This is a genomic window from Cryobacterium sp. MDB1-18-1 (assembly GCF_004402735.1).
GTDB lineage: Bacteria > Actinomycetota > Actinomycetes > Actinomycetales > Microbacteriaceae > Cryobacterium > Cryobacterium glucosi.
On the sequence record NZ_SOFR01000029.1, the window covers coordinates 1 to 50,885 of the forward strand.

43 protein-coding genes and 1 rRNA gene are annotated in these 50,885 nt (G+C 67.3%); 13 read left to right on the forward strand and 31 right to left on the reverse strand.

Annotation, left to right across the window (positions count from 1 at the left end; genetic code table 11):
- The 3 genes from E3O50_RS07475 to E3O50_RS07485 all read right to left on the reverse strand — a co-directional run.
- A 16S ribosomal RNA gene (locus E3O50_RS07475) occupies positions 1 to 298 on the reverse strand; the annotation flags it as partial.
- 804 nt (positions 299 to 1,102) lie between these two features.
- The gene (gene ahcY / locus E3O50_RS07480; RefSeq protein WP_134449012.1) at positions 1,103 to 2,602 is read right to left on the reverse strand and encodes an adenosylhomocysteinase; all 1,500 of its coding nucleotides are present in this window, start codon (positions 2,600 to 2,602) and stop codon (positions 1,103 to 1,105) included.
- A gap of 78 nt (positions 2,603 to 2,680) precedes the next feature.
- Positions 2,681 to 2,923, reverse strand: coding sequence for a DUF3499 family protein (locus tag E3O50_RS07485; RefSeq protein ID WP_134449013.1), 243 nt, complete (start codon positions 2,921 to 2,923; stop codon positions 2,681 to 2,683).
- Between the two features lie 45 nt (positions 2,924 to 2,968).
- Between E3O50_RS07485 and E3O50_RS07490 the strand changes: the two genes are divergently transcribed.
- Positions 2,969 to 3,421 carry a metallopeptidase family protein gene (locus E3O50_RS07490; RefSeq protein ID WP_134449014.1) on the forward strand — a complete coding sequence of 151 codons (453 nt, stop codon included), beginning with the start codon at positions 2,969 to 2,971 and terminating at the stop codon, positions 3,419 to 3,421.
- Positions 3,422 to 3,557: 136 nt separating this feature from the next.
- On the forward strand, positions 3,558 to 4,232 hold the full coding sequence (locus tag E3O50_RS07495) for a hypothetical protein (protein ID WP_134449015.1): 675 nt from the start codon (positions 3,558 to 3,560) through the stop codon (positions 4,230 to 4,232).
- 132 nt (positions 4,233 to 4,364) lie between these two features.
- On the opposite strand, the gene E3O50_RS07500 is transcribed toward E3O50_RS07495, so the two are convergent.
- Entirely contained in the window at positions 4,365 to 5,765 is a 1,401-nt protein-coding gene (locus E3O50_RS07500; RefSeq protein ID WP_134449016.1) for a glycosyltransferase family 87 protein, read from the reverse strand.
- A 144-nt stretch (positions 5,766 to 5,909) separates the two neighbouring features.
- Between E3O50_RS07500 and E3O50_RS07505 the strand changes: the two genes are divergently transcribed.
- Positions 5,910 to 7,274, forward strand: coding sequence for a molybdopterin-dependent oxidoreductase (locus tag E3O50_RS07505; RefSeq protein WP_241975482.1), 1,365 nt, complete (start codon positions 5,910 to 5,912; stop codon positions 7,272 to 7,274).
- Entirely contained in the window at positions 7,271 to 7,768 is a 498-nt protein-coding gene (locus E3O50_RS07510) for a hypothetical protein (RefSeq protein ID WP_134449018.1), read from the forward strand. Before E3O50_RS07505 ends, E3O50_RS07510 begins: the two co-directional genes overlap by 4 nt.
- A gap of 152 nt (positions 7,769 to 7,920) precedes the next feature.
- On the opposite strand, the gene E3O50_RS07515 is transcribed toward E3O50_RS07510, so the two are convergent.
- The 3 genes from E3O50_RS07515 to E3O50_RS07525 are packed head-to-tail and all read right to left on the reverse strand — an operon-like array spanning position 7,921 to position 10,087.
- The gene (locus tag E3O50_RS07515; protein ID WP_134449019.1) at positions 7,921 to 8,679 is read right to left on the reverse strand and encodes a methyltransferase domain-containing protein; all 759 of its coding nucleotides are present in this window, start codon (positions 8,677 to 8,679) and stop codon (positions 7,921 to 7,923) included.
- The gene (locus E3O50_RS07520; protein WP_134449020.1) at positions 8,676 to 9,422 is read right to left on the reverse strand and encodes a DUF2064 domain-containing protein; all 747 of its coding nucleotides are present in this window, start codon (positions 9,420 to 9,422) and stop codon (positions 8,676 to 8,678) included. The genes E3O50_RS07515 and E3O50_RS07520 overlap by 4 nt, the downstream gene beginning before the upstream one ends.
- A complete protein-coding gene (locus E3O50_RS07525) occupies positions 9,419 to 10,087 on the reverse strand; it encodes a glycosyltransferase family 2 protein (RefSeq protein WP_134449021.1) in 669 nt (222 codons plus the stop codon). The genes E3O50_RS07520 and E3O50_RS07525 overlap by 4 nt, the downstream gene beginning before the upstream one ends.
- 120 nt (positions 10,088 to 10,207) lie before the next feature.
- Between E3O50_RS07525 and E3O50_RS07530 the strand changes: the two genes are divergently transcribed.
- Positions 10,208 to 11,053 (forward strand): response regulator transcription factor, encoded by an 846-nt coding sequence (locus E3O50_RS07530; protein ID WP_198413662.1) that lies wholly within the window; start codon positions 10,208 to 10,210, stop codon positions 11,051 to 11,053.
- Complete coding sequence (locus E3O50_RS07535) at positions 11,050 to 12,189, forward strand: HAMP domain-containing sensor histidine kinase (protein WP_134449022.1); 1,140 nt, start codon at positions 11,050 to 11,052, stop codon at positions 12,187 to 12,189. Before E3O50_RS07530 ends, E3O50_RS07535 begins: the two co-directional genes overlap by 4 nt.
- Here E3O50_RS07535 and E3O50_RS07540 read toward each other — a convergent pair.
- Positions 12,186 to 12,782 (reverse strand): TetR/AcrR family transcriptional regulator, encoded by a 597-nt coding sequence (locus E3O50_RS07540; RefSeq protein ID WP_134449023.1) that lies wholly within the window; start codon positions 12,780 to 12,782, stop codon positions 12,186 to 12,188. The two genes, E3O50_RS07535 and E3O50_RS07540, sit on opposite strands and share 4 nt — an antisense overlap.
- Positions 12,783 to 12,848: 66 nt before the next feature.
- Between E3O50_RS07540 and E3O50_RS07545 the strand changes: the two genes are divergently transcribed.
- Positions 12,849 to 14,306: an MDR family MFS transporter gene (locus tag E3O50_RS07545; RefSeq protein WP_134449024.1), complete on the forward strand. Its 1,458-nt coding sequence runs from the start codon at positions 12,849 to 12,851 to the stop codon at positions 14,304 to 14,306.
- Here E3O50_RS07545 and E3O50_RS07550 read toward each other — a convergent pair.
- The 7 genes from E3O50_RS07550 to E3O50_RS19095 all read right to left on the reverse strand — a co-directional run bounded on the left by E3O50_RS07550 (position 14,242) and on the right by E3O50_RS19095 (position 23,289).
- The gene (locus E3O50_RS07550; protein WP_134560435.1) at positions 14,242 to 15,306 is read right to left on the reverse strand and encodes an NAD-dependent epimerase/dehydratase family protein; all 1,065 of its coding nucleotides are present in this window, start codon (positions 15,304 to 15,306) and stop codon (positions 14,242 to 14,244) included. The genes E3O50_RS07545 and E3O50_RS07550 overlap by 65 nt on opposite strands.
- Positions 15,303 to 16,397: an MTAP family purine nucleoside phosphorylase gene (locus E3O50_RS07555; protein WP_241975480.1), complete on the reverse strand. Its 1,095-nt coding sequence runs from the start codon at positions 16,395 to 16,397 to the stop codon at positions 15,303 to 15,305. The genes E3O50_RS07550 and E3O50_RS07555 overlap by 4 nt, the downstream gene beginning before the upstream one ends.
- Positions 16,398 to 16,608: 211 nt before the next feature.
- A complete protein-coding gene (locus tag E3O50_RS07560) occupies positions 16,609 to 18,090 on the reverse strand; it encodes a DUF5719 family protein (RefSeq protein ID WP_134560439.1) in 1,482 nt (493 codons plus the stop codon).
- Positions 18,080 to 21,412 carry a glycosyltransferase gene (locus E3O50_RS07565; RefSeq protein WP_134560441.1) on the reverse strand — a complete coding sequence of 1,111 codons (3,333 nt, stop codon included), beginning with the start codon at positions 21,410 to 21,412 and terminating at the stop codon, positions 18,080 to 18,082. The genes E3O50_RS07560 and E3O50_RS07565 overlap by 11 nt, the downstream gene beginning before the upstream one ends.
- Before the next feature lie 104 nt (positions 21,413 to 21,516).
- Entirely contained in the window at positions 21,517 to 21,855 is a 339-nt protein-coding gene (locus E3O50_RS07570) for a WhiB family transcriptional regulator (protein ID WP_134449029.1), read from the reverse strand.
- Between the two features lie 180 nt (positions 21,856 to 22,035).
- Positions 22,036 to 23,004 (reverse strand): UDP-glucose 4-epimerase GalE, encoded by a 969-nt coding sequence (galE, locus tag E3O50_RS07575; protein WP_134449030.1) that lies wholly within the window; start codon positions 23,002 to 23,004, stop codon positions 22,036 to 22,038.
- A 144-nt stretch (positions 23,005 to 23,148) separates the two neighbouring features.
- Positions 23,149 to 23,289, reverse strand: coding sequence for a hypothetical protein (locus E3O50_RS19095; protein WP_166787366.1), 141 nt, complete (start codon positions 23,287 to 23,289; stop codon positions 23,149 to 23,151).
- A 93-nt stretch (positions 23,290 to 23,382) separates the two neighbouring features.
- Between E3O50_RS19095 and E3O50_RS07580 the strand changes: the two genes are divergently transcribed.
- Positions 23,383 to 24,363 carry a helix-turn-helix domain-containing protein gene (locus E3O50_RS07580; protein WP_134449031.1) on the forward strand — a complete coding sequence of 327 codons (981 nt, stop codon included), beginning with the start codon at positions 23,383 to 23,385 and terminating at the stop codon, positions 24,361 to 24,363.
- Positions 24,364 to 24,405: 42 nt separating this feature from the next.
- Here the strand turns inward: E3O50_RS07580 and manA are convergent, their stop codons facing one another.
- Positions 24,406 to 25,707, reverse strand: coding sequence for a mannose-6-phosphate isomerase, class I (gene manA / locus E3O50_RS07585; protein WP_134449032.1), 1,302 nt, complete (start codon positions 25,705 to 25,707; stop codon positions 24,406 to 24,408).
- A 150-nt stretch (positions 25,708 to 25,857) separates the two neighbouring features.
- Here manA and E3O50_RS07590 point away from each other — a divergent pair, with 150 nt between their 5' ends.
- Complete coding sequence (locus tag E3O50_RS07590; protein ID WP_134560443.1) at positions 25,858 to 28,008, forward strand: hypothetical protein; 2,151 nt, start codon at positions 25,858 to 25,860, stop codon at positions 28,006 to 28,008.
- Positions 28,009 to 28,053: 45 nt separating this feature from the next.
- Here E3O50_RS07590 and E3O50_RS07595 read toward each other — a convergent pair whose 3' ends face one another.
- The 3 genes from E3O50_RS07595 to E3O50_RS07605 are packed head-to-tail and all read right to left on the reverse strand — an operon-like array spanning position 28,054 to position 30,444.
- The gene (locus E3O50_RS07595) at positions 28,054 to 28,374 is read right to left on the reverse strand and encodes a metal-sensitive transcriptional regulator (RefSeq protein WP_134449034.1); all 321 of its coding nucleotides are present in this window, start codon (positions 28,372 to 28,374) and stop codon (positions 28,054 to 28,056) included.
- 1 nt (position 28,375) lies between these two features.
- Positions 28,376 to 28,678, reverse strand: a complete 303-nt coding sequence (locus tag E3O50_RS07600) for a rhodanese-like domain-containing protein (protein WP_134560445.1) — start codon at positions 28,676 to 28,678, stop codon at positions 28,376 to 28,378.
- A complete protein-coding gene (locus E3O50_RS07605) occupies positions 28,675 to 30,444 on the reverse strand; it encodes an FAD-dependent oxidoreductase (RefSeq protein WP_134560447.1) in 1,770 nt (589 codons plus the stop codon). The genes E3O50_RS07600 and E3O50_RS07605 overlap by 4 nt, the downstream gene beginning before the upstream one ends.
- Positions 30,445 to 30,536: 92 nt before the next feature.
- Here E3O50_RS07605 and E3O50_RS07610 point away from each other — a divergent pair, with 92 nt between their 5' ends.
- Positions 30,537 to 31,841: an O-antigen ligase family protein gene (locus tag E3O50_RS07610; RefSeq protein ID WP_166788263.1), complete on the forward strand. Its 1,305-nt coding sequence runs from the start codon at positions 30,537 to 30,539 to the stop codon at positions 31,839 to 31,841.
- Positions 31,842 to 31,909: 68 nt separating this feature from the next.
- A complete protein-coding gene (locus tag E3O50_RS07615; protein ID WP_134560451.1) occupies positions 31,910 to 33,226 on the forward strand; it encodes an O-antigen ligase family protein in 1,317 nt (438 codons plus the stop codon).
- Positions 33,227 to 33,234: 8 nt separating this feature from the next.
- On the opposite strand, the gene E3O50_RS07620 is transcribed toward E3O50_RS07615, so the two are convergent.
- Both E3O50_RS07620 and E3O50_RS07625 read right to left on the reverse strand, forming a co-directional pair.
- Positions 33,235 to 34,416, reverse strand: a complete 1,182-nt coding sequence (locus E3O50_RS07620) for a glycosyltransferase family 2 protein (protein WP_134560453.1) — start codon at positions 34,414 to 34,416, stop codon at positions 33,235 to 33,237.
- 36 nt (positions 34,417 to 34,452) lie between these two features.
- Positions 34,453 to 35,697: a lipopolysaccharide biosynthesis protein gene (locus tag E3O50_RS07625; RefSeq protein ID WP_134560455.1), complete on the reverse strand. Its 1,245-nt coding sequence runs from the start codon at positions 35,695 to 35,697 to the stop codon at positions 34,453 to 34,455.
- An 85-nt stretch (positions 35,698 to 35,782) separates the two neighbouring features.
- On the opposite strand from E3O50_RS07625, the gene E3O50_RS07630 reads away from it, so the two are divergent.
- On the forward strand, positions 35,783 to 36,694 hold the full coding sequence (locus E3O50_RS07630) for a glycosyltransferase (RefSeq protein ID WP_134560457.1): 912 nt from the start codon (positions 35,783 to 35,785) through the stop codon (positions 36,692 to 36,694).
- A gap of 28 nt (positions 36,695 to 36,722) precedes the next feature.
- Here E3O50_RS07630 and E3O50_RS07635 read toward each other — a convergent pair whose 3' ends face one another.
- The 3 genes from E3O50_RS07635 to E3O50_RS07645 all read right to left on the reverse strand — a co-directional run bounded on the left by E3O50_RS07635 (position 36,723) and on the right by E3O50_RS07645 (position 41,135).
- Entirely contained in the window at positions 36,723 to 38,753 is a 2,031-nt protein-coding gene (locus E3O50_RS07635) for a hypothetical protein (RefSeq protein ID WP_134560459.1), read from the reverse strand.
- A 111-nt stretch (positions 38,754 to 38,864) separates the two neighbouring features.
- Positions 38,865 to 39,875 carry a glycosyltransferase family 2 protein gene (locus tag E3O50_RS07640; protein WP_134560461.1) on the reverse strand — a complete coding sequence of 337 codons (1,011 nt, stop codon included), beginning with the start codon at positions 39,873 to 39,875 and terminating at the stop codon, positions 38,865 to 38,867.
- A gap of 147 nt (positions 39,876 to 40,022) precedes the next feature.
- Positions 40,023 to 41,135, reverse strand: coding sequence for a glycosyltransferase family 4 protein (locus E3O50_RS07645; protein WP_166788264.1), 1,113 nt, complete (start codon positions 41,133 to 41,135; stop codon positions 40,023 to 40,025).
- 256 nt (positions 41,136 to 41,391) lie between these two features.
- Between E3O50_RS07645 and E3O50_RS07650 the strand changes: the two genes are divergently transcribed.
- Complete coding sequence (locus E3O50_RS07650; protein WP_134560465.1) at positions 41,392 to 42,927, forward strand: DUF2142 domain-containing protein; 1,536 nt, start codon at positions 41,392 to 41,394, stop codon at positions 42,925 to 42,927.
- 107 nt (positions 42,928 to 43,034) lie between these two features.
- On the opposite strand, the gene E3O50_RS07655 is transcribed toward E3O50_RS07650, so the two are convergent.
- From E3O50_RS07655 to E3O50_RS07685, 7 genes are all read right to left on the reverse strand, one after another.
- Positions 43,035 to 44,540, reverse strand: a complete 1,506-nt coding sequence (locus E3O50_RS07655; protein ID WP_134560466.1) for a DUF2142 domain-containing protein — start codon at positions 44,538 to 44,540, stop codon at positions 43,035 to 43,037.
- A gap of 240 nt (positions 44,541 to 44,780) precedes the next feature.
- Positions 44,781 to 45,191 (reverse strand): DUF2304 domain-containing protein, encoded by a 411-nt coding sequence (locus E3O50_RS07660; protein WP_134560468.1) that lies wholly within the window; start codon positions 45,189 to 45,191, stop codon positions 44,781 to 44,783.
- Between the two features lie 5 nt (positions 45,192 to 45,196).
- Complete coding sequence (locus tag E3O50_RS07665) at positions 45,197 to 45,925, reverse strand: glycosyltransferase family 2 protein (RefSeq protein ID WP_134560470.1); 729 nt, start codon at positions 45,923 to 45,925, stop codon at positions 45,197 to 45,199.
- A 94-nt stretch (positions 45,926 to 46,019) separates the two neighbouring features.
- Positions 46,020 to 47,006, reverse strand: a complete 987-nt coding sequence (locus E3O50_RS07670; RefSeq protein ID WP_134560472.1) for a hypothetical protein — start codon at positions 47,004 to 47,006, stop codon at positions 46,020 to 46,022.
- Positions 47,007 to 47,321: 315 nt separating this feature from the next.
- The gene (locus tag E3O50_RS07675) at positions 47,322 to 48,395 is read right to left on the reverse strand and encodes a UDP-N-acetylglucosamine 2-epimerase (protein WP_134560474.1); all 1,074 of its coding nucleotides are present in this window, start codon (positions 48,393 to 48,395) and stop codon (positions 47,322 to 47,324) included.
- Complete coding sequence (locus E3O50_RS07680; RefSeq protein WP_134560476.1) at positions 48,392 to 49,471, reverse strand: glycosyltransferase family A protein; 1,080 nt, start codon at positions 49,469 to 49,471, stop codon at positions 48,392 to 48,394. The genes E3O50_RS07675 and E3O50_RS07680 overlap by 4 nt, the downstream gene beginning before the upstream one ends.
- A 117-nt stretch (positions 49,472 to 49,588) precedes the next feature.
- Entirely contained in the window at positions 49,589 to 50,746 is a 1,158-nt protein-coding gene (locus E3O50_RS07685) for an acyltransferase (protein ID WP_134560478.1), read from the reverse strand.
- Positions 50,747 to 50,885: the final 139 nt, after the last annotated feature.

Genomic DNA, 50,885 nt, shown 5'->3' on the forward strand with positions numbered 1-50,885 from the left:
CCCTCTCAGGCCGGCTACCCGTCGTCGCCTTGGTGAGCCATTACCTCACCAACTAGCTGATAGGCCGCGAGCTCATCCCTGACCAAAATTCTTTCCACCAAAGAAGATGCCTTCCAAGGTCGTATCCGGTATTAGACGTCGTTTCCAACGCTTATCCCAGAGTCAAGGGCAGATTGCTCACGTGTTACTCACCCGTTCGCCACTAATCCGAAGAGCAAGCTCTCCATCATCGTTCGACTTGCATGTGTTAAGCACGCCGCCAGCGTTCGTCCTGAGCCAGGATCAAACTCTCCGTAAATGTTTGATTGCACAAGACCCGAAAGCCCCGGCACATCTAGTGTGACTGACCGCCGGAATGGGCGGACCAGACACAAGTTTGAAACTGACAGAACAAATCATTACTGACTTGCTTTGTTGTTATAAATGTTTTCCAAAGGAATCTCCTGGCCCTTCACCGCTAGAAACGGATCCAAACCACGAGGTTTTTGGCATTTGACATTGTGCACGCTGTTGAGTTCTCAAGGATCGGACGCACCCGGCTTCAGGCCACACCGTAACCGGCTTAGTGGCTGTCGCTCCGAGGCAACTTGTCTAACTTACCGATCCGATCAGTCCCTGTCAAATCCGGTGAATCCCGCCCTCCGAGCACGCCAAAGCGAACTAGAAACACCGAACACCGACCCGACAAGCAACCGAAAGGAAGGAGAGTTACCAGCCTAGACCTCCCACACCGGTTACCCCAGCAAAGGGGACAAACAAGGCGAAGAAGATAAAAACTGTGGTCCCACGTGAGGCCGGAAAGCACTGCGGCTTTTCCGCACCTTTGGGGTACATGAAGACATTACGTGCCCCCACCACCCCCGTCAAAACCCGGACCACCCCGGGCGTGTCACGCCCCCGATGCCCGCCCACGAGCATCCGCGAGAGTACACATTTGGCCCTTAAACCCGCGGTTTAAGGGCCAAAAGTGCGCTCTCGCGGCACGAAAGAAGCCCACCCGACTGCGGGCGGGCGGCGGGCGGGGACGCCGGCGGATACGACAGAGCGCCCGCAACCGCCGCAGGAGCGGTGGATGCGGGCGCTCTGAAACACGGCGTGCGGGTCAGTAGCGGTACTGGTCGACCTTGTATGGGCCGTCGATGGGCACGCCGATGTAGGCGGACTGCTCGGGGCTCAGCACGGTGAGTTCGACGCCGAGGGCGTCGAGGTGCAGCCGGGCGACCTTCTCGTCGAGGTGCTTCGGCAGCACGTACACGCCGACCGGGTACTTCTCCGGGTAGCAGTACAGCTCGATCTGGGCGAGCACCTGGTTCGTGAAGGAGTTGCTCATCACGAAGGAGGGGTGTCCGGTCGCGTTGCCGAGGTTCATCAGGCGCCCCTCGGAGAGCACGAGGATGCTGCGCCCGCTCGGCAGGTGCCACTCGTCGACCTGCGGCTTGATCTCCACCCGTACGGCGCCTTCGAGGGTCTCGAGCGCGGCCATGTCGATCTCGTTGTCGAAGTGGCCGACGTTCGCGATGATCGCGAGGTGCTTCATCTTGAGCATGTGCTCGGTGCGGATGACGTTGAAGTTGCCGGTGCCGCTCACGAAGATGTCGACCTGCTCGACGACCGACTCCAGCCGGGCGACCTGGAAGCCGTCCATCGCGGCCTGCAGGGCGTTGATCGGGTCGATCTCGCTTACGATCACGCGAGCGCCCTGGCCGCGCAGGGCCTCGGCCGCACCCTTGCCCACGTCGCCGTATCCGGCGACGAAGACGACCTTGCCTCCGATGAGCACGTCGGTCGCCCGGTTGAGCCCGTCGGGCAGGGAGTGGCGGATGCCGTACTTATTGTCGAACTTCGACTTCGTCACCGAGTCGTTCACATTGATCGCGGGGAAGAGCAGTTCGTGGGCGCTGGCCAGTTCGTACAGGCGGTGGACGCCCGTCGTGGTCTCCTCGGTCACGCCGGCGAGACCGGCGGCGATCTCGGTCCAGCGGTTGGAAGATTCCGCGAGCGAGTGACGGAGGACGTCCAGTACCACCCGGTACTCATGGCTGTCGGACGCGGTCGCCTCGGGGACGGCGCCGGCAAGTTCGAATTCGCGGCCCTTGTGCACGAGCATCGTGGCGTCGCCGCCGTCGTCGAGGATCATGTTCGGTCCGGCCCAGGTCTCCCCCGCCGCCGCGGCCTCGATGCTCCAGTCGAAGATCTGCTGGGTGCACCACCAGTAGTCCTCGAGCGATTCACCCTTCCAGGCGAAGACGGGAACGCCGGCCGGGTTCTCCGGGGTCCCGGTCGGGCCGACCGCGATGGCCGCGGCGGCGTCGTCCTGGGTGGAGAAGATGTTGCAGCTCGCCCAGCGCACCTGCGCGCCGAGGGCCACGAGGGTCTCGATGAGGACGGCGGTCTGCACGGTCATGTGCAGGGACCCTGCGATGCGTGCGCCGGTGAGCGGCTTCGATTCGCCGAATTCGGCGCGGAGGGCCATCAGGCCGGGCATCTCGTTCTCGGCGAGACGCAACTGGTGCCGGCCCGCCTCGGCGAGCTGCGGGTCGGCGATCTTGAAGATGGGCGCGAGCGAGGGCGCGGTGGATACAGGGGACGAGGCGACAGTCATGCGACCATCATGCCATTCCCTGCGCCGCCCCGGCTGGGTGTGTCCCACGGCCGGGGTTCGCCCTCGCCCGCCCGGGGTTCAGGCGTCGGGGCCGCCCGGGGTGTCCGCTTCGCTCATCGCGCCCATCGTGCTGAGCCGGATGAGCTGCCAGCCGTGCGGGACGCTTGTCAGGCGGGCGTGCCGGTCGCAGAGGTCGAAGGCGTGCGGTTCACGCTCGATCGAAAGCGGGCCGAGCACGGCCATGGAGTCGCCGTAGTCGAAGGTGAGCGTCGCGACGGACTCGTCCGGACAGGCGACGCGGGAGCAAGGGCGGAATGACATTACCGTTCAGGCTACCCGCGTCGGCGCCAGAAGTAAGATGAAGGCATGTCCCGATCCCGTCGATCTGCCGCGCCGCCGCCCGCGCCGATGCAGCGCGGAAGCGGGCGCGATCGGCACGGGCGCGGCATCCGCAGCTCGGCGACGGGGCCGTTCCTGCCGCCGCTGAACACCCGGATCGACCTGTTCGACATGACCGTCGCCTCGACCGTCGACTACCTGCGTTCGGTCTGGCCGGACCAGCTCGCCGACGTGGCCTTCGAGGTCGCGGCAGGCCCCTATTCTGTCGTTCCGGGCGTCGGCGTCGAACGCTGGGCCGTTCACGCCGCCGAGCGGCGCATCGTGTTCTACCGGCTGCCGATCCAGCGCCTCACCCGGCTGCACCGCAATGACGACCTGCACCGCCGCATGGTGATCGAGAGCTGCGTCTTCCGCGCGATCGCCGAGCTGCTCGGCAAGGATCCCTGGGACCTCGCGCCCGATCGCTTCCGGCACTTCTAACAGCACCACTTCTCACAGTGAATGCGGGTGAGCGGATGCCGCCCAAAAAGTAATTCCAAACCGATTCCGTGTCGGGGCCGAACCATTGTCAGCACCACAGACAACCACTTCCCCCACAGACACGAAGGATCACATCATGCGCACTTTCCAGAAGGCAACCATCAGCTTCGCCGCAGCAGCCCTCCTCCTCGGAGGCCTCGCCGCCTGCTCCAGCACCGCGACCGCAGGCTCCGCGGCGTCGACTCCCTCCGCAACCTCCTCGTCCGCTCCGACGCCCGTCGCCTCGATCCCCTCCCTCAAGGGCGTCGACACGGCCGTTCTCCTCGACGGCGACTTCGCCGCGGCGCTCACGAGCCTCGGCCTGACCCCCGGCACCGTCGGCACCGCCACCCTCACCGATGGCAGCCTGCACTTCCCGATCACCGGCGGAAACGTGGACTACTACGACCCCGCACAGAGCTACCGCCCGTTCGTCCAGGGTTCGATCAAGCACGAGGGTTCCGGCTTCTCGCTCACGGCCGGCTCGACCGTCGTCGAACTGACCAACTTCACGATCGACCCCGGCACCTCGAAGCTCTTCGGTGACGTGTCGGTCAACGGCACCTCCGCCGCCACCCAGGTCCTCCTGTTCGACCTCTACGGCGGAACCCTGAAGCCGCTGCAGATGGACGGCGACAACGCGATCCTCGAGGGCACGACCGTGCACATCTCGTCCGTCGCCGCCGGCCTGCTCAACAAGACCTTCGGAACCGACGCCGTCAAGGACCAGCTCCTCGTCGGCATCGCGAAGATCACCGTCGCCACCAAGTAACACCGCTCGAAGCGGGCCCGACCGGCCCGGTTGAATTGCGGACAGAGCACCTTCGTCGACACGACGAAGGTGCTCTGTCCGCAATTCGGCGTTAACCGGACCGTTTCGGGGGCGGGGTGCGCTGGCGGATGCTCAGCGCGGGGGGCGCAGGAAGCGCACGGCGCGGAGGGGCGCACCGAGCATCCGCGCCCGCACGGCTGGGTCGAGCCGGACGGCCGACCCGGCGAGAACGATGACGAGCGCAGCCGTGATCGCCCAGGTCAGCTCGAGCGAAGGCAGGATCTGCCGCAGTGTGAGCGCGAGCGGGATGGCGAGCCACTCCCAGCGACCGCTGAGCGCCACGAACGGCAGCAGCAGCAGCGCGTACCACGGGTACCGCGGGCTCAGGATGAGCAGGGTGCTGCCGATCATCACGAGCTGGCCGAGCCAGGGCCGATCGGGATCGGTCTTCCAGAACACGAGCGCCGCAATGATCACGAGCAGGCCGCCGGCAACGAAGACCGCGGCACCGCCGGGGGCCACGAGCGAGACGAGCGCAAAGCGTTTGCCGTTGTCGTAGCCCTCCTCGCTGAGATAGCCGGGCAGGTAGCCGAGCACGCCGATCCCGGTCGTGAGAACGTACGGCACGTAGAGCGCGAAGAACGTGACGACCGCGGCGAGGCCGACCTTCCAGCCCTGCCTGCGGAGCATCGCCGGGGCCGCGATCACGGGGACGAGCTTCACGGCGATCGCGATCCCGAGGGCGATGCCGCCCCGCCAATACCGCGCCCGGGTGACGAGAAGCGCCGCGGCGAGGGTGAACACCACGCCGAGCAGGTCGACGTGCGAATTCGTGATCGCCTCTGAGGCCACGAGCGGGCACCACGCCCAGTACGCGGCGTACCGCGGGTCGATGCCGCGGCGCCGCATCCCGGCGAGAAGGAGCACGGTCGTTCCGAGGCTGAGCACCAGCCCGCCGAGTTGCAGCGGCCAGTATGTCGCCGTCGGCGGCACCAGGAAGCGGATGCCCGCAAAGTAGAGCTCCGCCGCCGGCGGGTAGATCGTCGGGACGGTCGGCCGGTTGAGCGCGGTGCAGAGCACGGCGTCCGAGGCAGTCTTGTGCGTCACCACGATGCGCCGGCCCTGGCAGGTCTCCGGGACCGTGCCCGACGGCACCGTCGCCGGGAACAACCACTCCGGGCGAAGGGAGTCGAGCCGGTCGTCGGCCGGGACGTAGGCGTACGGCGAGATGCCGGCGTTCTGCACGATGCCGTCCCAGGCATACCGTGCCGAGTCCGTGCTCGTGTTCGGCGGCCCGATCATCGCCGCGACCCCGATGCCGAGCGACCCGGCGAGCACGAGCACCACCACGGCGCGCCCCCGGACCCGCCGCAGCAGGAAGACGGCCGCTGCGAACAGCGCCCAGAGCACCCCGGTGCAGACCAGGAGGGGGACCGTGTCCCGCGTCGGTTGGAAGAGCGAGAAGACCAGCACGCAGTACCCGGTCAGCGTCGCACTCGCGGCCAGGAGGAGGGAGATGATCGTAATGCGCACGAGGCCATCCTGTCGGAGTTCCGCGGCGAGCGCCGCCGAATCCCGGTTCGGAGAGCCGAACGGACCCGCCCCGTCACGGAACCGTAAGGTGTAGACCCGCCCGCGGGCATCCGCTGGATGGTGCAATGGAACATGCGCCAAGTGATGTACGAAGCCCAGCGAGCACTGGCCTCCCCCGTGCGAAACCCGCGGATGGCGACCGTGATCGGTCGACTGCTCGGGCTCGCCTTCGTGCTGTGCTTCGGCACCGGGCTGTACAGCCACTTTCTGCAGGAGCCGCTGCCGGGCATGCACTTCGCGACCCGGCCGGAGCTGCTCTACCAGTTCACCCAGGGCACCCACATCATCGCGGGCATCGCCTGCTTCCCGCTGCTGCTCGCGAAGCTGTTCATCGTCTTCCCCGACCTGTTCCAGCAGCCGCCGGTGAAATCGTTCCTCAATTTCCTCGAACGCGCGTCGATCGCCCTGTTCGTGGGCGCCTCGCTCGTGCAGATCACGATCGGCCTGCTCAACACCTACCAGTGGTACCCGTGGCCGTTCCCGTTCCGGGAGACGCACTTCGCGCTCGGCTGGGTGCTGATCGGATCGCTCGCCCTGCACATCGGCATCAAGCTGCCGATCATTGCCCGGGTCTGGCGCAAAGAGGCCGACGATGGCTCCGGCGACGACGACCACCTGACGGATGCCGTCGCCCGCGACCGCACGGCGACGCCGGAGGCCGTTCGCCTGTTCGGCTCGAGCCGGCCGACCGGGGTCACCGGCCGGCTGCTCGCCTGGATCGACGCGACACCGGACCTTCGGGCGGACGCCACTGCGGCACGCGCGCCGTCAGGGCTCGACACAGGATCCGCCTCAGCTTCCCGGGACGACACGGCCGACGCGGAAGAAGCAGCGCGCACGGCTCACACGCGCCTCAGTCGGCGCGGCTTCCTCACCACGGTCGGGGTGAGCGTCGGCACGGTCGTCGTGCTGACCGCCGGGCAGACGGTCGCCCCGCTCGACGCGGTCAATGCCTTCGCACCGCGGAAGAAGGGCGTCGGTCAACAGGGGGTGCCGGTCAATCGCACCTCGAAGCAGGCGGACGTGGCCGCGGATGCCCTCGCGGCCGGCTGGGTACTGACGGTGGCGCACGCCGGGGTGGAGCGCAGCTTCAGCCGGTCCGAACTCCTCGCCATGCCCCAGACCGAGGTCGATCTGCCGATCGCCTGCGTCGAGGGCTGGAGCCAGCTGGCGCGGTGGCGCGGGGTTCGCCTGAGCGATCTGGCCGATCTGGTGTCGGCGGATGCCGCGGCATCCTTTCGCCTGACCAGCCTCGAGAAGAAGGGCGCGTACCGCCAGACCACGATGGGGTCGGAGTACGTGCGCGACCAGCTCACTCTCGTCGCTCTCGAGCTCAACGGGGAGACCCTCGACCTCGAGCACGGTTACCCGGCCCGGATGATCGCCCCCGGGCGGCCCGGGGTGCTGCAAACCAAATGGCTGAGCCGGATCGAGGCGATGGACGTATGAGTACCGCACGCACTGCAGGAAACCGAAGCGTCGAAGCATCCGGATCGGGCGAACTGGGGCCGGCCCTCCGCGTCACGCGGATCGTGCTGATCACGCTCGGCCTCGCTGGTCTCGCCTGGGGCGCCTATGTACTGTTCGACAGCGTGAAGCCCGCGCGGATTCCCGGTATCGCCCTGTGGATGGGCGCGGCGATCGTGTTGCACGACGGGGTGATCTCGCCGCTCGTGTTCTTCTGCGGGATCCTGCTGCGCCGGGCCGGGCACCGAATCAGCGGAACGGTCATCCTCGTCGTGCAGGGGGCGATTGTGGTCGGCTCCGTCATGAGCCTGATCGTGGTGCCGTTGCTGATCGCGCAGTCGCGCGGCACCGGCAACCCGACGGTGTTGCCCCTCGACTACGGCGTGAACTTCGCCGTGTTCTGGGCAGCTGTCGCCGTCGTCACCGCGGCCGTGTCGTTCGGCCTCTACGCGCGGGGCCGGCGCCGGCTGCGCTGACCCGCGTCGCGCGAGAACCGTAAGGTCGGAGAAATTCGCGACACACGTCATCCGCTGCCGGAGGTGACGGCGTGTCGCGAAAAACTCCGACTTCACGCCGATCGAGACGACGGGCGAATGCCCGGTTGCGGGCGCGGGGCGAGCGCGGGGACTCAGGCGTGGAGGAGGCGGGCGAACCAGCGGCCATCCAGGCGCCAGTCGTGCGCGACCCGGAGCCCCGCGTCGGCGGCATGGCCGGCGAGGGCGTCGACGCCGACCTCCGCCCAGGGGAAGACGTCGCTGAGGAGGCCGGAGGCATCCTCGAGCCGGCCCTCGTAGCGTTCATTGCGCGCCGGGTCGTGGCTGACCTCGACGAGGAGCGCGCCCCGGGGCGCGAGAAGTTCGGCGCAGCGGGTCAGGAGCGCGGTCACGTCGCCGCCGATGCCGATGTTCCCGTCGACGAGGAGCGCGCCCGCCCAGCCGCCCTCGAGCGGCATCGGGTCGAAGACGCTGCGCTTGAGCACGCTGAGGCCGGCGTCGACGGCGATCCGTACGGCGGTCGGCGAAACGTCGATTCCAAGCGCGGACAGGCCGCGGTCCATCGCGGCACGCACCATCCGACCAGGGCCGCAGCCGATGTCGAGGACAGGACCGGTCAGGCCGTCGAGCAGGAGCTGGTCGGTGTCGTCGGCGTCGGCGCTCCACCGGGCGGCGTCCATGGTCGCGGCGGCGATGAGGCCGCCGTCCCGGGAACGGCGGAGGTAGAGAACGTTGTCGGCGTTGCGCAGCGCGGCCGCATAGGGTTCCGCCCCGCCGGCGCCGAAGGTCGCGGGGGCGAGGTCGAGGGCGGATGTCCGCTCGCCGGGGACGCGATCGAGGCGATCGGGTTCGAGGATGTCCCATTCGAGGATGCGGGCGGCCTGCGCATTCATGCGCGCACCGGAATTCCGGTGGCGACAGCGCCGGTCGCGTCGCGATCGGCGGGGCGGGCGTCCGTGCGGGCGGCCGTAGCGCCGGGGAGCAGTGCGGCGAGGGTACGTGCGAAGCGCCCATTCGGAACCGTGGCGGCGACGGAGTGCGCATCTGCGATCGTGTCGACATCGGTGAGCACGGGCAGGTGCCGCACCCGGAGGCCCGCCTCCTCCAAGCGATCGAGCTGCCGGGCCCCGGTGTCGTCCATCGACATCGCGACGCCGCGAATCAGGTCCCCGCGCCGGGAGTGACCGTTCCGGGAGTGACCGCGGCTCGACCCTCCGCGCGGCTCGGCGAGCGCGAGCGCCCAGAAGCCGCCGTCGTCCGCGAGGCCGAGCCAGGCATCCGTGTCGTCTGGCCAGTCGGTGAAGACCGGCGCGAGCAGCTCGGTGGTCACCTGCGGGGTGTCCATGCCGATCAGGACGGTCGGTTCGTCGAGCCCGTCGAAGATGGCGGCGAGGCGCTCGTCGAGACCGCCGGCGACCTGGGGCAGGATCTCGAACTCAGCGGCCAGGCGCGGCGGGGTGACCCCGTCGAAGGCGAGGATGCGGCGCGAGGCCGGGAGGGCGAGCGCTGCGGTCAGGGTGTCGTCGAGGCTCGCGGCGGCGAGCTCGGCGGCCTGCTCGAAGGAGAGCGCCGGGTGCAGGCGGGTCTTGACCCGGCCGGGCAGGCACTCTTTGGCGATCACGACGAGGGCCGTCATTTCCGGGCCTCGCGCAGCAGGGCGGACATGTCGCCGATCGCGGTCACGGTGCCGCGGATCGTTCCGGTCACTTTGCTGCGCCCGACCCGCGGCGAATAGGAGGAGTCGACCTCGCGGATGCTCCATCCCGCGTCGGACGCACGGAGGAACATCTCGAGCGGGTAGCCGCTGCGTCGGTCCTGGAGGTCGAGGGACAGCAGCGCCGGGCGCCGGGCGGCCCGCATGGGGCCGAGGTCATGTATGTTCACACCGGTTATTCGGCGCAGGCGCCAGGAAAGACTGGAATTGGCCAGGCGGGCGTGCAGTGGCCAGGATCCGCGGGTCGTGGGACGGCGGCGGCCGAGCACGAGGTCGGCGTCTCCGGCGAGGATCGGGCCGACGATGCGCGGAAGTTCGGCCGGGTCCATCGACGCGTCGGCGTCGCAGAACGCTACGATCGGGGCGGTCGCGGCAAGGAGCCCCGCGTGGGCGGCGGCGCCGAAGCCGCGGCGCTCCTCGTGCACGACGAGGGCGCCCGCCGCTGCGGCGATCTCGGCCGAGCCGTCGGTCGACCCGTTGTCGACGACGATCGCCCGGTAGCCCTCCGGCAGGCGCGACAGCACCCACGGCAGGGCGCCGGCCTCGTTGAGGCACGGGAGCACGAGGTCGACCTGGATCGGAGTCATCTTCCGACCCTAAAGGGGCGCCGACCCGGAACAGGGCCGAGAACATTACGGACTGAGGAAGAACACCGGGAGCAGCCCCGCGGCGTTTCCGGCCGGCCGGGGCCACCGTATCCTGAGACCGTGACAGCCCCTTCCACTCCCACCGCCCCGGTTCCCCCCGCTCCCCCTGAGGAACGGCGCATCCTCGTGGTCGACGACGACCCGACCGTGCTCGAGATCGTCTGCCGGTACCTCCGCGCCGCCGGGTTCCTGGTCGATGAGGCCCCGGACGGGCTGAGCGCGCTCCGCCTCGCCGAGGAGAAGCGGCCGCACCTCGTTGTCCTCGACCGGATGCTTCCGCTCCTGGACGGGATCGAGGTGTGCCGCCGGGTGCGCAGCACCTGGGCCATCCCCGTGATCATGCTCACCGCCCTCAACCAGGAGGACGACCGCATCGACGGCCTCGAGGCCGGTGCGGACGACTACCTCGCCAAACCGTTCTCGCCGCGCGAGCTCGTGCTGCGGGTGCAGGCCGTGTTGCGGCGCACCGGCCAGGCCGCAGCCCAGGCTGCCGCGCAATCGGCCGGGCAGGGCGCGGGCGGGGCATCGGGCCTGCCGACCGTGCCGCTCGCGATCGGCGACTTCACCCTCGACACCGCCGCACACGAGCTGCGCCTGCACGGAACGCCGCTCGTGCTCACGGTGCGCGAGTTCGACCTGCTCTCCTACCTGCTCCGGCACCCGCACACGGTCCTCGGCCGGGAGGACCTGCTCCGCTCGGTGTGGGGGTGGGAATTCGGCGACCTCTCGACCGTGACCGTGCATGTGCGGAGGCTGCGGGAGAAGATCGAGGCCGACCCGGCGCATCCGCTGCTGTTGCAGACGGTGTGGGGCGTCGGCTACCGGTTCGACCCTGTCCCGCTCGGCCCGTCGGGAACCCGCGGCGCACCGGATTCCGCGACCGCAGAAGACCGGACGATCTCGTGACGACCGAGGTGCTCGTCATCGTCGCGCTCAACGCCCTTGCGTGCGCGGTCGTCACCGGCGCGCTCGGCCTGCTCGCGCTGCGGATGATGAAGCGGTCCTCGTTCGTGGTCCAGCTCATGCTCGTCGCCCTCGCGGCGATCGTCTCCGTCGTCGGGGGGATGTCGGCGGTCGCCACCCAGATGTACGTCTCGACCCACGACCTCGGCGTCTTCTACTCGGTCGCCGCAGTCGCCGGGCTCGTGTCGCTCGTGATGGCCGCGCTTCTCGGACGCACCCTCGTGCGCGACAGCAGGCACCTGCGCAGCGCGGCCGAACGCCTCGGCCGCGGCGAATCGGTCGCGGCCGACGGCGACGCCGCCGCCCCGCGGCACAGCACGACCGAGTTCAGCGACCTCGCCGGGGAACTCGCCGCGACGGGGGCCCGCCTCGCCGAGTCCCGGGCTCGCGAACGACGCGTGGAGGAATCCCGGCGCGAACTGATCGCGTGGATCTCGCACGACCTGCGGACGCCGCTCGCCGGCATCCGCGCCATGGCGGAGGCGCTCGAGGACGGGATGGTCGAGGACCCCGCCCGGTATTACCCGCGGATGCGCGACCAGGTCGACCGGTTGAGCGGGATGGTCGACGACCTCTTCGAACTGTCGCGGATCCATTCAGGGACGCTGCGCCTCGCGCTCGAGCCGGTCGCGCTCTACGACCTGATCAGTGACACCGTCGCGGGCTTCGGACCCGTAGCGCACGCGAAGTCCCTCGACCTGCGATTCGCCGGCGAGACGGGGCTGACGGTCCTTGCCGATCCGCGCGAACTGTCCCGCGTTGTCGGGAACCTCGTGATGAATGCGATCCAGCATTCGCCGTCCGGGAGCCCGATCACGGTGTCGGTGCGCGAACGGGGGGACGGCGGGGCCGTGATCTCCGTCGAGGACGCGGCAGGCGGCATCCCGGAACAGGACATCGACCGGGTGTTCGAGGCCGGCTGGCGGGCGAGCGAGCCGCGCACCCCCGGCGGGGCTGGACTCGGCCTCGCCATCGTGCAGGGCATCGTCACAGCGCACCAGGGCGAGGTGATCGTGCAGAACGTGCCGAACGGATGCCGTTTCGACGTGTTGCTGCCGCGGCGCGCGGTCGCCGTCTAGGCCAGCACGAGCGGGAGGAAGATCGTGTCGACGATCTCCAGGATGGTCTCCTCCGGCACGGCGGAGTGCGTCATCAGGACCTCGTGCCGGAACAGGTCGACGGGAAGGTTCCTGATCCTCGGGGTCAGCCTCGAGGCATCGATCTCGCCGCGCTCGAGTGCCCGGGCGATCACGCCGTCCATGATCGGGCCCTGGCCACCGGAGATCGATTCCCGGAGGTCGGCCAGGCTCGTCCCGGTGGCGCGGTAGTAGTCGGCGAGGGACACGACAAGCTGCGTCGCGATCCGGACGCGGCGCTCGTTCGCTTGCCGGAGGAGCGCGATCACGTCCCCGCGCAGGCTTCCGGTGTCCTTCACCTCGATCGGGTCCTGCGCAACGACGTGAACGATGGCCGCGCGGGCCAGCTCCGGCTTGCCCGGCCAGCGCCGGTAAAGCACGGCGCGGCTCGTCCCTGCGCGGGTGGCGACGGCGTCGATCGTGAAACTCTCGTAGCCACGCTCGGTCAGCTCGGCCCACGCCGCGTCGAGCAGGGCGCCCTCGAGCGCGGGTCCGCGGCGGCGCGTGCGGGCGTCATCCTGGCCACTAAGAGACATTGCGTATCCTAAACTCCTCGTCTATGCTTCGAATCATTCGATACACACTGTACCTTATGAGGAGCCATGGCTGAGATGGAGACGTTGGATCCGGTCCTGCGGCGGACCGCGATCGCCGTTGTCGTCGGGGCGCTCGCGGTGGTGTTCGACACCACGATCGTCAGTATCGCCCTCCGCACGCTCGCGACGGAGCTGAACACGACCGTCGACGTCATCCAATGGGTGACGACGGGCTACCTGCTCGCCCTCGGCGTCGCCATCCCGCTTGTCGGCTGGGCGCAGAGCCGGATCGGTGGGAAGCGCCTCTGGATCGCGGCCCTGTCGCTCTTCCTGGTCGCGTCCGTCCTGTGCAGCCTCGCCGGGGACCCGCAGAGCCTGATCGCCTCCCGCATAGTGCAGGGCCTCGGCGGCGGCGCACTCCTGCCGCTGTCGTCGACCCTCGTGATCCAGGCCGCCCAGGGCCGGAACCTCGGCCGGGTGATGGCGACGCTGAGCCTGCCCGCTGTGCTCGGCCCGATTCTCGGTCCCGTCCTCGGCGGCCTGATCCTGAACACCCTCGACTGGCGCTGGCTGTTCTGGGTGAACGTCCCGTTCTGCGTGGTCGGGCTCATCCTCGCCACGCTCCTGCTCCCGAAGGATGAGCCCGCCAGGCCGGTGCGGCTCGACGTCGTCGGCCTCCTGCTGCTCTCGCCCAGCATCGTCTGGCTACTCTTCGGCCTCTCCAACGGCGCCAAGGACGGCGGATTTGGCCGTGCCGACGTCGTCTTGCCTCTGATCTTCGGCGCTGCCCTCCTCACAGGATTCGTCGCCTGGGCGATCCGGCGCCCGGGCACAGCCCTCATCGACGTGCGCCTCCTGACGCACCGCCCCCTCGCGACCTCCTCCGCCCTGCTGTTCCTGACCGGCGTCTCGCTCTACGGCGCCATGCTCCTGCTTCCGCTGTACTGGCAGGAGGTGCGCGGCTTCGACCCACTCGGCGCCGGCCTGCTCCTCATCTCGCAGGGCGTGGGGACCTTCCTCAGCCGGTCGTCCGCCGGTCGTCTCACCGACCGGTTCGGTGCCCGTTGGGTCTCCGTGGCCGGCTTCGCGATCGTCGGCGTCGGAACGCTCCCGTTCGCCGTCGCGACCGCGTCGACGAACGAGTGGATGCTGATGGCCGCGTTGCTCGTGCGCGGTTTCGGACTCGGGGCGGTCACGATCCCCCTGATGGCAGGCGGGTTTGTCGGGCTCGAACGGGCCGAGGTCCCGCACGCGAGCGTCATCACCCGGATCGCGACCCAGGTCGGCGGGTCCTTCGGGGTCGCCGTGCTCGCAGTGATCCTGCACGCCCGGGTCGTGGGCGGCGCCGACCTCGCCACGGCCTTCGACCAGGCGTTCTGGTGGGCCGTCGGCTTCACCGGGCTCGGAGTCGCGCTCTCGTTCCTGTTGCCGTCCCGGCAGGGACCCCCTCCGGAACGCGTCAGCGGCGGACGGCAGCCCGGAGCGGAGCGGTCGCGAAGGCGCGCATGCCGTCCGCGAAGGTGACGGCGGGCATCCAGCCGAGCTCGGTGCGCAGCCGCTCGGAGGACGCGGTGATGTGCCGCACGTCACCGAGCCGGTACTCCCCCGTCGTGACGGGGTCGGGGCCGTCGGCCGCGCGGCTGAGCGCCCCGGCCATGTCCCCGATCGAGTGTACGACCCCCGAGCCCACGTTGAACGCCCGGAACAGGGCGGCGGGGGCGTCCGCGGTGTGCTCGAGGGCGGCCAGGTTGGCGGATGCGACGTCGGCGACGTGCACGAAGTCGCGGCGCTGCCTGCCATCCTCGAAGACGCGCGGTGCCTCTCCGCGTTCGAGGGCCGACCGGAACAGGGACGCGACCCCGGCGTACGGCGTGTTCTGCGGCATCCCCGGCCCGTAGACGTTGTGGTACCGGAGGGCGAGCGCGCGCCCGCCCGTCGAGCGGGCCCAGCTGCTCGCGAGGTACTCCTGGCCGAGCTTGCTCGAGGCGTAGACGTTGCGGGGGTCGAGCGGGTCGTCCTCGGTGACGAGCAGCGGTTCGAGGGGCTCTCCGGTTTCCGGGTCGAGCGGGTCGAACCGGCCGGCGGCGAGGTCGGCCTCCTGGCGCGGGCCGGGCCGGGTGAAGCCGTGCGGGCCGCGGTAGCTGCCCTCGCCGTAGACGACCATGGAGGAGGCGAGCACGAGCCGGTCGATGCCCGCGGTGGTCATGCCCGCGAGGAGCACGGCAGTGCCGACCTCGTTGCTGCGGACATAGTCCGGCGCGTCGGAGAAGGCGACGCCGAGCCCGACCTTCGCGGCCTGGTGGCAGACCGCGTCGACTCCGGAGAGGGCGAGGTCGACCGTCGCCGGGTCCGTCGTGTCGCCGACGAGGAGGTCGACCCGCGCGTCGATCGACGGCAAGCCGCCGTGCACGTCGGGGCGCAGAGAGTCGAGCACGCGCACGTTCCAGCCGCGCCCGAGCGCCTGGCTCACGATGACGCCGCCGATGAACCCGGCGCCGCCCGTGACGAGCAGCCGGGGGCTCACCGGGCGGGCCCGGGTTCGGTCGTCGGCGCGGGCACGGGAACGGGATGCGGAACCGGAGGAGGGCCAGGGGACGGCCGGGGATCCGGCGTCGGCACAGTGCCGGGCTCCGTTTCGGCGTCCGTTGCCGTCTCGGTCGAGAGCCGGGTGGGCTGCCCGGGCCGGACCGGTCGCACGGGCCGGTCGAGCACGGTCCGGACCAGCTCGGGATCGATCAGGGGCCGCGGGGCGTACCTGGCGGGAATGCCGCGGAGGATGCCGTCGATGGCCGCGAGGATCCGGGGCTGCGCCGCGGCCAGCCGAGAGAAGACGAGCTCGGCCGTGACGGCATCCGTCTCGGTAGTCCCGGGCAGGGCTGTCTCGGGCAGGTGCGCCTCGAGAGCGGATGCCGCCGCGTCCGCGCCGGGTTCGGCGGGGGCGAGTCCGGCGTCCGCATCGGTGACGAAGGAGAGGTTGACCGTTCCGATGCCCAGTTCGGATGCGAGGACGACCTCGGGGTACTGGGTCATGTTGACGATGTGGGCGCCGGCCGCACGGAACCAGAGCGACTCCGCCCGGGTGGAGAACCGGGGGCCCTGGATCACGACGACGGTCCCTGTGGGCGCGAACCGCTCGCCGAGTGCGTTCAGGGCGGCTACCGCGGTGCGTCGGAGCACCGGGTCGAAGGGGTCGGCAGCGGCGAGGTGCGCGACGACGCCTTCGTCGAAGAAGGTGTCGGCGCGGCCGCTCGTGCGGTCGATGAACTGGTCGGTGACGACGAGGAGCCCCGGCGGGTACTCAGGGCTGACGCCGCCGACGGCGGAGGATGAGATGATCGCGCGGACGCCGAGGGAGGCGAGCGCCCAGATATTGGCGCGGTAGTTGATCCGATGCGGCGCCTCGGTGTGCCCCGCTCCATGCCGGGGCAGGAATGCGACCCGACGTCCGGCGCGCTCGCCGACCGTGATCGGCGCAGAGGTCGGCCCGTACGGGGTGTCGACGGCGATCGAGGTGACGGTGCCGGCATCGAAGAGCCGGTACAGTCCGGATCCGCCGATCACCGCGATCTCCACCGGGGCATGTGCGAGTGGTTGCGCGGGAGTCTGCTCGGTCACTCTGTGCTCCTCGTTCGGCGGGCGGGGTGTCCAGTCTTGCATCCCGCGCCGACGTGTGCTGAACTCCGTCCGGGCAGCGCCGACCCCGTCACCTTTCCGGTCGAAAGTTCCCGGTACGCGGGTCACTCTCGACCGGAAAGGTACCGGTCAGTGCGTGTAGACGTCAGTGCGTGAAGACGTCAGTGCGTGCAGCCGTCAGTGCGTGCAGCCGTCAGTGCGTGTAGACGCGGATCGACTCGGCGAGCGGGCCCGGCGGGCGCACCGGGAAAGAGGCGACCATGCCGGCATCCGCATAGCCGACCGACGACACCGTCTCGGAGCCGCCCGACACGATGTACCGCGTCGACGCGAAGAGCGGCAGCGCTCCGGCCGCACCGGCCGCGACCGTCACGCTGCCGGACGCACCGTTCTCGGCGGTCGCCGTATAGGTCACGTCCTTGGCGCCCTGATTCAGCAGGTTGAGCAGCGGCGAGGGTCCCGGCGCCGTGACGACGGCGAAGTCGCCGGTGAGCGCGGCGGAGGATGCGAACCAGGCGAAGTCACGGCCGTTGGTGCCGGTCGCCGAGCCGAGGGCAGAGGCCACGACGGGCTGGTCGCTCGAGACGGTGAGCGAATAGCTGCCGACGGCGAGGCCGGAGAGCGGCACGTCGGTCGCGAGTCCGGGCTGGAGGGTGACCTCGACGGAGGTACCCGCGGCCTGGCCTCCCTCGCTCATCACGCCGATCTGCACGGTCGCAGCCGTATCACCGGGGGCGAGCAGACGCACAGAGGGTGTGTCACTCGCGACCCCTCCCGCGTCGCTTCCGGCGTCGTCTGCTGGAAGGTTCTCGATGCGCAGGCCGGCGATGCTCTGCTCGAGGCTCGGGTCGACGGATGTCCCGAGCAGGTCGACCCCGCCGGTCGCGAGGCCGCGCACGATGCTCTGCTGCAGGGTGGCCACGACCTGGCCGCCGTGGGTCGTCACGTGCACGACGGGAGAGCGGAGGTTCGGAGCGAGGCCGGCGAGCGAGACGACGCGCTGGGCGCCGGGCTGGACGAGGATCCCTGTCGAGCCCGGCGCGGTAACCCGGCCCGATTCGCCGAAGACGTCGAGGTCGACGGTTGCAACGACCGTTGTCGGGTTGCTGAGCAGCACGAGGGTCGTGCGGCCGACATCCGTCGACCCGCCGACGAGCCAGGATTCGCCGGTGGCCTCGCCGCAGGCCGCGACGGCGAGGCCGCCGAGGACGGCCTCCGCCGCGACGGACTGGGACTGGCTGCCGGCCACGAGCGGTGCCGTGGACGCGCCCTTCGCGACGGGGATGTTGAGCTTGACGGGGGCGCCGTCCGTGGTCTTGCGGTTGTCGACGGCACTGAGCAGGCTCGCTGACGGTGCGCTCCATGCGCCCGCGGGGACCGCGGCCTTGGATGCGGTCGTGGCGGGAGCCCAGGCGCCGGATGCGGTGTCCGGGCGCCCGAGCGAGCTCGCGGACTTCGCCTGCGTCGAGTCCTCTGCGAGGGTGAACAGCGGACCCGGGCAGACCCGGACCTGCTCGCTCGGGACCGGCGCGACGGCGAGATAGGCCGGGGCGGTGCCGAAGGCTGGCCAGGGCACGACGACGGCGGCCGCTCCGAGCACGCCGGCGACGCCGAGCACGCCGAAGGCGATGAGGAACCGGGCACCGGTCCGGGCGATGGCGCGCTTACCTGGCATTGTTCGGGTCCTCCTGTCCACTCGGACGGTCGGCAGGCTCGACGGGGTCCGTCGCCTTCTCCTCGCGGGGTGACGCTGCCGGTTCTTTGGGCGGAGCAGTGCTGGGGGCGACCTGCTCGGCAATCTCGCCCGCGGTCACGTCGGCAGGGTCGTCCTCGGTCTCGTGGCCGTGGCCCGAAGTGAGGGCGAGGTCGGAGGAGCGCTCCCGTTCCGCGGCGTGCGCGACTTCGACAGCGGCGGCGAGCTCGCCGGCCTCCGCGGCCTCGGCGGCTTCGGCGGCTTCAGCAGACTCGATCGCCTGGGCGGCCGGGGTGCCCTCGGCCGGCACGATCGCGCCAGCCTTCACGCTGCGCCGCAGTGCGGCACGAGCCTCGGAGCGGGCAGACCGCGCCTCGGACTTCGCACTGCGTTCTTCGCGGTGGAGATCCCGTGCCTCTGCCTTGCGGTCCTGGGTGTCCGAGCGGGCCGAGCGGCGCATGGCGTCGCGGTTCGCCTGGCGTACGGCTTCGGGGCCTGCCCCGGTCGGGATCGACAGGAGCAGGGCTGAGCCGACCGTGATCGCGGCAAGAAGCAGGGCGGCGAGAGAGAAGACTCCCCCGGCGCGGGCCGGGACCTCGCTCGCCGTGACACCGGCGGCGGAGGCGGGCCCGTCATGGCGCCAGAGCCGCCCGTACGCGGTGTCCCCGACGGGCACGAGCGCTGCTTCGCCGTCGAGCGCGGTCGTCGCCCTGGCGAGGGTCTCCGTGGCCGCGACGCTTGCCGCCGCGGCACCTCTGCCGGTGTCGGTGAGGGCGGCCGGCCGCAGCAGCACGAAGCGGATGCCGAGGTCGGCCAGTCCGGCCGAGGCATCCAGTCCGCTGCGTGAGGCCACGTTTCCCGCGAGCGTGGCGAGTTCCTTATCCGCCGCGGAGAGCGTGGTCGTGGTGTTGACGAGGGTGCTCTGCTCGTTGAGGGTGGTGCCCGCGCCGCGCACGATCGTGGCGAGGATGCCGCCGTTGGACTGCGGGACGATTTCGAGGGTGCCGACCCGGGCATCCGTCTGCGCTTCTGCCGTCACGAAGGCGGGCTGGGTGCGGTCGCTGCCCTCATGGACGGCGCTCAGCTCGAGCGGGAGTGCTCCGGCGAGCGGGACGACGGCGACAGCGAGAAGGACGGTTGCGGCGACGGCGGGGGCGACGGCGAAGCGGCGGAACTCGCGCAGGGCGAAGATCACGGCGCCGACGAGGCCGAGCCAGTAGAGGCTCAGGCCGGAGCCGGGCCAGATGCTGACGCTCGCGGCGCCCGTCGTCGCGAGGCTGAGCTGCGTCGCGGCGATCGCGGTGCCGGCGCCGAGCAGGGCGGTCAGGACCGCGACGCTCGCGCTGCGGATGCTGGGCAGGAACAACGAGAGTGCGGCGAGGATCGCGAGCGGGGCGAACAGGACCGGGATGATCCAGGACAGCGGCAGGCCCTGCAACGCGGGGGCCTGGCCGAGCAGCGTGCTCCAGCCACCGAAGTCGCCGGTCGGGAAGCCGAGCAGCAGCTGCCAGTCCGGGGCGGGGGTGCTGGGCACCGGCACCCCGGGGTCGGCGAGGAGCGCGAGCCACGAGCCGCGCAGGCCCTGGTCCAGGATCAGCGGGAGCGCGAGGGCGACGGCGGGCAGCGGGATGCCGATGAACCGGGCGATGCCGCGTCCGCTGGCGACCGAGCAGAGCAACCACAGGATGAGCAGCGCGGGCGTGAGCGAGGGGGCGCAGAACAGCACGGCGGCGAAGAGCAGGGATGCGGTCGCCGACGCGGACCACGACCGGCCGGCGGAATAGCCGGCGAAGAACAGCCAGGGCAGCAGCAGGTGCGCGAGGATCGCGGCAGGGCGACCGGCCGAGAACGCTGTGAGGAAGGTCGGGGCGAGCACCCACAGTGCTGCGGCTGTGAAGCGGAGGTACCCGCGGTCGGTCAGGCGGGTCGCCGCGAGCCAGGCGCCGAGTGCCGCGAGCGGGAGGGCGACGAAGTAGAGCAGCACGAGCGAGTACGACGGGGCCCAGAACGTGAGCGAACCGAGCACGGCGAGCACGGCGGCGAACGGATCTGCGGCACCGACGAAGCCGAGGCCGAGGTCGCGCCAGCCGTATCCAACGCTCGCCCAGAGCCCGGCCGGGGTACTCGACAGCGGCAGGAGTCCCCCGCCGGCGAGGTTCTGCGCGCCGAGCAGGGAGGCGAACATGATGATTCCGACGAGCGCAGCCGCGAGCACGGTCCAGGCGCCGCCGCTCGCGAAGAAGCGGATCTCCGGCCGGTCGGCGCCGAGGCCGACGAGCACCGCTTCGCGCTTGAGGGCGTGCCTGCGGCGGACCTCGGCATTCGTCAGGCGCAGGGACGCGATCGACCCCCAGCCGAGCGTGCGGGTCTCGGCGAGTCGACGGCGGGCATTGTGCACCCGGGAGCCACTGAACGCGGTGCGGAATGCGGCCGAGAACTCGCCGGGAATCGCGCCGGGCTCCTTCTGCAGCAGCGCTCCGATGGAGCGGAAGAAGGCGAAGGGCACGAGCGCGATCCAGTGCAGGGGGATCAGCCACCCCGCGGAGTAGACGAGGCGCCGGTGCAGCTGTGCGGTCCTGGCCACCCGGAGTCGCTTGCGGCGGGCCCGTCCGCGCGAGGACCCGCTGAGCCCGGCGACACCGTCGCCCGCCGAGGCGACGCGCGCCGCGGCGACGACGGACACCCGACGGCCGGACAGGCGCACGCGCACGCAGAAGTCGAGGGCGTCGTCCGCGGACGGCAGGCCGGGGTCGAAACCGCCGAGCTGGTTCCAGACGCTGTGGCGCACGAGCATTCCGCCGGCGTCGACGGCGAGCACGTCGCTCATGCCGTCGTGCTGGCCCTGGTCGAGTTCGCTCTCGACGAGGGTCACGGTCGCCCCGCCCGGCGTCATCGACAGGCCGACGTCGTGGATGTAGTCGTGGGCGCGCCAGTCCATGATCTTGGGTCCGGCGACGGCGACGGAGGGTGCGATCTCGAGTTCGCCGAGCAGCGCTTCGAGCGCGCCGGGTTCGGGGGCACTGTCCTGGGCGAGCAGCCAGAGCATCTCGCTGTCGGATTCCGGCGGCGCCATCACGCGCACGGCGGCGGCGATCGCCTGCCCGAAGGTCAGGTCGGAGTCGGCGGAGATGAAGTGCGTCGGACCGTGCGCGGCGAGCAGCTGGGCCGTCGCGTCGCTGGATCCGCAGTCGACGGTGATGACGACATCCGGCTGACGGGTTTGCCGACTCAGAGCCTCGAGAGTGCGCTCAAGGTGTTTCGCGCCGTTGCGGGCGACAAGGATGGCTGTGACTCGTGCATGCATATCAAGCCAAGCCTAGGTTGCATCGTCGTTGTGCGGTGGCCCCTGGACGGGCGTGCCCGATATGCACGGCCCGATTCACGCGGCCGATGTGGGTGGGAACGGCGTCAGCTGGCGCGCTTGCGCAGTTTGCGCCGCTCGCGTTCGGAGAGACCGCCCCAGATGCCGAAGCGTTCGTCGTTGGCGAGCGCGTACTGCAGGCACTGGGTGCGCACCTCGCACGAGGTGCAGATCTTCTTCGCGTCCCGGGTGGAGCCGCCCTTTTCGGGGAAGAACGCCTCGGGGTCGGTCTGGGCGCACAGCGAATCCGCCTGCCAGGCGAGGGCGTCACCTTCGTCGGGAAGAGTGTGTCCGGTGCTGTCCTTGCGAATTCCGGGAATGCCCAAGCGAACGGGATCGACGAACCAGTCCTCGGGTACTCCGGAACGATACTCGGCTTGCGTCATATCGTCTCCCACCCCTTGCAATACGTGCCCTAATAACTCGTCCGCACTAATTACAGCCGTGTAATTCCCCCACGTCAAGTCGCCGATAATAAACCCTCAATGTCGGCTGGAGAGTTTCGACTCGCCCAAAGACAGAAAATGTGACCTCGCCGGGGGCTTGACGAATATGCGTCCAGAGCCCTATGAAACGGATGCCGCCTGCCGCGATTCCCAGGCGCTGCGCACCATTTCTTCGAGGCTGTGCCGCATCTTCCAGTCGAGGTCGCGTGCCGCGAGCGCGCCGCTCGTGACGATGCGGTCGGGGTCGCCGGCCCGGCGGGGACCGATGTCTGGCGTGAAGTCGATGCCGGTCACGCGGGCGACCGTCGTCATGATCTCGCCGACGGAGACGCCGTCGCCGCTGCCGAGGTTGTAGACGGGTTCGATCGCCGTGCCGGCGTCGAGGAGTCGGGCGGCCGCGACGTGCGAGACGGCGAGGTCGGCGACGTGGATGTAGTCGCGCACGCAGGTGCCGTCGGGGGTCGCGTAGTCGTTGCCGTTGATCCGCGGGGTGCGGCCGGCGAGGAGCGCGTCGAAGATGATCGGGAACAGGTTGTGCGGGCTCGTGTCGCGGAGCTCGCGAGCACCGGAGCCGACAACGTTGAAGTAGCGGAGCGCGGTGTAGCTGAGTCCGGCCGCGACGGCCTGGTCGCGGAGCAGCCACTCGCCGATGAGCTTGGTCTCGCCGTACGGGGACTCCGGGCTCTTCGGGGTCTCCTCGGTGACGAGCGAGGTCGTCGGGGTGCCGTAGACGGCCGCGCTCGAGGAGAACACCATCCGCTTCACGTCGGCTTCCTGCATTGCAGCAAGGAGGGTGGCCATGGCCGTGACGTTCTGCTCATAGGTGTGCAGCGGGCGCTGCACCGAGACCCCGGCGTACTTGAAACCGGCGACGTGCACGACGCCCGTGATCGGGTGATCGGAGAAGGTGTTGAGGAGAAGGGGGCCGTCGAGCAGGTCGCCGTGAACGAACGGCACGGACTCAGGGACGAATTCGGCGTGGCCGCTCGAGAGGTCGTCGACCACGACGACGTCGATGCCCTCGGCGAGGAACGCGCGGACGATGTGGGATCCGATATAGCCGGCTCCGCCGGTGACAAGCCACGCCATGTTTACCCTCGCAGGATCGCTCGGCAACCTAGCGATGCCGGTGCTGCCAGCCTAGCGTTCGGGCCGATTCCGGCGCTGCGCGCCCCCTGCGCCGCTTCGCGCCAGGCGTGCCAGGCGCGAAGCAGCGGAAGTAGCGCGTGTGGGTCAGGGCCAGTCGTCGTCGGGGCCGTGGGTGCGCCGGGCGATCTGCGGGTCGCCGTAGCCGTCGCGGGTCACCGTGCTGAACGTCGCGACGGCGCTCCAGAGGGTGAGGAGGGCGAGAACCAGGACCAGGAATGTCATCATGGCAGGAACTCTAGGCATTGCGATATCCTGCCGCGAGTGGCAGTCTTGCCAGTGTTCGACCATTTCCTGCCAATGCCGTTACCGGAGGTTCGCATGCCCGCCGCGCTCGCCCCTGCCTCGCTCAACAAGGTCGTCTGCATCGCCCTGCCCGACATGGCGCCGTTCGAGTTCGGCGTGATCTGCGAGGTCTTCGGCATCGACAGGAGCGACACCGGCGGTCCCGTCTTCGACTTCCACGTGACGGCCGCCGAGCCCGGGCCGATCCGCACCAAGCTCGGCTTCGACATCATCGTGACGGAAGACCTCTCCGCGGCGGCCGACGCCGACCTGCTCGCGATTCCCGCATTCGACAAGGGCACACCGGTGCATCCCGCCGTGCTGCAGGCCGTGCGCGACGCCGAGGCCCGGGGCGCCTGGGTGCTGAGCGTCTGCAGCGGCGCGTTCGTGCTCGGCGAGGCGGGCATCCTCGACGGCCGGCGCAGCACCACGCACTGGATGTACACGGATGCCCTCGCGCGCCGATTCCCCCAGACCCGGGTCGACCCCGACGTGCTCTTCGTCGAGGACCGCCGCGTGGTGACCGGGGCCGGTACTGCGGCCGGCATCGACGCGTGCCTGCACATCGTGCGGAAGGTGCTCGGGGCATCCGTCGCCAACAACATCGCCAGGCGGATGGTCGTGCCGCCTCAGCGCGACGGCGGCCAGTGCCAGTTCATCGAGGCACCCGTCGTCGACTGCGACAGCGACTCGTTCGCGAGCGTGACCGCGTGGATGCTCGAGAACCTCGACCGCGAGCTGCCCGTCGAGGAGCTCGCCCGGCGCTCGCTGATGTCGCCGCGCACCTTCGCCCGGCGCTTCCGCGCGGAGCTCGGCACGACGCCGACGGCGTGGCTCAACCGGCAGCGCCTGCTGCGGGCGCAGCAGTTGCTCGAGGAGAGCACGCGGAGCCTCGAGGAGATCGCCGGCGACACCGGGTTCGGCGGGGCCGCCGTGATGCGGCACCACTTCCTCAAGGTGCTGCAGACCACCCCGACCGCGTACCGGCGCACCTTCGGGGCCCGCCGCGCCGGCTGACCGCCGGGCTCCTCGCGCCGAGCAAAGACCGGCGAGCGGGGACTAGGGGGTTGTGGCGAGGAAGACGTCTCCGGCGCCCGCGAAGGTGAGGGTGCCCTCGTCGGGGGTGATGTAGACCGATTCGCCGCGCTTCAGGGTGACGGATGCCGTTGCACCGGCCACGAGGAAGCCTCCGGCCGTGCAGAGCGCGATTCCCGGTCCCGTGAGCGTGAACTGGCGCATCGGGACCCCGGCGGCGGGAGCGGCAGCATCCGCCGCAGAGGCCTCGATGTGCACGAGCGCGAAGTCGTCCACGTCGGGCCGGTACTCGGACACGCCGGGCGTGTGCACGATCGGGGCCAGGTAGGGCACCGGAACCGGAGAGAAGGCGAGCACGTCGAGAAGTTCGTCGACGTCGATGTGCTTGGGGGTGAGCCCGCCGCGGAGCACGTTGTCCGACGCCGCCATGAGTTCGATGCCGAGCCCGAGCAGGTAGGCGTGGATGTTGCCGGCCGGCAGATAGAGGGCCTCTCCGCGTTTCAGGGAGACCCGGTTGGTCAGGAGGGAGATCACGATGCCGGGGTCGCCGGGGTACGCCACGGCGAGGTCGCGCACGGTCGCGAGCTCGAGCGGGAACCGGATCGCGGCCCCGCCCTCCGCGAGGTACACGGCGTCCTTCGCGAGGCTGACCACGCGCTCGACGAGCCAGGAGACCTCGCCGGTGTCGCCGCCGCGCCCGTCACGCAGCAGCCAGTCCACGGTGTCCCGCAGGCCGGTGTCACCGAGCAGCCGGCTCTCGAGGGCGTCGAGGGCTCCGGGCTGCGGGTTCTCCGACGCGGCGTCGAGGGCGCGCAATTCCCCCACGATGCGCCGCACCTCGCCGAGCTCGCGGAAACCGCAGAGCGCCTCGAAGGTCTCGCTCAGCGCGAAGATGATCTCGGGCTTGTGGAACTGATCGCGGTAGTTGCGGTCGAAGGCATCGATGGGGACGCCCGCGGCGTTCTCGAGGGCGAAGCCGGTGCGCGCCCGCTCACTCGTGGGATGCGCCTGCAGCGAGAGCGGGCTCGCGGCGGCGAGCACCTTGAGCAGGAACGGCAGCCGCGGAGGCACCGACCCTGCGTCGGTCTCCCGCTCCGCGAGCGCGGAGCCGAGAGCCCGCTCGGGGTCCGCGAGGATCCAGTCGACGAGGGTCCTGGCCCCGCCCGTGCGCGAGGGATCCTCGATTACCGACGGCGACCCCGGGTGCGCCCCGAGCCAGAGTTCGGCCTCCGGCTTGCCAGACGGAGTCGTGCCGAGCAGCCCCGAGATCGCGGTCGTCGAGCCCCACGCGTAGTCCCGCGGTGTATTGCTGATGCCCACAAACATGACTGCTCCTGTACGTCTCGTGCGACTCGGTTGAGTCCAAACTATCAAGGCGCCCACGGATGCCCGGCGACGGTCCCCCTTGACACTCGCTACCTTAACCGGTTTAGTGGGGAGTGCTGAACCGGTTCAGTACTCAAAGGAGAGTCACGCATGACGCACAATGCCGTTGGTTTCCGTTTCACCCCGCGCCGATCGGCGCTGGGCTCCGTCGCCCTCGCGAGCGCGGTCTCGCTGCTGCTGTGGGGAGCCGGTGCGGGAGCCGCGGCCGCACAGCCCGGCCGGGCGGCCGCATCCGTCGCCGGCGGCACCGCAACCGCGGTCGGCAGCACCACCACGCCACCGGCCCCCGCCGCAGGCCAGCCGCTCACCAACCTCGCTCACCTGGACTTCCTGCTCGACGCGGTTCCGCTCACGCAGACCGCGGAGCACACGACCTACCGCCTCGCCGAGCAGCCGACCGCGCAGGCGCCATGGACCTACGCCAACCGCAACGCGGACGGGAGCTACACCCGCATCGGCGGCGGCTCCCTCGACGCAGGCACCGGCCACTGGAGCCAGGGCGCATACAACGCCGACGACATCGCCCGCACCGCGGTCGTCTACCTGCGGCACTGGAAGCTCACCGGCGACGCCTCGAGCCGCGACCACGCGGTGCAGACCCTGCGCGCCCTGACCTACCTCCAGACCGCGTCCGGCCCGAACGCCGGCAACGTCGTACTCTGGCAGCAAGCCGACGGCACGCTGACCCCGAGCGCAACGCCCAAGGAACTGCCGGACCCGAGCGACTCCGCGGAGTCGTACTGGGTCGCCCGCACCCTCTGGGCCCTCGGCGAGGGCTACGCGGCCTTCTCAGGTACCGGCGCCGGCGGAGACCCCGCCTTCGCCGCGTTCCTCCAGGACCGGCTGCACCTCAGCCTCGACGCGCTCAACCGGCAGTCCCTCGCCCGGTACGGCACCTTCGACGTCGCCGACGGCGTGAAGGTCCCGGCCTGGCTCATCGCCGGCGGGGCGGATGCCTCGGCAGAGGCCGCCATCGGCCTCGCCGCCTTCAGCGCGGCCGACCCCGGCGACAGCGTTGTGCGCACCGCGCTGACCCGGCTGACCGAGGGCGTCGCCGCGATGTCCTCCGGTTCGCTCACCCAGTGGCCGTTCGGCGCGATCCTGCCGTGGAACAAGTCGCAGTCGCTCTGGCATGCCTGGGGCGGCCTGGCCCCTGCCGCCGTCGCGACGGCCGGGACCGTGCTCGGCCGACCCGACCTGCTGAAAGCCGCCGTCGCCGACTCCGCCCAGTTCACCCCGCAGCTTCTCGCCGCGGGCGGCGCCGACAACGCGTGGAGCCCGACCCCCGGCGAGGCGCAGATCGCCTACGGCGTCGACTCCCGGGTCGAAGGCCTCGTCGCGACCGCGAAGGCCGCGAACGCGCCCGGCCTGCTCGACGTCGCCGCGATCTACGCCGGCTGGTTCTTCGGCGCCAACCGCAGCGGCCTCCCGGCATACAACCCGGCGACAGGCACCGCGATCGACGGCATCGAGCGCGACGGCCGGGTCAACCCGAACTCGGGCGCCGAATCCACGATCCACACCCTGCTGACCATGCTCACCCTCGACGCGAACCCCGAGCTCAGGGCCAAGGCGCTCGGAATCGAGAAGACCGTCGCAACCGCAGGACTCAGCGTCGTCGAAGCCGAGTCCGGCACGATCACCGGCGGCTCGGTCGTCACCCCCGCATCGGCGTGGACCGGCGAGGCCAACCTCTCCGGCGGCGCATACGTGAGCCTGACGAAGGGCGGGTCGCTCAGCGTCCCCGTCCCGGCGAACGACCAGGCCCGCAACGTCTACCCGATCGTGAACCAGACCGAAGCCCGCTCAGGGAACACGAGCTGGGCATCCGCCCGGGCAGCGCTCGGCAGCACGGCGAACGGTGGCGCGGGGGCGCAGGGAATCACGGATGCCCCCGGCCGCCTGCTGCCGCTCTCACTGTCCCGCACGCTGCCGGCCGGCTCGACCGCTGTGACCGGCACGTCGAGCGGGGCGGCGGCGATCGACGCGTTGCTGCTGCAGCCGCTCGTGTCCACGGTCACGGTGACCGGACCGGCCGGCGATTCGACGCTGTACGTGAGCGCCGCGCGGGAGTCCAGCGTGCGGCCCGTGCTCGTGCCGCGCGGGTTCCGGCTGGAGCAGGCCGCTTACGATGCCGCTGGCCGGCCCGTCGCCCACGCGGATGAGCGGGGGAACCCGGCTCGCGCATCCGTCACGGTCGCCCCCGGCGGCTTCACGGTCACGCACCTGACCCAGCGCTGATGCCCCGCCCGCCCGTGACCCGTGGTCAGGGGCGGGCGCGCGGGGTCAGGCGAGGGTGAGGAAGAGTTTCTCGAGCTCGTCGACCGTGAGCGCGTTCGGGGTGTCCGGGTTGTCGATGCAGTCGCGCATCGCGGTGGACACGATCACGAAGCCCGCCTTGTCGAGGGCGCTCGACACCGCGGCAAGCTGGGTCACGACGTCCTTGCAGCTACCGCCGGATTCGACCGCGGCGATCACCGCGCCGAGCTGGCCCTGGGCCCGGCGCAACCGGTTCAGGATCTTCTTCTGGTTCGCGGCGTGCGCGGCCCCCTGCACAGCGGTGGGCTGAACGGCGGCATCCGCTACGGCGACAGTTTCAGTAGTCATCTCAGGCCTTTCCGGAAACGGGCAGCCCGGCGCGCTGCCACGCGTCCATGCCGCCGACGACGTTGATCGCGTCGATGCCCTGCGCCGCGAGGAAGCCGGTCGCCTGGGCGCTGCGCCCGCCGAGGTGGCACACCACGTAGACGGGGCCCGTGCGCGGCACCTCGTCGACGCGCTGCACGAGCTCGCCGAGCGGGATCAACCGCACTCCCTCGGCGTGGACAGTGTCGTATTCGGACTGTTCGCGCACGTCGACGATGGCGGGGTGGTCGAGCGCGGCGAGTTCCGTGACAGTGATTTCCTTCATGCGACGATCCTTTCGGTGGAGAGAGTGGGAACTACGGGGGAAATAGGAGGAGCAGGAGCGACCGCGGCGCGGGGCGACGCGGCGAGCGCCGCGGCCCCCGCCGCCCAGGTTTTGTAGCCTCCATCGAGGTTACGCACCTCACGGCCGAGCTGGCTGAGCAGCCGCGCGGCGGTGTGCCCGCGCTGCCCGACCTGGCAGTGCACCACGAGCGGCCCGGCCGGCAGGTCGCCGAACCGGTCGCGGAGCTCGTCGAGCGGCACATTGATCGCCCCCGGGATACTCCCGGCCGCGAACTCGCCCGCCGTGCGCACATCGACCAATGCCTCGCCCGCGGCGAGCGCCGCGGCCAGTTCGTGCCACTGCAGGCTGCGGGTGGTGCCGGCCGCGAGGTTGTCCGCAACGTAGCCGAGCTGGTTGATCGGGTCCTTCGCCGAGCCGTACTGCGGCGCATAGGCGAGCTCCAGCCGACTGAGAGCGGATGCCGTCAGCCCGCCGGCCATCGCCGTGGCGATCACGTCGATCCGCTTGTCGACCCCGTGACCGCCCACGATCTGAGCGCCGAGGATCGCGTCCGTCACGGCATCAACCAGGAGCTTGACCGACATCTGCTCGGCCCCCGGGTAGTAACCGGCGTGGTCGCTCGGGTGGGTGTGCACGACCCGGTGCCCCCGGCCGGAGGCCAGCAGGCGCCGTTCACTCCAGCCGACCATGGCGACGGTCGTGCCGAAGACGCCGACGATCGCGACGCCGAAGGCCGGCTCCGCGGCGACGGAGACCCCGGAAGCGCCGGCTGCGCTGTCGGCAATGCTGTCCGCGGCGGCGCGGCCGTGCCGGTTGGCGAGCCCGGCCATCGCGATCCGGGTCGGCCCGCCGCTGATCGCATCGATCTTCTCGGCGCCGTCGCCGACGGCATAGATGAGCGGGTCGCTCGTCCGCTGGGTGTCGTCCACCCAGATCGCACCGCTCTCGCCGATCCGCAGGCCGGCCGCAGCGGCGAGCGAGGTGTCCGGGAGCACTCCGGTCGCCTCGATGATCAGGTCGGCCGCGACATCCGTTCCGTCGCTGAACAGCACGCGCCCGGCGGATGCGCCCCGCACCGAGGTGTCCACCCGCACGTCCACGCCGTGCGCTTTCAGCACCGCGGCAACCGGGGCCGCCATCTCGGGGTCGAGCGGCCCGAGCACCTGGCCGGCGAATTCGACGGCCGTGACCTGCACGCCGCGCAGGACGAGGTTCTCGACAGCTTCGAGGCCGATGAAGCCGGCGCCGATCACGACGGCGGCGACCGTGGCGGCGGGGCCGGTGACGGCGGAGCCCGGCCCGGACGCGCGCGTGAGGAGCGCGGTGATCTGGTCGACGTCGTCGACCGTGCGCAGGGTGTGCACCGGCAGATCCGACCCGGCAGGGAGCACGCTGCGGGTCGTCGCCCCGGCCGCGAGCACCAGACGGTCATAGCCTTCGGTCGTGACGGTCCCCGTCACCGTGTCCCGAACGCTGACCGTCCGGGCCGCACGGTCGATGCCGGTGACCTCGTGGTCGATGCGCACGTCGAGGCGGAAACGACTCGCGAGTGACTCGGGCGTCTGCAGGAGCAGCGCCGACCGGTCTTCGATGAGGCCGCCCACGTAGTAGGGCAGCCCGCAGTTCGCGAAGGACACGTAGTGCCCGCGCTCGAATACGATGATTTCTGCCGCTTCGTCGAGCCGGCGCATCCGCGTCGCAGCGGACATGCCGCCCGCCACTCCGCCCACAATAAGAATCTTCATGGCTGAACTATACCCCCATGGGTATAAAAATGTCTGGGTGGCTGTGTGCTCGACAGCAGCCGGGCGGGAACCCCGGCAGTACTCTAGGACTCATGCCCGCCGTACAGAGCCGTTTCGTCGTCCGGTCCTTTGCGACGCTCGTGTTCTTCACGGCCCTCGCCGGTCAATTCTGGCGCAACCTGCTCGGATGGTGGGGCTTCGGCGCCATCGCGGTCGTGGTTCTCGTCGGCAGCGTGGTGTTGCTCGTGCGCCTGAAGCCGGACTGGGTCTGGTCGAAGTTCCCGCGCTCGATCGGCGTCTTCCTCGTGATCACGACGCTGTCCATCGCCTGGTCCTTCTACCCGGGCGCCTCGGCCATCGGCGTCGCCGTGCTCTGGGCCACGACGATCGCCGCGCTCTTCCTCGCCCTCGTGCTCAGCTGGGCCGAACTGCTCCGCACCCTGGCCGCGGCGCTCCGCTGGGTGATCGCCCTGTCGCTGCTCTTCGAAGTGATCGTCGGCGCCTTCGTGCGGCAGCCGGTGCTCCCGCTCTGGGTGTCCTACCCCGGCGAGAAGATCCCGGACGCGTTCTACTGGTCCCGCGGCCTGCTCTTCCACGGCGGCCCGATCGAGGGCATCGTCGCCAACCGCAACCTGCTCGGTTTCGTCGCTCTCCTCGCGGTCATCGTCTTCGCGGTACAGCTCGCCGCCCGCACAGTCCGGCGCGGCTGGGGCATCGCCTGGCTCGCCGCCGCCGCGGTCGTGCTGGTGCTAACCCGCTCTGCGACCGTGACCCTCGCCGCAGGCTTCGTCGCGATCGTGCTGATCTTCGCCCTCTGGACCCGCCGCCGCGGCCCGCAGCGCCGCCGTCCCGTCTATGTCGCCGCCACAGGCCTCATCGTCGCCGGCGGGGTCGCGGTGGCAACCCTGTCGCCGTGGCTGCTCAGCCTCTTCGGTAAAAGCGAGGACCTCACCGGCCGTCTCGACATCTGGGCGAGCGTCACCGGCCTCGCCGTGCAGCGGCCGGCATTCGGCTGGGGCTGGGTCAGTTACTGGGTGCCGTGGGCCGAACCCTTCGCGGGCCTCGCGAACCGCAAGGGCGTCGTCTACCTGCAGGCGCACAACGCCTGGCTCGACGTCTGGTTCCAGGTCGGGGTGATCGGCCTCATCGCCTTCGTCGCGATCGTCGCCGGCGCACTCTGGCGGTCCTGGTTCCTCGCGGTCGACCGGCCGCGCACGACCGTCTCCGACACCGCCCCGTACACCGTCTCCGCCCTGCTCCCGCTGCTCCTGATGGCCGCGCTCATCGCCCAGAGTGTCGCAGAGAGCCGGCTGCTCATCGAATACGGCTGGGTTCTCCTCGTGCTCGTCAGCGTCACCACCAAGAGACAGCAGGCCTTGAACCGGCCGATGCCCTAGGCATCCGTGTGACTGCGGAACACGCCAGACCGGGCGGGGCGGATGCCGGCGGGTAGCCTAGGAAGCCCATGAACTCCCGCGCGCACTCCCCCGAACTACCGAGGGCACTCATGCGGCTCTTCCGGGGCCCGCACTTCGCCACGGCGCTGACCCAGGCGACGATCGCGACAGCGTTCGGCTCGGTCTTCCTGCGCGGGCTGGTCGGCTGGCCCGGCCTGATCGGCGTGCTCGGCGGACTCGTCGTGCTCGCCGCGTTCTCCCTCGTCGCCCGCAGGAAACAGATCGAATGGCACGGGCTGCTGCCGATCTCGATCCTGGTATTCCTCGGCTGGTGCGCACTGTCCTTGCTCTGGACCGGGTACCCGTTCGCGACGGCGATCGGGCTCATCTACCAGCTCGCCTTCGCCTTCCTCGCGCTCTACATCGTGCTCGCGCGCACCATGATCCAGATCGTGCGGGCGACAGGGGACGTGCTCCGGGTGCTGCTCGCGACCTCCGTCGCACTCGAGATCGTCGCCGGACTGCTGCTCGACGCGCCGATCCGGTTCCTCGACATCCAGGGGCATCTCGACGAGCTCGGCCCGATCCAGGGCATCTTCGGCTCCCGCAACGCGCTCGGGTTCGCTGCCCTCATCGCGGGTGTCACCTTCGTCATCGAGCTGCGGACCCGGTCGGTGCGGCGCGGGGTGGCGATCGTCTCACTGATCGGGGCGACCGCCTGCCTCCTGCTCACCGGGTCTCCGGTCATCTTCATCGTCGCGGTCTTCGTCGGTCTCGCCGGTCTCGCCCTGACCTGGCTGCGCAACACTCCCCAGCCGCGCCGCCGGTTGCTGCAGTTCGCCCTCCTCGGCGTGACCGTCGTCGCCGGGGTCGTCGCGTTCCTCACCCGCGGGGCCATTGTCGAAGCGCTCAACGCCCGCAGCGAATTCGGCGTGCGCGCGACCCTGTGGCGGGAGATGTGGCGCCTCGTGGGGCTGCACCCGCTCGAGGGCTGGGGCTGGTCGGGCCTGTGGCCGGGGACCGCGACCCCGTACGGGTGGCTCGATTTCAGCACCCGCCGACACTACGAGACCGGACTGAACGCGTTCCTCGATGTGTACTTCCAGCTCGGCCTGATCGGCTTCCTGAGCTTCCTGGTCCTCGTCGTGCTCGCCTTCTGGCGGTCCTGGGTGCTCGCCTCCAACAAGCGCACCCTCATCTACGCGTGGGCGCCGCTCATCCTCGTGGTGCTGATCGTCACGAGCCTCGCGGAGAGCACTGTTCTCGTGGAGGCCGGCTGGCTGCTGCTCCTGATCTGCGCCCTCACGGCCGCGCAGGGCAAGAGCTGGCGCAGCGGGCTGCAGCCCAGGCCCCGCCCGCCCGAGACCGACGACGGGGCCGAGTAGAGCTGTCGCTAGCGCGGGCGACGGATGTCGATGGACAGGATCCCGAGGAACATCCCCGACATCGCGGTCTGGAACCCGAGCATCATGAACAGGGCGGCCGGAACGGCGAGCCGCATCGTGTCGACGGGGTCCTGGGCGCCGAATCCGGAGGCGGCCCAGACGCTCAGCTGGAGGATGGCAACGGCGAAGCCGATCACGAAGAGGATCAGGCCGACGATCACGCCGCTTTCGAGGCTCGCCCGCTGGGCGAACCGTTCGAAGGCCCGGCTGCGCGGCAGGTGGAAACCCTCGTGTTGCGCGTAGAGCTTCGTCAGCAGCGCAAAGAGCATCGCCTGGTAACCCACGACGGCGAGCGCAGCGAGATAGACCTGGCTGGACACGTCGAGGCCCACGGTGCCGATCTGCACCGGTCCGAAGGCGAGCAGGATGGAGCCGAGGATTCCGAGGGCGAACGCGACGGAACCGGGGATCAGGAACAGCCAACGCGGGTTGAAAAGCAGCAGGAACCGGAGGTGGCGCCAGCCGTCGTGCCAGCTGCGGAGGTGCGGCGGACGGCTGCGGCCGTCCTTCTTGAGCGTCGTGGGTACTTCGCTCACCCGGAGGCCGTCGAGGGTCGACTTGACGACGATCTCGCTGGCGAATTCCATGCCAGTCGTGATCAGGCCGAGGTCGAGGATCGACTGCCGGTTGAAGCCGCGCAGGCCGCAGTGGAAGTCGCGGATCTCCGAGCGGAACAGCATCCGCCCGATGGTCGAGAGCACGGGATTGCCGAGATATTTGTGCAGGGGCGGCATGGCGCCGGGCTCGATGCCGCCGCGGAACCGATTGCCCATCACGAGTTCGTCGCCGGCCCTGAGCCGTTCGACGAATTGGTCGAGGGAGCTGAAGTCGTAGCTGTCGTCGGCGTCACCCATGATCACATAGGTGCCTTTGGCGGCTTCGATGCCGCCCATCAGGGCGTTGCCGTAGCCCTTGGCCGCGACGTCGACGACGCGGGCGCCGTGCTCGATCGCGATCTGCTGCGATCCGTCGGTGCTGCCGTTGTCGGCGATGACGACTTCTCCGCGGACTCCCGACCGCGCCAGGTAACCCTGGGCTTTGTCGATGCAGATCGCCAGCGTCTCGGCCTCATTCAGGCACGGCATGACGATGGACAGTTCGAGCTCGGCGACAGACGTGTCGGACATCATTTCCTTCGGGACGGCGGTTACAGCTAATCCTTCACCCTAGACGAGTGGAACACGGATGCCGCGCGGGGCATCCGCCTGCACGCGCCCGAACGATGCGGCGATGACCCACACTGCGGTCACGGTATACCCGGAGATGACTCCGGCCACGGCCGCCCACGACCCGGTCAGGACCGGCGTGCCCGCGACCATGACGATCAGGCCAACGACCAGGCCGACGACCGAGGCGGCCGTCGCAACCCGGGTGCGCCCCGTCGTCAGCAGGTATGCCGTGGCGACCAGGGAGATCGAGAAGGCGAAGACGCCGATCAGGAGGAAGGCCATGATCGGTGCGGCTTCCCGGTAGGTCGCGTGGAAGACGACGTCGACGACGATCGGGCTGGCGAGGGCGACAGCTCCGAAGACGGCGCCGAGGCCGAGGAACATCACTCCGAACACCATCAGGTACCGACGCCGCGAGGCGACCCGATCGGCCGCTACCCACTCGGTGAAGCGCGGGATGAGCACCTGGGTGATGGCCTGACTGAGCATCGATGCCGGGGTGGCGAGCGACATCGCCGCGGCGAACAACCCGGCCGTGAGCGGTGGCTCGACGATGAATACAAACACCATCGCGAACTGGATCAGCCCGTTCGAGGCGAGCAATCCGAGGGAATTCCAGGAGATGAACTTCAGGATGCGCGCCGGCTCCAGCCCGCTCTCCTGCCGGAGCTCGTCGTGGCCGAGGTGTGCGCCACGGAGCGAGTGCAGCGCGAAGACGGCGTAGCCGATCGCGATCGGCCAGAGGAGCGCCCCGGGAAGGCGTGTCACCAGGACGATCGTGAGGAGCCCGATCGTCGTCGCCGAGGAGATCACGTCCCAGATTGCCGCAGACGTGATCCGGCCGAGGCCGACCTCGATCCCGCGCGCGAGGACATAGCCGGACCACGTCACGATCAGCACCCCGATCGCGATGGTGTCGCCGATGTCCGCCCCGAGCGCGATCATGGCGACGGGAAGCCCGATCAGCAGCATTCCGGCGCAGGATATCCAGAACGAGCGCTGGATCAGTCGGAGGGCGGGCACAGGAGAATGGCCGAGTGCACGCTCGTGCGCGAGGAAGTGCGCTGCCGCGTTTCCCGCCCCGGTCGGCCAGAGCAGCGAGAGGATCAGGGCCAGGGCGATCCAGGCCGAAACGTGAGCCAGATCCTCCGGCCCCATCACGCGACCGATCAGCACCGTGTAGGCAAAACGGGCCAGTCCCTGAGCGAGGACACCACCGGTGGAGATGGCTGCCTGGGACATGAGCGAAGATGGTTTCACCTGTGAATGCTACTCGGCGAACACGGAAGCAGCGGTTCCGAAACCGGATGCCGCGAGGGAGAACCGCGTGACACTCGACATCATGATGCCGTTCTACGGCGGCGTCGACCATTTCCGCATCGCCGTGGAGAGCGTCCTCGCGCAGACGGATCCCGACTGGCGTCTCGTCGTCATCGACGACTGCTATCCCGACGTCACGGCCGGCGAGTGGCTCGTCGGCCTCGCAGATCCGCGGATCGTCTACCGGCGCAACCCGGTGAACGCGGGCATCAACGTGAACTTCCAGGCCTCGATCGACCTGGCCGTGAACGACTGGCTGACCATCTTCGGTTGCGACGACGTGATGCTGCCCGGCTATGTCGCCCGGGTCAAGGCGCTCGGCCAGGCGCATCCGACCGCGGACTTCATCCACCCGGGCACCCGGGTCATCGACGGCGACGGCCGGGTCTACCGGCCGCTCGTCGACCGGATGAAGGCGCTCTACCGCCCGCACGTGCGCGGCACCATCGAGCTGGGCGGCGAGAAGCTCGCCGTGAGCGTGACGAGGGGCAACTGGATGAACTTCCCCACGATCGCCTGGCGCCGCTCGGCCGTTGCCGCGGTGGGGTTCCGGCCGAACCTCTCGGTTATCCAGGACCTCGGCCTCGCCCTCGACGTGGCGTTCCAGGGCGGCAGCCTGCTGCTCGACGACGAGGTCGTCTTCGAGTATCGCCGCCATGCCTCGAGCGTCTCGTCGTGGCGGGCGGCGGAGGGCAGCAGGTTCGTCGAGGAGCAGCGCTTCTTCCGGGCACTCGCGGCCGAGTTCGAGGAGCACGGCTGGCCTCGGGCGGCCCGCACGGCCCGCTGGCACATCTCCTCGCGGATCAATGCCCTCACGCGCCTGCCCGAGGCCGTCTCCGCCCGTCAGACGGCCGGCATCCGCATTCTGGCCAGGCACGCCCTCGGCCTGAGCCTCGCAGAGCCGGCCGAACGCCGGTAGGTGCCGGCGAGAGCCGGGCGGCGTGTTTCTAGCGCGGGACGACCTGGTAGATCTCCAGGGTCGCCTTCGGCAGCTCGAAAGCCTGCACGGGCTTCAGGCAGGTCGAGTCAAGACGGTGATCGTCTGCGAGCACGTAGCCCACGTTCGCCTGGGCGAACGCGGAGCAGGCGTCGAAGGTGACCCGGATCTGGTCCTCAGCGGGATTGGAGACCACGGGCTCCCCGGGGCCCGCGACCCAGCTCACGCCGGCGAGTCGGTTCCACTGGAAGGCGTACTGGTTCGCCGGGTCGATGACGCCCCACATTGCGCGGGAGGGTGCACCCTGGAAGCCGTTCTCCGCACGCACGCCGGACTCCAGCAGCACCGCAGTCGTGAGTCCGCCGCCGATACCGACCCAGGTCTTCGGCGCCGAAGCGTCGAGGGCGACGACGGCCCTGGACACCGCCGTCTCGCGCAGATCGAGCACCCCGCTGTAGATCGGGTTGGTCAGGCCAGAGCCGGCGATCGTCACGATCAGGAACGCGGTCGCGGCGAGCCTCGGCTGACGGCGCGCGGCGAAGTAGATTGCCGCCGCTGAGAGCAGCGCCCAGAGCCACCAGAGCTGCACGGCCTCGAGCATTCCGGGGAGGTGCCGGATGGCCACGTATCCGATCGCGGCCTGGGAGAGCGCGAAGAGGCCGGCCGAGATCGCGGCGATCCAGAAGCCTGCGCGCACCCGGTGTTCGTCGAGGTAGCGCAGCACGTAGGCGAGCAGGCCGAGGGACGCAAGCCCCATGCCCAGCCGCACGCGGTTCTGGCTGGTCTTGTCGAGCAGCAGGAGCCGGGCGATCGCATCCCATCCGGGCACGTACAGGTAGGCGAGCAGCAGCAGGACCACGGCGGTGAGCCCGATGAGCGTCCAGGGCAGCATCCGCTTCGCCCTGGCCTGCCTGAACACGATCCAACCGACGACGGGCAGCAGGTAGATGCCGATGTAGAAGAAGGTCGACGCTTCAGAGCCGTTCGCTCCGAGCAGGCCTGGGCGCTGCGCATTGAGAGTCTGCGTGAACGAGGATCCGATCGCCGAGGCGAAACTCAGCAGGCTGCCGCCACCGGTCGGTGTCACCCGGTTGCCCGGGTACGTGGTGCCGAGGAACGCCTCGACGGTCGTGAGTTTGGTCGCGAGCCAGAGAACCGTGACGGCGGATGCAGCGACGCCGGCCACGAGCACCGGTCCGACCCGCGAGAGCACTGCCCGCAGCCCAGGGTTCTCCCGGCGACGCTCGATCACGAGGCCGACCGCGAAGAACAACACGACAAGTACCGCCGGAACGATGAAGGGCACGTAGATGCCCGTCGCCATGACCACCGTGAGGTAGCCCACGAGGGCCGCCCAGCCCCATCGGGACCGCAGGGAGCTGCTCGAGAACGCGTGGATCAACGCCGTCATGGCGGTGAGTGCCCACACGACCGGCCACAGCGTCGTGGACAGGTACCACCACTGGAAGAGCGGGCTGTAGAGGAATCCGACTGCGATCATCGCGGAGACGCCGGGCCGCCTGGGAAGCAACGTGACGAGGAACATGTACGCGGCGGCCGCGAGCGCGAGCCCGGGCAGCCACCATTTGAAGGCGATCGCGTGGTCGACGTCCATGACCATGAATCCCCAGAGGTGCGGCCGGAAGGCCACCGTCCAGTCGACCCGGGGCAGGTCCTGCGGCAACGTCGCATCCATCCCGCCGGGGAACGTCTCGTTCACGAGCGGGAGCCCCTGCTGCACCTGGGCGATCGCCCACACGGTCTGCACGTTCCATTCATCGGACCTGGTGAGCTGTGGCGTGCCCGCGATCAGGCTCGAGTCGCTGCCGTAGGCGATCTGGCTGTGGAAGACGCCCGAGGACGACCCGTTGATTCCGAGTGCGACGAGCACGATGCCCAGGATCAGGAGCAGCGCGGGGAAGGCGAGGAGGACCCGCGTGCGCGGCAGGCCGTCCGTGCCCGGTTCGGTGAACCGCCGATAGCCGTCGCGCCAGGCGTGCAGTCGCGATCGCCCGACAACGGGCGTCAGATCCTGTGGCACGGCGAGTTCCTCCATCACTTGCGCGGAATACGTCCGCATCGGGGCCACGGGCACCCCCGGCGCCGACCCTCACCCAGAGTAGACGATTGGTGACAGGGCCATCGAAAGGGCCTAGACGGGCTGCACAAGGTCGCGCAGCACGTCCTGGGCGCCACGCCCGAACCGGGCGTAGCGTCCGGTACGCCACTCACGGACAACGGGGAGGATGCGCGCCGCGTACGCTGCGGGCAATGAACTGCGCACGACTTCGTGGGCAAGCTTGTCTTCGAGCAGGTACAGCACGCTGGGTTCGGCGGTCGGCCCCAACAACGACGGCGCTCGCTCGGCCAATGCCCGAGCACGCGCAAGGAGCCGCCCGTTCCGCTCCGTACGTGGCGCTCGGAGCCTGCCGAGACGTCCGGCGGTGTCGAGATTCGTGACGCCGATCTGGTTGGCATCGTGCTGGCGGTAGTCCACGAGTTGCTCGTCGAGCAGATCCATTGTTCCCGTCAGCGCCGCGAACATTGCCAGCCATTCGTCGTGCACCCAGGCCGCCGGAAACGGCCGTGCCCGCTCGAGGAGCTCGCGACGCACCATCATGGTCGCCCCCGTCACGATATTCCGCTGCACCAGCAGCTCGAGGGCCCGCCCGTCGTGTTCGAGGGCTTTGGCGACGTCGGTGACACCGAGGGTCTGCAGCAGGGTCATCCCCAGCGGATGCCCGTCGCCGTCGACCAGGCGGGCGTCGGTGTGCAACAGCACCAACTCCGGCCTACGGGTGAATTCTGCCGTCATGAGTTCGAGCCGACGTGGATGCCAGATGTCGTCCTGGTCGCTCAGCGCCAGAATATCGCCCGAGCATGCGGCGAGGGCCTGTTCGAAGTTCCCGGTCACGCCGAGCCCGCTCGCGTTGCGAATCACCCGCACCTCGATGGCGCTCAAGGGATTGCGGGCACGCCACTCCGTCACGACGGACTCCACGAGTTCGGGGGTCCCGTCAGTCGACGCGTCGTCGGAGACCACGATCTGGGCGGGAGGCCGAGTCTGGCCGAGGATGCTCCGGAGCTGCTCCGTTACGTATGCCGCCCCATTGAACGTGCACATGGCAACCGACACGGGCGATCGCGACTCGATGCCGTTCATCTCACGCTCCCGTCATGAGGATGCCACGAGAGCGGAACACCGGATCCGGGAACGCCGGGCGGACCTTGCGGTCGACAGTGGAAGACCGGTTGGAATCCGATCTCGTGCGTTCGCTACGGCATACCAATGGAGTCCAGCGTCGATTGTTCACTGTCGGGGTGTCGTCACTCTACGCGCAAGAGCAAGATACTCACGCGAACGTATCCGCCATGACCATCGAGCCTCAAGAACCGCCCGCGACATCGGCGGCATTGGATTCCGCAGTGCGTCCTGGACAGAATCCACGAGATTGTCGAACGACTCACGCGAAACAAGACGAACAGGTCCGCCGTCAGCGAGCAACGGCGGGACAGATGGAACCGGATACGAAACGATCTGAGCGCCAGCAGCTACTGCCTCAAGGAGCGTCACTTGGAATCCTTCAGCGAGTTCGCTCGGGTTTACAAGCACCGAACGACGTAATGCGTCTCTGACCTCTTCCAGTTGGGCATGACCGTGAATCTGGACGGACTGTTCAATCCCTCGAAGGCGAACCCTCGCGATCACAGCATCGGCATCCGGACCGTCCCCCAGGATATGCACGACGAGGTCGTCAAAGCCACGAACCTTAATAAGCTCAGCCGCAACGTCGATGACGGTCTCCCATCCTTTGCCAGGTACGAGCCTGCCGAGAAATGCGATTCCGTTCAGAGTCGGGGAGTCCCCGCTGCGCGGCCAGTTCTCCATTTGTAGGGCATTCGGAAAGACTCGCGCATCGATTCCAGCAAGATAGGAGACGAATTGCGCCGACTGCTCAGAGACAGCCAACACCTGCGCCGCACCGCGAAGCACGAAGCGCCCGAAGGTGAGATCGACCAATCGAGAAAACATTTGAATCATGTTCGACGGGTTCTTCACGAAGCCGGCCCCATGTTCCGTATGGATGACGGGGATCCGGCGACTGGCTGCGGCACGAAGCCCCACATAGGACATCGGGAAGAACCTCGTATGCGTTGACACCAGGTTGATGTCTTCGTTAACAAGCAAACGGCTCAACCTACGAGTCGTCCCAAAGGCAGGAAAGGAAATGACCGACGCTATAGGAAAGTGCATCTTCAACCGGATGACACGCACTCCGGCTTCGAGCGTGTCCGACGCTTTCTCGGCGAGACAAATCACGAGTACCCGCGCCCCAGCCGACTTCAATTCGGTGGCCAGCTGAATGACGTGGCTTTCGAGGCCCCCGAGTCGGGGCGGATAGCTATTGACGATTATGGCCACCCGCACATCCTCTGTGGGGGCGTTTTCAGACACTGTCTTCGCTCGCTCTCGGGGACGGCCGTTTTTCCATCGCACCGAGTCTAACCGGGATACCGACTGCCACAGCATCGAGTGGTGTGGTCTACCATTCTCAAGTGGCGTCGAAACTGGTAGGGAACAGAGGGCTTGTAACGACTGGCACCCCCTGCACGGCAGTGGCGGGAAGAAGACGTCGTAGCGTGCGACCAGCGGAATCACAGCCGGATAGGATCGCGACGTGAAACGGATAGGCCTGACCAGCACTCGAAAAGGCCTACTGGCTGCCGTAATCGCTCCGATCCTACTTTTTATTGCACTAGGCAGCTGGTCGGTGGCGTCACCCGCTGGAGCCAGCCCCGACGACAACTTCCACCTCGCAAGCATCTGGTGTGGGGACGGTCTGCGGCCCGGTTTGTGCGAAAGCGGTGTCAATCCCGATTGGCGGCTTGTTCCCAAGGCACTATCCGACTCTTATTGCTTCGCTTTTAGAGGAGACTTAAGCGCGGCATGCCAGACCTCGGCAGTCACATCGGATTCGACGACACTCACTCCGACATCTCACGGGAACTGGTCCGGCGCCTATCCGCCGGTGTTTTATGCCCTGATGGGGCTTCTCGCCGGCAAAAATGTGGCTGTCTCGGTAGTCCTCATGCGCCTCGTCAATGCGGCTCTGTTCGTCGGACTTTCGACGTGGCTCTTCTTCTTACTCCCACGCGCACGACGTACCGCCTTAGTGGCCAGCCTGGCCGTCACCGTTGTACCACTTGGAATGTTCCTGATTCCGTCAAACAACCCCAGCAGCTGGGCCGTCATCTCCGCCGGAGCTCTGTGGATTTCACTCCTCGGCTATTTTGAAACCACAGGCCGTCGCAAGATCAGTCTGGGCGTTGTGGCCGCTCTTGCCACTGTGATGGGGGCGTCAGCACGCGCCGATGCTGCGATCTATGCGATCGTTGCAATCCTGGCCGTCACGGTACTCAAGATGAACGTGCGCAGGCGTTTCCTAGTCTCGTTTCTGTTGCCTTTGGTACTGGCGCTCGTCGCGGCATTCTTTTATTTCTCTGCCGGGCAAGCATCATTTGCCACCTCGGGTCTCCCCTCAGATGCCCCTCCAGATCCGCACCGGAGCTCTCAGTACTTACTCTTCATTAATTTCCTCAACGTGCCTGAGCTCTGGGCAGGCACGCTCGGCCTAGGGAATCTGGGCTGGATGGATACCCATTTACCTGCCATCGTTGCTGTTATCGGCGTTGGGGTGTACTGCGCGATCGCGTTCACAGGGCTTCGGCACATGAGCAGGCGGAAAGCAATCGCAATTGCGGGAGTGCTCGCAGCACTCTGGCTCGTTCCGCTATTCGTCCTCTTGCAGTCAAAGGCCGTAGTTGGCGAGCAAGTCCAGCCTCGTTACGTGCTTCCCCTCGTAATCCTTCTCGCCGGAATCTCTCTCGTGCAGCGTTCCGGAGCGCCTCTGAACATCACCCGTGCGCAAACAACTATCGTTGTCGCCGGACTGGGTGTGGCCAATTCCGTTGCTCTTCACTTCGACATCCGGAGATATGTCACGGGACTCGACGTGGTGGGATGGAATCTCAACGTGCAACCAGAATGGTGGTGGCAGGGCGCTCCGTCGCCGATGACGGTCTGGGCGATCGGGACTATCGCTTTCGCGGCCGCCCTCGCGATCCTCGCCCAGCGGCTTCATGCCTCATACACGACATCAAATTTATCGTTCCAGACTGCGCCTGTCGCCGTGAGCGACAAGAAGCCTCACTGAAGCCACGATCTCCGACAAATTGCTACATCTAACCTGCGAACCGTAACTCGCTCGATCAGGGAGCCCCTCCGAAAGGACTAGTCGAACTCAGTCAAGGCGCGGACTCGTTAGTCGCGCACGGCAAATCGACTAGCGCTCAACGAATGACTCCCGCTGAGAGTGTCTCGTTTCGTGGTCACGCAAGCGATGAGTCCGAATACGGCGCCGGCGAAGGAAAGAGTTCCGATCACCCAAACCCAGTTGGGAGAAATCGGCAGATTCCACCACCACTCGACGCTGGTGCTCAGGTTCACATCGACCACATCTATTCCGGTTACATAGCGGCGGATATTGACGTGCAGCGCATTCGAATTTGCAAGGGTCGCCAGGCTCCCCGCGATGATGAGCTGGGTCCGTGACATTCCCAGGTCATCGCGCTTGAGCTGAAGCAGCAACAAGCCCGCGAACAAGATCATCAGGGGATAGATGTAACGCGGCTGGACGCCCGCTCCCACCAGTACGCGATCGTGGATAAGGATATACATGGGGACGACAACGAGACTCAGCGCAACAAGCGCGACAACTATCGCCTTGCGCGCACCAAGCTTCTGCAGCCCCCAAAAAGCAAAGCCTCCGAATATCGCGAATGTCGGCACCCAGACGATACCGGGCATAGCAGTGTCGAGCCAGCCAAGACCGAACGTGCCCAGCGCTCCTGCCCAGAGTTGGGGCAGCTGCACCACGTTCGTCTGGAACAGTTCCCAGACGTTGATGTCCGTCGCCTTGTCAAAGCCATCGGCATTCACGACGGACGACTGCCCGGATGTGAAGAATATGAAGATCGAGAACACTGTCAAGACAATTGGCAGCAACAACATAGCCAAATGACCGCGTGTCCTCCTGAACGTGAGAACGAGCGCAACCAGGACCGCCAGAACGCTGTAGACCGCCGAATCACTGCGGGCGCCGGCTCCGACAAGAGTCGTAAGGGCCGCAATACCAGCGAAAGCCACCCGACGTTTCACGTTCTTTTCACGAAAGAAACCGACAAGGGCGACCCACAACGTTCCTGCGGAAATAATTGCCCAACTACTCGGGTTCACACTCGGAATCAGAAACATGCCGAGTGGCACGATCGTAATTGCGGCACCCCAGACAAGTGGACCTCTACGCGAGCGAGGCAGGAGAAAGAACAAGGCCGATACGACTGCCACGAATAGGAAAGCATTGAATGCGCGCATGAGCATTATGGACGCTGACACATTACTACTCACGAAGATGCTCATCACGGCGTAGAAGACGGGCGGGTAGCCGCGGTCGAAGAAATTGCCCCGAGTGGTGTTGGCCATCACGCTCGACGGCATCTGCGCACAGGATGCGCTTTGATCCGCCTTGAACGCGAAGCATCGAGACGAATCAAGCAAAATGGCAGGAACCTGCCTCGTCTGTGCCGAGTCTCCGGCTTCGCAAATTCCAGCCTTGATACCGCCACCGCACCAGATACTAGCCAGGTGATAGTCCTCATCGGGACTCGCGCCGACGGGAGAGGCGAGCGCCCAACTTGCCAATGAGATGAAGAGCATAATCGGTACGACGACAGCAGCAATGACTCGGGCTGGCAGACGATTCCCCATGACAAGCTCCCCACAACGACGCAGTCTCACTAACCGGCTACGTGCGCGGCAGACTGTCCAACTCTAGTTTCTATTCCCCCGCGCGCCGACCCCGCCTCGACAAGAGGCGCTGATTCGGGGTGGAAGAAGGACGAACCAACCACTTCGGCCCACACACGGTGGACCCAGGAGCTCGGGCCCTCATCACTCGAAGATCGGCACTTCCGTTCGCCGCAATGCCGACCTCAGGTTCAGAGCGGCTCAGGGACGACGACGCACTGGAACGTTGGTAGCGCCCTCGGAGCGAACCGACCCTGCTCGTGCCGATGATTCAAGGCGCCCGATACGCAGGTCCTGCAGCGCGGACATTTCCGCCAATGTTCTTGCCTTGCTTTCCAGATCGGTGAGCTCAGCACTGTGCTGGATGCAGACAAGCACCAGAACAGCAATACTTACGAAGAAGACAAGGTTCGTGGGTATGTCGACCCCGACCAATCCGGCCGCCCATTCGAGCGCCCTCGGAAAAACGCCAATCACAAGCGCGGCAGTGCCTGCTATGAGCCACCAGATAGCGTGCCGTTCCCGAAGCCGCCGACGGCGGAGCATCTCAACGACGACGGCAAGAGTTGCCACCGCCGCAAGGATGCCGAAAATGTAAGACGTGACGGTCATAGTTTTTAGGCTTTCATCGTAAGTGTCGATGGCGGGCGAACCAAGGCGAACCCGAGAGCCAGAAAAGCACGGGCCAAGTACGTCGCGGCCTTGATCGGATTGTGAGACGGCTTGCCACCAGCCCGAGGCCGCATCGCTACGGGAATCTGGAGGATTACGCAGCCGGCCTTCGCCGCAATGACTAGCGCTTCGATCGTGTCACCCAAATATTCGGCCGGATAGTGCTCCGCAAATAACCTGACTGCTCGTGGTCCACATGCTTTGAGACCCGAGGTTGTATCCGTCAGACGGGTCCTTGTGGTTCGACTCAGGATGGCGGAGAGGAAACGCATTGCGGCCTTGCGCAGGCCGTGGACTTCGTAGTCGCCTTCGCCGGCAAACCTCGCGCCAATGACAAGGTCGGCGGTCTCAAGTTGAGCGAGTAAATCAGGGACACTGGCCGGGTCATGCTGTCCATCGGAGTCGATTTGAACGACATTGTCATAGCCGTATTCGAGAGCGTACTTGAATCCGAGGCGCATGGCCCCACCGACTCCGAGGTTAAAGGGAAGCACCGCCACGGAAGCCCCAGCAGCCTGCGCAACGGCCGTCGTGTCATCATCTGAGCCATCGTTTACGACGAGGCAGTGCGCCCCCGGGAGCTTTGCGAAGACCTCCTTGATGACGTCCCCCACCGTATCGGCTTCGTTGAACGCGGGCATGACAATTAAAGTGCGCTCATACGGGGAATTCATAGCTTTAGTCTAACTAGCTAACCTTGCGCACACGCAGGGACGCCCGCGTGGCACCTCTTCTGTCTACTCGTCCTGTCTCAAACGAGGTGCTGGTTCACGACTCGACGCCGCGACCGTCAATCTTCGAGGACCGGAGGTGGACAAGGAAGAGCACAACCAAGGCAGCAAACCCGAGTATCCCGTTCAAGGCAATCATGGCGAGCACATCCGGGAGCAGTGCGGTAGAGCCAATCCATTGGGCTATTGCGACTACGACGAGTGCGACCAAGGCCAGTTTCGAGCTCGAGGCGGTCAGCCGGATAAGGAGTCCCTGAGCCATCGCCCAGGGAAGCCACGCCAGCGCGAGCCATGGCAGGAGTTGCAGGCTTGATTGGTATCCCGGTCCGAACACGGGAACGATCAGCCCACCAGCCAGGGACACGATAATGAACATGGCAGCGCCAGACAAGAATGTAATGGCCAGCGTGACATTGACTCCATATTTAGTCATGGACGCGTCCTTCTTCCGGCTCACGAAACGCGGCAGCAGGTAGAGGGAGAGGGTGGCCGGCACGATCAGGGTCGTCTTGATGAGAACCGCGGCGGCGGCATAGGCCCCCGCGATGTTCTCCGGCGATCCGGCCCGCACCAATACGACGTCCATGTTCGTCAACCAGGCGAATGTGATGGTCAGCAGGAGCACCACGGAACTCTCGACTGTAAACGGCCGACCGGACAGTCGAACCGATGATCGGCGTGCTTGGATACTTGATCCCACGGCGCCGATAACCGCCGTGACCAAGAGAACAGAGAGAATGCCCAGCGCTCCAAAACCACACAGAAGTACTGCAATGCTCAGTAGGAGCTGTGCAATTTGGGCTCCAGTCGACCACCAGATCACCGAACGGGGATCTCCCGCACCCTGGAGAATTCCCTGAGCACGCGCGAATAGGAAGTACGGCGTGATTGTGCCGGCGACGAAGAGCAGTGCAATGACATCGGAGCTTTCGTGGCCCGCTCCTGCTCCCAGCCACGGGACCACAAGCACTCCGACGGTGCAGATCGCGCCAAGTGCCAAGGCTTCGATCAGCGAACTGTCCATTCGCCTCGTACTTGCTACGGCTGAAGTCTCGCGTGAGGCTCCGCTCGCCGTCGCGACGGCGACCGAATTCCTCAGTGCACCGCTCCCGATCGACGCAATATTGATCAGCGCAAGGAAGGACGCGAGGAGCCCGAACGCCTGTGGGCCAAGACCTCGGATCGATACGATCTGGAAACCGGCCGACGCAAGGATCCCGAGCCCGCTGATCCCCCCAATGACGAAGATCGCTCTACCGTGCTGCGCGAGAAACGACCCTCCACGATTTGCCCTCACCGGCGATCGTTCAATCGCAAAGTCCCCGGAAGTGAACCTTTGTCAATTCTGGGCATAGCCGCGCTCAATCAGATCGTCAACGATGATCCCTGAAGGAGAGAACTTGGGCCGAGCGATTGGCTGTCGATAGCGCTCAAAGTTCTTGAGGAAGTCGATCAGAAGCTCCGTTTTCCATTCCGAGAGGACGACGTTCTTACCCAACCCTTCACCGCGTTCGGTGGCTTTGCGATGGACGAGTGTCGGAACGCCCAGGAGGGCCGTCTCTTCCTGGATGCCACCGGAATCGGTAATAATGAATTCCGCTCTCTTGAGCAGCTGCACAAACTCCTCGTGCCGGAGTTTGGGTTGAGGCGTCAACTTTCCTTGTCCCAGCTTGAGGACAGCCTCCTCCATTGCGCCTTGGGAATATGCATCAACCAAGAGCTTGAGCGGATATCGACTCTCAGCGCCCAGAGTCGAGATCGCTTCCTCGACAAGATGCTTATTAGAGATGAGCTCAAAGCGATGCAGCAACACCACACCGAACTTGGCGTCGTCACTACGTTCGACTTCACTGTGATCGAGAACAGCATCGACAACGGAGTTACCGTGGGTGAACACAATTCCGCGGCGCGATTTCAAGTTCGCCGAGGCTTCAAGGGACGGCGTGTAGTGAATTGAGGCCAAGACGCCGACGATTCTGCGGTCAATCTCTTCCGGAAACGGATGCCGCCAATTGCCGGACCGGAGACCCGCTTCCACATGAGCGCACTTGGCGCCGATCAGACGTGCGATTACTGCGCCTACGACACTCGTCATCGTGTCGCCGTGAACGATGACGATCGTGTTCTTCGGTAGCTCTCTCCGGATGGCCCACGCGTTGCGAAGGACCCATCCCAGAATATGGAATAGCCAGACGAGCACGTCACCATACCCACGCAGCGGCTGTCCGCGATTGCCATTTGCAATGATGCGATCTGGTTTAGGAAGGCCCAGGGTCGGAAGGCTATCGGCCAATGCCTGAGTGTGTTGGAAGGTCAACCACTGCTGATACGGAATCTTCCGCTCGTCGAGCCGCCGAGCGATCGGCGCGAGCTTGATCGCCTCGGCAGTCGTACCGTAAATGAAAATGATCAAGTATTCGCCCCGTTTGAGAATTGCTTGTGAAATTGAAATGACTTTCGGTGAACCAGAATTCCTCTGACGAGGCCGGCCCAAAATGTTAGCCCGAAGGGGACGATGTAGCAAAGATAGGAGGCGCCTGCCCGCAGGGGGCAACCACGCGCGGACGCGATCAAGAACGGCGCGAGAATCGACCCGAGCCCGGTTGCCAACAAGACCGCAAACAGCACCCAAAGGCCCTGCACAGCGAACGCTGCGAGACCTAGCGCAACAAGCGGAGGCAAGATGGCCAAAAGGATAAGGGTGAGGTCCCGGCCAGTGCTCGTTCCCGCGTAGCTGTCAACGAACAGCGTTCCTCGTCCTCGGCTGTGGGAAAGGAACCCCCGGAACGTCACACGAGGCCGATACGTGGCCGAGAACTCAGGATCGAGAAGTATCGGCGTCTCTTCGATTATGAATCGGAGAAGCTTGGTGTCGTCAGAGACCAGGTGCGCGTTCTCGCTTGGCCATGAAGCGAGGCACGCGCGTTCATAGAGGTCTTTGGGTAGCAGAAGGCATCCCGTTCCCTTGGGCAGCCTATCGAAATTGTCTTTTGTAATCAGTGTGGGACGTGGATGGGCAAGATACCGACCCCAAAACAAGAAGGTCGGCACCTCCCAAAAACGTCCGACGAGGGGAGCTGTGGGATCGGTAATGACGTGGCCATTCCACACCATCACGCCTGGCCGTTCCACAAGCGCACTTTCCAAATGAGCCAGTGCACTCTCGTGGATCAGAACCCGCGAGTCCAGGACGAAGACCTTGCTACTCGAAGCGCTCTGAATTCCCTCCCATCGAGCCATGAACCGGCCCTTGTTCTCCTGGTTTACGATTCGAAGTGGGTACGGGCTATTCGATTTCTGTGATTCGAGAACCTCAATAGTCGCATCGGTCGACCCGTCGTTCACGACAATGATTTCAGCCGTCCAAGATGTTTCAGAGAGCGCGAGCACCAAAGCCGCGATGGTCGTCGGAAGCCACTCCGCCGAGTTGTATGTGGGGATAACCACCGACAAATCCGGGACGCCAGCGCCCCCGTGTCCGCTGTACAAGAAATCACTCCTAGCTCAATGGCACTCTGCCGGTACGTCCCAGTGTAGCGAGCAGCTCCTCCGGGTCCGCGGAGGCAGACGAGCCGGAGACGCCTCGGGCGCTTCTTCGTTTGGGAGTTATGACTCGGCGCGTCTCATCACGGCGTCCGATGACGAAGCTCTCGCACGAACCCGCGATGCAATACGTTGCGAGAGGTGGTGCGCCGGTCGTTCAATTGCGAAATAGAAAAGGCATGCCACTACAAGGCTCACCACCACTGTGAGTACCGCCGATGTCTTGCCGATATGCAGCGCGAACGCCAACGCCACGGCGATGGGGCGATGCACTAAGTACAGACTGAACGAAATGGTCCCGAGAAAAACAGGCACTCGAGAACTTAGGAGAGCCCGAAGGGGAATCCAAACCTGGGCAACGACGAGCAGCAAGGAAATTCCGCCGAGCGCGAGCGGCAAGGTCACGACGCGCGGTGGCCATCCTGCGTCCGAGATATCGCGTCCGAGCAGATAGAAGGAGCACATGGCCAAGATGCTGACAATGATCAGCACGACTCCGGCCGCGAACGACCAGACACTTCTCGTGGTGAGAAAACTGAAAGCTCGAGCAATTGAATTCCAATACTGTGCGAGTAGGGCGCCCAGCAGGAACATCGGGAGGAAGGATGTGACCGGATCGTTGATATACCAGCCAAGGAGGCAGGCCAAGCCCGCGACAATCCCGGCCGCAAGACCATGGCGGCGCACCAAGAACAAGTACACGGGAAGCGAAAGTGAAAAGATGATTTCCCATTGGAGAGACCAGAGAACGCCCAACGACGTGCTGGTACCGCCTACGACTGTCAAATCATGAACAATCGAGAGTAACGGATAGTCGGTTGCAAGACCGGTGAGCGTGTCCCCGTCGGCAGCGGTTGGCACGTGCGCAACGACGACAAACGAAACCCAGGCGAGGGCTACAGCGGCGAAGACTGGGAGATAAAGTCGGACCATCCGGCTCGGATAGTACGCATCCCAGGAAAATGACTCCTTAGCTGCAACGCGTGTCAGTACAAAACCGGAGAGCACAAAGAACATCCATACGGCTTCAGCGCCTAACCAGAAGACGTGGAGGGGCGAGTACACCAGTAGGTTGTTCGCAATTCCAGGAACTGGCGCCAAGCCAATACCGGCTTGGAGAAAGGGGAAGTTAATTGCCAAGGTGTGGTACATCAACACCGAAATCGCCGCGACGCCGCGCAGCGAGTCGAGTTCCTTGTTCCTCTTCCCCAGGCTCCCCATTCGAGAGATGTTGGGACTTGTAGTTCCCAAGGATGTCACTGAACAGTGACCGTGGTGCACCCGATCTGGGTGTTCGCGCCTGACCCGGAATTGATTCCATACACGCACACTCGATGCGACCCGGCCGCAGCAGCAACGG

Bases quoted from the DNA above. Each gene is read 5' to 3' on its own strand.
- ahcY (WP_134449012.1), bottom strand. From the start codon at position 2,602: ATGACTGTCGCCTCGTCCCCTGTATCCACCGCGCCCTCGCTCGCGCCC.
- E3O50_RS07485 (WP_134449013.1), bottom strand. From the start codon at position 2,923: ATGTCATTCCGCCCTTGCTCCCGCGTCGCCTGTCCGGACGAGTCCGTC.
- E3O50_RS07490 (WP_134449014.1), top strand. From the start codon at position 2,969: ATGTCCCGATCCCGTCGATCTGCCGCGCCGCCGCCCGCGCCGATGCAG.
- E3O50_RS07495 (WP_134449015.1), top strand. From the start codon at position 3,558: ATGCGCACTTTCCAGAAGGCAACCATCAGCTTCGCCGCAGCAGCCCTC.
- E3O50_RS07505 (WP_241975482.1), top strand. From the start codon at position 5,910: ATGTACGAAGCCCAGCGAGCACTGGCCTCCCCCGTGCGAAACCCGCGG.
- E3O50_RS07510 (WP_134449018.1), top strand. From the start codon at position 7,271: ATGAGTACCGCACGCACTGCAGGAAACCGAAGCGTCGAAGCATCCGGA.
- E3O50_RS07515 (WP_134449019.1), bottom strand. From the start codon at position 8,679: ATGAATGCGCAGGCCGCCCGCATCCTCGAATGGGACATCCTCGAACCC.
- E3O50_RS07520 (WP_134449020.1), bottom strand. From the start codon at position 9,422: ATGACGGCCCTCGTCGTGATCGCCAAAGAGTGCCTGCCCGGCCGGGTC.
- E3O50_RS07525 (WP_134449021.1), bottom strand. From the start codon at position 10,087: ATGACTCCGATCCAGGTCGACCTCGTGCTCCCGTGCCTCAACGAGGCC.
- E3O50_RS07540 (WP_134449023.1), bottom strand. From the start codon at position 12,782: ATGTCTCTTAGTGGCCAGGATGACGCCCGCACGCGCCGCCGCGGACCC.
- E3O50_RS07545 (WP_134449024.1), top strand. From the start codon at position 12,849: ATGGCTGAGATGGAGACGTTGGATCCGGTCCTGCGGCGGACCGCGATC.
- E3O50_RS07560 (WP_134560439.1), bottom strand. From the start codon at position 18,090: ATGCCAGGTAAGCGCGCCATCGCCCGGACCGGTGCCCGGTTCCTCATC.
- E3O50_RS07565 (WP_134560441.1), bottom strand. From the start codon at position 21,412: ATGCATGCACGAGTCACAGCCATCCTTGTCGCCCGCAACGGCGCGAAA.
- E3O50_RS07570 (WP_134449029.1), bottom strand. From the start codon at position 21,855: ATGACGCAAGCCGAGTATCGTTCCGGAGTACCCGAGGACTGGTTCGTC.
- galE (WP_134449030.1), bottom strand. From the start codon at position 23,004: ATGGCGTGGCTTGTCACCGGCGGAGCCGGCTATATCGGATCCCACATC.
- E3O50_RS19095 (WP_166787366.1), bottom strand. From the start codon at position 23,289: ATGATGACATTCCTGGTCCTGGTTCTCGCCCTCCTCACCCTCTGGAGC.
- E3O50_RS07580 (WP_134449031.1), top strand. From the start codon at position 23,383: ATGCCCGCCGCGCTCGCCCCTGCCTCGCTCAACAAGGTCGTCTGCATC.
- manA (WP_134449032.1), bottom strand. From the start codon at position 25,707: ATGTTTGTGGGCATCAGCAATACACCGCGGGACTACGCGTGGGGCTCG.
- E3O50_RS07590 (WP_134560443.1), top strand. From the start codon at position 25,858: ATGACGCACAATGCCGTTGGTTTCCGTTTCACCCCGCGCCGATCGGCG.
- E3O50_RS07595 (WP_134449034.1), bottom strand. From the start codon at position 28,374: ATGACTACTGAAACTGTCGCCGTAGCGGATGCCGCCGTTCAGCCCACC.
- E3O50_RS07600 (WP_134560445.1), bottom strand. From the start codon at position 28,678: ATGAAGGAAATCACTGTCACGGAACTCGCCGCGCTCGACCACCCCGCC.
- E3O50_RS07605 (WP_134560447.1), bottom strand. From the start codon at position 30,444: ATGAAGATTCTTATTGTGGGCGGAGTGGCGGGCGGCATGTCCGCTGCG.
- E3O50_RS07610 (WP_166788263.1), top strand. From the start codon at position 30,537: ATGCCCGCCGTACAGAGCCGTTTCGTCGTCCGGTCCTTTGCGACGCTC.
- E3O50_RS07615 (WP_134560451.1), top strand. From the start codon at position 31,910: ATGAACTCCCGCGCGCACTCCCCCGAACTACCGAGGGCACTCATGCGG.
- E3O50_RS07620 (WP_134560453.1), bottom strand. From the start codon at position 34,416: ATGATGTCCGACACGTCTGTCGCCGAGCTCGAACTGTCCATCGTCATG.
- E3O50_RS07625 (WP_134560455.1), bottom strand. From the start codon at position 35,697: ATGTCCCAGGCAGCCATCTCCACCGGTGGTGTCCTCGCTCAGGGACTG.
- E3O50_RS07640 (WP_134560461.1), bottom strand. From the start codon at position 39,875: ATGAACGGCATCGAGTCGCGATCGCCCGTGTCGGTTGCCATGTGCACG.
- E3O50_RS07655 (WP_134560466.1), bottom strand. From the start codon at position 44,540: ATGGGGAATCGTCTGCCAGCCCGAGTCATTGCTGCTGTCGTCGTACCG.
- E3O50_RS07660 (WP_134560468.1), bottom strand. From the start codon at position 45,191: ATGACCGTCACGTCTTACATTTTCGGCATCCTTGCGGCGGTGGCAACT.
- E3O50_RS07665 (WP_134560470.1), bottom strand. From the start codon at position 45,925: ATGAATTCCCCGTATGAGCGCACTTTAATTGTCATGCCCGCGTTCAAC.
- E3O50_RS07670 (WP_134560472.1), bottom strand. From the start codon at position 47,006: ATGGACAGTTCGCTGATCGAAGCCTTGGCACTTGGCGCGATCTGCACC.
- E3O50_RS07685 (WP_134560478.1), bottom strand. From the start codon at position 50,746: ATGGGGAGCCTGGGGAAGAGGAACAAGGAACTCGACTCGCTGCGCGGC.